The organism is Pseudomonas kermanshahensis (assembly GCF_014269205.2).
Classification (GTDB): Bacteria; Pseudomonadota; Gammaproteobacteria; order Pseudomonadales; family Pseudomonadaceae; genus Aquipseudomonas; species Aquipseudomonas kermanshahensis.
Genome location: NZ_JABWRY020000001.1, coordinates 4735498 through 4791704, shown reverse-complemented (window position 1 = coordinate 4791704; position 56207 = coordinate 4735498). Strand labels below are relative to the sequence as shown.

The following is a 56207-nucleotide window of genomic DNA, read 5'->3' as shown; positions in this document are numbered from 1 at the left end:
ATCCGTCGCGAAATCAGGGAAGGAAGGGCAGCGCTTGTCCCCTGAGGAGCACCTGCGCTGCCCGGCCAAGGGTGTTACCAGCAGATGCCTTCGGTACGGCTGGTGCCGCAGGTGGCTTTGCTCATGAAGCCCACCAGGTCGATCACCTGTTTGCCTTCCGGCGCTTGCTGGGCAAGGGCGCGGAACTGCTCGTCACGGTTGCCCAGGACGATGATGTCGGCGTTGTCGATGACCTGCTGGAAGTCGGCGTTGAGCAGCGAGGAAACGTGCGGGATCTTCGATTCGATGTAGTCCTTGTTGGCGCCGTGAACACGGGCGTACTGGACGTTCTCGTCGTAGATGCCCAACTGGTAGCCCTTGCCGATCAGGCGCTCGGCCAGTTCCACCAGCGGGCTTTCACGCAGGTCGTCGGTGCCGGCCTTGAAGCTCAGGCCGAGCAGGGCGACCTTGCGCTTGTCGTGGGCTTCGATCAGCTCGAAGGCGTTCTGCACCTGCGACTCGTTGCTGGCCATCAGCGAATCGAGCAGTGGCGCTCGCACGTCGAGGCTGGCGGCGCGGTAGGTGAGGGCGCGCACGTCCTTCGGCAGGCACGAGCCGCCGAAGGCGAAGCCTGGGCGCATGTAGTACTGCGACAGGTTCAGTACCTTGTCCTGACAGACCACGTCCATCACGTCGCGACCATCGACACCGACTGCCTTGGCGATGTTGCCGATCTCGTTGGCGAAGGTGACCTTGGTGGCGTGCCACACGTTGCAGGTGTACTTGATCATCTCGGCCACTTCGATCGGCTTGCGGATGATCGGTGCGTCGAGTTCTTCGTACAGGCTTTGCAGCACGTCGCCGCTGGCGCTGTCCAGTTCACCGATGACCGTCATCGGTGGCTGGTCGTAGTCCTTGATCGCGGTGCTTTCGCGCAGGAACTCAGGGTTGACTGCAACACCGAAGTCGACCCCGGCCTTTTTGCCCGAGCAGTCTTCGAGGATCGGGATCACCACGTTCTTCACGGTGCCCGGCAGCACGGTGCTGCGGACCACGATGGTGTGGCGACGGGTGGTGTCACGCAGCACGTAGCCGATTTCGCGGCACACCGACTCGATGTACTCAAGGCCCAGGTCGCCGTTCTTCTTGCTGGGCGTACCGACGCAGATCATCGACACATCGCTGGCGCGGATGGCCTCGGCGAAGTCGGTGGTGCCGCGCAGGCGGCCATTGGCGATGCCCTGTTGCAGCAGTGCTTCCAGGCCAGGTTCGACGATGGGCGACTTGCCCTGGTTGATCAGGTCGATCTTGGTGCTGGACACGTCCACACCAATCACTTCATGGCCTCGCGCCGTCAGGCAGCCTGCACAGACCGCCCCTACATAACCCAAACCAAAGATGCTGATACGCATCGCTATCACCTCATGTGTGTTTATCACGCCGGCTCCTTCGGAAAGAGCCGGGCCAGGTTGATTAACAACAGTTTTTGGGCGCACGGGTCCATGGCGAATGCACACTTCGCCGAGCGCAGGCAAAATTATTCCGGAGCGCGAAAAGTTATGCGCTCAAACTTGGCAGTAAAAAGCCATTATTAAAAAACGTGCCTTGGCGTGCAGCCGTCTTTATTGCAATGCGCTACGTGGCGCGCTGCTGTGCTTGTTTTTTCAAGTGGATAAATCCTTTGAAATCAACCACTAGGACGATTTGTAAGGGCGCGTCTCTCCTGCGTGGACAGGGCTCTTGGGGGGTGCCCGTTATACCTGTCGAAGTTGCTTTGGCGGGCAGTGGATACCTGCCGTTGTCATCTGTAAGTCATCTCTCACAGCCCAGGGGCAGGAAAATCGTTACGGCACTATGAGCGATCCGGTATGACAGAAGTTCCTGGCTGGGTTTTGCCCGGATGAAAGATTTCTAAATAATTCTTCAGTGATAAATAGTTTCAATCTGATAGCACTGGGGTGTTTCGTCCCGGTATATAAAGGGCGGGATTGAGGGGGGATGTTTTAATGCCAGTATCGAAAAATATTTTTCAAAAAACGTCAAAAAAGGTACGAACGGTCTTATGGCGTTTGGCGATAAAGGGTGGTGTGGTGGTTTTTTGGCGTCGGGATTGTGGCGTGATGGCGGTTTGATTGGGGCCGGTGTTGGGGGAGGGGGATGGCGGGGATTTTCTCTGGTTTCGAGATCGAGCGCCGCCCGCGCGGCGCTCGATCTCAACGGCGACGATACCGTCGGGGAGAGCTTCAAGCCTGCGCGTGATCCCGCAAAAACACCAGGTGATCCGCCTTCGACTGCTCGGCACTGTAGTAGTACCCCTGCACGTCGAACTGCTTCAGCTGCTCTGGGTCGTTGATGCGCTGCTCGATCACGAAGCGGCTCATCATCCCGCGGGCTTTCTTGGCGTAGAAGCTGATGATCTTGTACTGGCCGTTCTTGAAGTCCTTGAAATCGACGTTGATCACGCGGGCCTTCAGGGCGCTGCGTTTTACCGCGCTGAAGTACTCATTGCTGGCCAGGTTCAGCAGCACGTCATCACCTTGGTCGGCCAGGGCCTGGTTCAGCCATTCGCTGATGCGCGTGCCCCAGAATGCATACAGGTCCTTGCCGCGGGCATTGGCCAGCTTGGTGCCCATTTCCAGGCGGTACGGCTGCATCAGGTCGAGCGGGCGCAGCAGGCCGTACAGGCCAGAGAGCATGCGCAGGTGGTCTTGGGCGTAGCTGAAGTCGTCTTCGCCAAGGCTCTCGGCGTCCAGACCGGTGTACACGTCACCTTTGAACGCCAGCAACGCTTGCTTGGCGTTGGCCGGGGTGAAGTCTGGAGTCCAGCTGCCGAAACGGGCGGCGTTGAGGCCGGCGAGTTTGTCGGACAGGTGCATCAGTTCACTGATCTGGGCGGGCGACAGCTCGCGCAGTTGCACGATCAGTGCCTGGGAGTCGTCCAGGTACTGGGGCAGGGTGAAACGCTCGGTCACCGGCGGGGTGTCGTAGTCGAGGGTCTTGGCGGGGGAAATCACCGTCAGCATCGGGTCGGCTCCTGGAATCGTTGGCGGGGATTCTACGGGCTGGGCCTGGCAAGTCCAAACTATGCCGACGATAGTCACAGACCATCGCCAAGCCAGGCGCTATAGTGCGCGTTTTGCTGTTGCGGAGCTTCCCACCGTGCGCATTGCATCGGCCTTGCTGGCCACGCTGTTGAGCTTGGCCGTGCAGGCCGCCCCATCACCCCAGGCAAGCCTGGACCGCAGCCTGTGGCCCGAGCAGTTGGACAGCCCGGCGCTGTTCGATGTGGCCTCGCGGGCCGAGATCCTCTCGTTCGCCCAGGTGCTGCACGAGAGCGAACTGCTGGACGATGGCGCACTGGCAGGCCGGTTAGGGTTGCGGCAGATCAACCTGCAAAAGGTCCGCCTGGTGCGGGCACGCCTGTGGCAGCGTTTGTGGCAGGGTTATCAACAGGCCCAGCGCAGCTGCGAACAGGATGCTTCGTTCTGCTACCCGGTCACGTCGATGGCGGAATTGCGTACGCAAGCAGCGACGTTCGCTGCAGATGTCGGCACGTTTTATACAGGCTGGATCGAGCCGAGCCATCAGTTCCATGTCCGTTACCTGGATGAGCAACTGCGCAAGGCAGCCCTGTTGCCGAACACCAGCAGCGAGGTCGAGCGCCTGTCCAACCGGGAACGCAATGGCGATGAGCTCAACGATCGCATGTTCCTGCTGACCTTCGTAGGGGGGCCAGGGCCAGACGGGGGCTATACCGATGCCCTCACCCATTACCTGCGTCGGCAAAAGCTTGAAGGCACGTTCTTCGTGCTTGGCAATCGCCTGCAGCAACGCCGTGACGCTGCCCCCGTGCAGGCCCTGCGACAGCTCTATCGCGGGCAATGCGTGGGCATTCAGGGCTGGGAATACCGCTCTCATGCCCAGTGGCAGGGCTGGCAGGATTCGTTGCGGCGCAGCCAGGCGCGGGTGCAGGCTGACCTGCCAGCGCAGTACGTGCCGCTGTTCCGCCCGCCTTATGGCCAGCGTCGGGCCGATGGCGAAGCGTTCATGGCCAGCCAGCAGTTGCAGGTGTCGTTGTGGGATATCGATGCCCAGGATGAGGGCGTGTTGAGCGCAGAGGCCTCGGCGCAGCGGGTGCTGACCTTGATGCTGCTATGGCGCAAGGGGGTGATCCAATTCCATGACAGCCTGCCCAAGGCACAGCCGGCGGTAGAATGGTTGCTGCGCAACACCGCCCAGAGCGGCATCGGCTGGGAGGGCTGCCACGCTTATGGGCATCGTGAGCAAGGGGACTAATATCTGACTGTAGACCTCACTTGCCCCCTCGCCAACCCCTGTTCGTCATTCGGAAAAATAAACTTCACCTGCGCGTAAAAATGCTTTTTTTAGTCATCGTTTATGCGGTATGAAGAAACCAGACAGCCGAGCCCTGCAGCACAGGTGGCGTCATCCACCGTGTCAGGTTCGCTTCCCGCCCGTAGCAACGCGGATACGGGAAGACCGGCAGTCACTCTGCGGCGCAGCAGACCGCGCCGTGTGGCTTCGACATAAGGTGACCGAGTATGGATGACCAAGGACGCAACCCTTCCTCCAGCAAGCCAATCCTGTATGTGCTCGATACCAACGTCCTGATTCACGACCCCAACGCACTGCTCAACTTCGAGGAGCACCACGTCGCCATTCCGATGACGGTGCTGGAGGAACTCGACAAACTCAAGACCGGCAAACAAAGCATCGCCGCCGAATGCCGCCAGGCCATTCGCCTGATCGACCAGACCTTAGGTAACGCCTCGCCCAGCGATGTCGAGCAGGGCGTGCCGATCCAGCGCAACAAGAGTGGGCCCAAGGGCTTCCTGTCCATCCTGATGACCCCGCGCAACGAGCCGAACAAGCTGCTGCCGGAAAACCTCAACGACAACATCATCATCAACCAGTTGCTCGAAGTACGGGCCCGGCGCACCGACCTTGACGTGGTGCTGGTCACCAAAGACATCAACATGCGCCTGAAGGCGCGCGCCTGCGGTATCGCGGCCGAGGACTACAGCACCGACCAGCTGGTCGATGACGTGTCGCTGTTGTCCAAGGGCTATCATTCGGTCACCGGCTCGTTCTGGGACCGGGTCAGCAAGGTCGACACCCGCCAGGAACGGGGCCGCACCTGGCACCGTGTGCAAATGATCGACAACTTGCCGGCAGTGCATATCAACGAGTTCATCATCGATGAACAAGGCTTCGTCGGCTGGATCAAGGGCATCCGCGATGATGAACTGCTGCTGCTCGACCTGCATCAGGAACCCCTGTTGCACCAGGAAGCCTGGGGCCTGAAACCGCGAGACATCCATCAGAGTCTGGCCCTGTTCGCCTTGCTCGACCCGGATATCCACCTGGTCAACCTGACCGGCGCCGCCGGCTCGGGCAAGACCATCCTGGCCCTGGCCGCGGCCATCGAGCAGACCATGGTCAGCAAGCGTTACCGGCGCATCATCGCTACCCGCAGCGTGCAGGGGCTGGACCAGGAGATCGGCTTCCTGCCGGGCACCGAAGCGGAGAAGATGGAGCCCTGGCTGGGTGCCATCACCGACAACCTCGAAGCCTTGCACATGGATGACGAGAGCACCCACGGCAGCGTCGAGTACATCCTTGAGCGGGTGCCGCTGCAGTTCAAGTCGCTGAATTACATTCGCGGTCGCAGCTTCCAGCAGAGCCTGATCCTGATCGACGAGTGCCAGAACCTCACGCCGCACCAGATGAAAACCATCATCACCCGTGCCGGCTCCGGTTCCAAGGTGGTCTGCCTGGGCAACCTGGCGCAGATCGATACCCCTTACCTGTCCGCGACCAGCTCGGGACTGACCTACCTGACCGAGCGCTTCAAGGACTTCCCCCATGGCGTGCACATCACCCTGCAGGGTGTGCCACGGTCGGTGCTGGCCGAGTACGCCGAGTCGCATTTGTAACCCATCTAGCCGGGCGGTGCACCGCCCGGCCTCTTCGCGGGACAAGCCCGCTCCCACAGGAGACCCACTCGATTCAAGGCCAGTGGAGATCCTGTGGGAGCGGGCTTGTCCCGCGAAGAGGCCGGCACCGACAGTACATGCCACTGCTCAAACCTGACCCACAGGTTTACACTCTGTGTTCCCTTCACAGGAGCAGAGCAGTGCTGACACATCTTGATTCCCAGGGGCGGGCCAACATGGTCGACGTCACTGAAAAGGCCGTGACCGAGCGCGAGGCGATTGCCGAGGCGCGGGTGCGCATGTTGCCGCAGACCTTGCAGATGATCGTCGACGGTGAGCACCCCAAGGGCGATGTGTTCGCCGTGGCGCGCATTGCCGGTATCCAGGCGGCGAAAAAAACCAGCGACCTGATCCCGCTGTGCCATCCGCTGATGCTGACCAGCGTCAAGGTCGAGCTCAGCGCCGAAGGGCAGGACGCAGTGCGCATCGTCGCCCGCTGCAAGCTGGCCGGCCAGACCGGCGTCGAGATGGAGGCACTGACCGCTGCCAGCGTTGCCGCACTGACGATCTACGACATGTGCAAGGCCGTGGACAAGGGCATGGTGATCGAGCAGGTGCGCCTGCTGGAAAAACTCGGCGGCAAGAGCGGCCACTACAAGGTGGACGCGTGATGAAGGTCAAGGTGATGTATTTCGCCCGTTACCGGGAATTGCTCGGGCTCGATGCCGAACGCGTGGAAGGTGACTTCGCGGTGATCGACGATGTGCGCAAGGCGCTGGTGGCCAAGGGCGGGCACTATGAATTGCTGGCGGAGCAGAACCTGATGTGCGCGCGCAACGAAGAGCTCTGCCGGCTCGACGAGCCGCTGCAAGAGGGCGACGAAGTGGCGTTCTTCCCGCCGGTGACCGGAGGCTGAGCATGACGGTGCGAGTGCAGCACGGGGCGTTTGACCCGGGTGTCGAGGTCAATGCCATGCATGCCGCGAATGTCGGCGTGGGCGCGGTGGTCGGGTTTGTCGGCTACGTGCGTGATTTCAATGATGGCCGCGAGGTGGCCGGGATGTTCCTTGAGCACTACCCGGGGATGACCGAGAAGGCGTTGGCCAAGATCGTGGTCGAGGCCGAGCAGCGCTGGCCCTTGCTCAAGGTCGAGGTGTTGCACCGGATTGGCGCGTTGGAGCCGGGCGAGCCGATCGTTTTCGTCGGTGTGGCCAGTGCCCATCGGCAGGCGGCGTTCGATGCCTGCAACTTCATCATGGATTACCTGAAGACCCGGGCGCCGTTCTGGAAGAAGGAAAACACCCAGGACGGGCCGCGCTGGGTGGAAGGCAAACAGAGTGACCAGGATGCGGCGGGGCGCTGGTAGAACCGTTTTGGCTGGCCGGGGTTTTACCCCGGTTCGCGGGGCAAGCCCGCTCCCACAGGAATCTCGCAGACTTCAGGTCAGCACGATTTCTGTGGGAGCGGGCTTGCCCCGCGAAGAAGTCACCACCGATCAGTGGTGTTTTCGCGGCACCGGCTTGAGCAGTTCATCCGGCGGCATCTCGCATTTGATCTTGCGCCCCAGCAGCTCTTCGATTGCCGGCAGTTGGTAGGAGTCATCCTCGCCGGCAAAGCTGATCGACACGCCACTGGTCCCTGCGCGGCCGGTACGGCCGATGCGGTGAACATAGTCATCAGCATCTTCGGGCAGGGTGAAGTTGATCACGTGGCTGATGCCATCGATGTGGATACCGCGGCCCGCCACGTCGGTGGCCACCAGCACGGTAATCCGGCCTTCGCGGAAGCTCTCTAGCGTACGAATGCGCTTGTGCTGCGGCACGTCCCCCGACAGTTGGGCGGCGTTGATACCGTCGCGCACCAGCTTCTCTTCGATACGGCGCACTTCATCCTTGCGGTTGGCGAACACCATCACCCGTTCCCACTTGTTCTGGGTCACCAGGTTGTACAGCAGCTTGTACTTGTCGCTGCCGGCCACCGCGTAGACGTGCTGCTCGACCGTCTCGCTGGCGACGTTTTCTGGCTCGATCTCGACGATGGCCGGGTTGGTGGTCCACTGCTTGGCCAGGTTCATCACGTCTTCGGTGAAGGTGGCGGAGAACAGCAGCGTCTGGCGTTCGCTTTTCGGCGGGGTCTGGCGAATGATCTGACGTACCTGGGGGATAAAGCCCATGTCGAGCATGCGGTCGGCTTCGTCCAGCACCATCACTTCGACCATGTCCAGGTGCACTTCACCGCGCTGGTTGAAGTCCAGCAGGCGGCCCGGCGTGGCGACCAGGATGTCGCAATGACGAGCTTCCAGGGCCTTGAGCTGCTTGTCGAAGTCCATGCCACCGACAAAGCTCATGACGTTCAGGCCGGTGTACTTGGTCAGGGCGGCGGCGTCCTTGGCGATCTGCACCACCAGTTCGCGGGTTGGCGCGATGATCAGCGCGCGCGGTTCGCCCATGAAGCGTTCTTTGGGCGGCGGCGTCTGCTGCAGCTGGGAAATGATCGAGATCAGGAACGCGGCGGTCTTGCCGGTGCCGGTCTGGGCCCGGCCGATCGCATCCTGGCCGCGCAGGGTGTAACCCAATACCTGCGCCTGGATCGGCGTGCAGTAGGGGAAGCCCAGGTCGTGGATCGCGTGCATCACTTCACTGGACAGCTTGAAGTCGTGGAAGCGGGTTTTACCTTCCTGCGGCTCTACCACGAAATCTTCCAGCTTCCACAGGCTGGCCTGCGGCTTTGGCTTGCGTTCGCGGCGCGGTTTGTCCTTGGCCGGTTTGTCGGTGGCGGCAGGCGCTTGGGCCTCAGGGCTGGCGTCGGCGAGTGTTGGGGCCGGCTGAGGCGCTGGCTGAGACTGGGGCTGAGCCACAGCAGCGGGAGCAGGCGCGGGCGTTTTCACGCTGGCAGCGGGATCGACGGCCTGAGGCGCGGCGTCTCCTTTGCCGAATATTTTTTTGAGTGCCTTGAGCACGATCGTCTCATCAACTGGTTAAGGAATGTACGCCGGGCAGTGTAAAGCAAGAACTGGACACGGCGTAGCGGAATACACCTACATCGACGGGCGAGCCTGGCTTATTGCAATTGCTGGCTCAACCAGCCGTGGATGTCGCTCAGTTCGTTGATGGCCACTTCATGCTCCATCGGGTATTCGTGCCATTGGGCGGCAACACCCCAAGTATTCAGGTATTCGAAGGCCGTGCGCCCCATCGAAGGAATCACCACCGGGTCGTGCACGCCATGCAGGCACAGGGCCGGGGTGCGTTGCTGGCAGGCGCTGAGCTCGTGGGCATCGTTGAAGGTGGGCGCGTAGGTGGACAGCGCGATCACCCCGCCCAAGGCTTCTTGCCACTTTATATAGGCAGTGTGCAGCACCACAGCGCCACCTTGGGAGAAACCGGCCAGGAAAATCCGCGACAGATTGATGCCCTTGGCCTGTTCGGCCTTGATCAGGGCGATCACCTGTTCGGCCGATTCCTCCAGTTGCGCCTCGTCGATGGCGCGCGCCGGGGTCATGGCCTTGATGTCATACCAGCTGGGCATGGCATAGCCGCCATTGATGGTGACTGGGCGGGTAGGGGCCTGGGGCATGATGAACCGGGTACTGAGCAGTCGTTCCTGCATGAATTCGGCAACCGGTAGGAAGTCGTAACGGTCGGCGCCCAGGCCGTGCAACCAGATCACACAGGCGTCGGCGGTTTTCTGCGGTTCGAGAATCAGCGGGTTGGTCATGACTGCTCCGAAAGTGTGCGTGTCTTGTTTTCGTGTGCGTAAAAAGAAGGCGCTGCAAATGATTGTCGGAAAAAGAATGTCGCAACGATACAACTTTCCCTACTTGACGAGCGCTTAAACGCTTTAGCCGTCAACTGTGGTACGCCCTTTGCTATGAATCATCCGATGCAAGGGTCAGGCCGTGACGGTAACACCCTTTGCACGTGAAGGCTGTCATAGAACAGCCCATTGCGCCATTGACCCAATAACAAGCCAACACGGGTCGGATACGCCTCAAAAGGGTGCGGTGCAATTCCGGCTCGGTACAACAAGAGCGATTTGGAGGTTGTGAATGAAGATGTTGAAAACCACCCTGGCAGTCCTGACCGCTGCCGCTGCGCTGGGCGCTGTGACAACCGCCCAGGCCGGCGCCACGCTTGATGCGGTAAAGAAGAAGGGCTTCGTCCAGTGTGGCGTGAGCGACGGTCTGCCAGGCTTCTCGGTACCTGATGCGCAAGGCAAGATCGTCGGTATCGACGCCGATGTCTGCCGCGCCGTCGCTGCCGCCGTGTTCGGCGATGCGACCAAGGTCAAGTTCAGCCAGCTCAACGCCAAGGAACGCTTCACTGCGCTGCAGTCTGGCGAAGTCGACGTGCTGTCGCGCAACACCACCTGGACCAGCTCGCGCGATGCCGGCATGGGCCTGGTGTTCGCCGGTGTCACCTACTATGACGGCGTCGGCTTCCTGGTGAACAAGAAGCTGGGGGTTTCCAGTGCCAAAGAGCTCGATGGCGCGACCATCTGCATCCAGGCCGGTACCACCACCGAGCTGAACGTTTCCGACTACTTCCGCGCCAATAACCTGAAGTACACCCCGATCACCTTCGACACCTCCGACGAAAGCGCCAAGTCGCTGGAGTCCGGCCGTTGCGACGTGCTGACCTCGGACAAGTCGCAGCTGTTCGCCCAGCGTTCCAAGCTGGCCGCGCCGACCGACTACGTGGTGCTGCCGGAAACCATCTCCAAGGAACCCCTGGGCCCGGTGGTGCGCAAGGGCGACGAAGAATGGTTCAGCATCGTCAAGTGGACCCTGTTCGCCATGCTCAACGCCGAAGAGGCCGGCATCACTTCGAAGAACGTCGAGGCTGAGGCCAAATCCACCAAGAACCCGGACAACGCCCGCCTGCTTGGCGCTGACGGCGAGTACGGCAAAGACCTCAAGCTGCCCAAAGATTGGGTAGTCCAGATCGTCAAGCAAGTGGGCAACTATGGCGAAGTGTTCGAGAAGAACCTGGGCCAGAGCACTGACTTGAAGATCGACCGTGGCATGAACGCCCTGTGGAACAACGGCGGCATCCAGTACGCGCCACCTGTGCGCTGATGGCTGCACCCTGCGGCGGCATCCCGCCGCCGCAGGCTGTTCGAATCCCTACTGTCCGGGGCACTTCATGCAAAATCGAATCGGCGCACAAAAGGGGCTATCCCTGAACGATCCGCGTGTGCGCGCGTGGTTGTTCCAGGTTCTCACGATCGTCTTCGTGGTGGGCCTGGGCTGGTACCTGTTCCACAACACGCAAACCAACCTGCAACACCGGGGCATCACCTCGGGCTTCGACTTTCTCGACCGCAGTGCCGGCTTCGGCATCGCCCAGCACCTGATCCCTTATGTGGAATCCGACAGCTACGCGCGGGTGTTCGTCATCGGCCTGCTCAACACGCTGTTGGTGACGTTCATCGGCGTCATCCTGGCGACCGTTTTGGGGTTCATCATTGGTGTGGCACGGCTGTCACCGAACTGGATGATCAACAAACTGGCGACCGTGTATGTGGAGACCTTCCGCAACATTCCGCCTTTGCTGCAGATTCTGTTCTGGTATTTCGCGGTGTTCCTGACCCTGCCAGGGCCGCGGGGCAGCATCAACATCAACGACCTGTTCTTCATCAGCAACCGTGGCCTGAACATGCCCGGCGCCTCGATGGCCGATGGCTTCTGGCCGTTTGTCATTGCTCTGGCGCTGGCGATCGCGGCCATTGTGGTGATGGTGCGTGTTGCCAACAAACGCTTCAACGAGACCGGTGAGCCGTTTCACAAGTTTTGGGTGGGGCTGGCGCTGTTCATTGCCATCCCTGGCCTCTGCGTGCTGCTGTTCGGCAGCCCCGTGCACTGGGAAGTGCCGCAGTTGAAGGGCTTCAACTTCGTCGGTGGCTGGGTGCTGATCCCGGAACTGCTGGCATTGACCCTGGCGCTGACGATCTATACCGCGGCGTTCATTGCCGAAATCGTGCGCTCTGGCATCCGTTCGGTCAGCCATGGCCAAACTGAAGCTGCGCGTTCGCTGGGCCTGCGCGAGGGCCCGACCCTGCGCAAGGTGATCATCCCCCAGGCACTGCGGGTGATCATTCCGCCGCTGACCAGCCAGTACCTGAACTTGGCGAAGAACTCCTCGCTGGCGGCCGGTATCGGCTACCCAGAGATGGTCTCGCTGTTCGCCGGTACGGTGCTCAACCAGACCGGCCAGGCCATCGAGGTGATTGCCATCACCATGAGTGTCTATCTCGCCATCAGCATCAGCATTTCGCTGCTGATGAACTGGTACAACAAGCGCATTGCGCTGATCGAGCGGTGAGGATACGCCCGTGAATGCTCACGTTTTCAAACCTGACATGCCGCCACCGGTGAAGACCGTCGGCGTGCTCGCATGGATGCGTGCCAACCTGTTCTCCAGCTGGCTCAATACCCTGCTAACCCTGTTCGCCCTTTATTTGGTGTGGCTGATCGTACCGCCTTTGCTGCAATGGACGCTGATCGATGCCAACTGGGTCGGCACCACCCGCGCAGACTGCACCAAGGAGGGCGCCTGCTGGGTGTTCGTGCAGCAGCGCTTTGGCCAGTTCATGTACGGCTACTACCCGACGGAACTGCGCTGGCGCGTGGACCTGACCGTGTGGCTGGCCGTGCTCGGCGCCGCGCCGCTGTTCATCAAGCGCTTCCCGCGCAAGGCCGTGTATGGCCTGGGCTTCCTGGTGCTGTACCCGGTTCTCGCCTACACCCTGCTGCATGGCGGCTACCTGGGCCTGGAAAGCGTGCCGACTAGCCAGTGGGGCGGGCTGATGCTGACCCTGGTTATCGCCACCGTAGGGATCGTCGGTGCGTTGCCGCTGGGCATCCTGCTGGCATTGGGGCGGCGTTCGCGGATGCCGGCGGTGAAAGTGGTCTGCGTGACCTTCATCGAGTTCTGGCGCGGCGTACCGTTGATCACCGTGCTGTTCATGTCCTCGGTGATGCTACCGCTGTTCCTGCCTGAAGGCATGAGCTTCGACAAGCTGCTGCGGGCGATGATCGGCGTGATCCTGTTCCAGTCGGCGTACATCGCCGAGGTGGTGCGCGGTGGCCTGCAGGCTATCCCCAAGGGGCAATACGAAGCGGCTGCGGCCATGGGCCTGGGCTACTGGCGTGCGATGGGCCTGGTGATCCTGCCCCAGGCGCTGAAGCTGGTGATCCCCGGCATCGTCAACACCTTCATTGCCCTGTTCAAGGACACCAGCCTGGTCATCATCATCGGCCTGTTCGACCTGCTCAACAGCGTCAAGCAAGCGGCGGCCGACCCGGCCTGGCTGGGCATGGCCACCGAGGGCTACGTGTTCGCTGCGCTGGTTTTCTGGATTTTCTGTTTCGGTATGTCCCGCTACTCCATGCACCTGGAGCGCAAGCTGGACACTGGCCACAAGCGTTAGGAGTTTCGAAATGAGTGAAGCGATCAAGCAGCCTGCTGGCCCCGAAGGCATCATCCAGATGCAGGGTGTGAACAAATGGTACGGCCAGTTCCATGTGCTCAAGGACATCAACCTGAATGTGCGCCAGGGCGAGCGCATCGTGCTGTGCGGGCCATCCGGGTCGGGCAAGTCGACTACCATCCGCTGCCTTAACCGGCTTGAAGAGCACCAGCAGGGGCGCATCGTCGTCGATGGCGTCGAGCTGACCAACGACCTCAAGCAGATCGAGGCGATCCGCCGTGAGGTGGGCATGGTGTTCCAGCACTTCAACTTGTTCCCGCACCTGAGCATTCTGGAAAACTGCACACTGGCGCCGATGTGGGTGCGCAAGATGCCGCGGCGCAAGGCCGAGGAAATCGCCATGCATTATCTGGAGCGGGTGCGTATCCCTGAGCAGGCGCACAAGTACCCGGGGCAGTTGTCAGGCGGCCAACAGCAGCGTGTGGCGATTGCCCGGGCGCTGTGCATGAAACCGAAGATCATGCTGTTCGACGAGCCGACGTCGGCGCTCGACCCAGAGATGGTCAAGGAAGTGCTCGATACCATGGTGGGCCTGGCCGAGGACGGCATGACCATGCTGTGTGTCACCCACGAGATGGGCTTTGCCCGCACCGTGGCGAACCGGGTGATCTTCATGGACAAGGGGGAGATTGTGGAGCAGGCGGCGCCGGATGATTTCTTCGATCGGCCGCGCAGTGATCGGACCAAGTTGTTCTTGAGCCAGATTCTGCACTGATGCTGTTGGGGCCGCTTTGCGGCCCATTCGCAGCGCAAGGCTGCTCCTACAAGGCAATGCGATCCCCCTGTAGGAGCAGCCTTGCGCTGCGAATGGGCTGCAAAGCAGCCCCAGTGTTACTTCTCTTCCTGAGTCGTCGCCGGAGCAGGCGGCGGCCGCAGCCCCACCTCGGCGACCAGCTTCAGTTGCTGCCCATTGCGCATCACCTCGATGGTGATCTTCTCGTTGGGCTTGATCCGCGCCACCTGGTTCATCGACTTGCGCCCGTCACCCGCCGGCTCGCCGTTGATGCTCATGATCACGTCACCCAGCTGCAGCCCGGCTTTTTGCGCCGGCCCTTCGCGGAAGATCCCCGCCACGACGATGCCTGGGCGATTCTGCATGCCGAACGACTCAGCCAGTTCCTGGCTCAGCGGCTGCACTTCGATGCCCAGCCAGCCACGGATCACCTGGCCGTGTTCGACGATCGACTTCATCACTTCCAGCGCCAGCTTCACCGGGATGGCAAAACCAATGCCCTGGGAGCCGCCGGACTTGGAGAAAATGGCCGTGTTGATGCCGATCAGGTTGCCGTTGGCATCGACCAGTGCACCGCCGGAGTTACCCGGGTTGATCGCCGCGTCGGTCTGGATGAAGTCTTCGTAGTTGTTCAGGCCCAGCTGGTTACGGCCGGTGGCACTGATGATGCCCATGGTCACGGTCTGGCCGACGCCAAAGGGGTTGCCGATGGCCAGCGAGACATCACCAATGTGGATGTTGTCGGAGCGGCCGATGGTGATGGCCGGCAGGCTCTTCAAGTCGATCTTCAGCACCGCCAGGTCGGTTTCCGGGTCGCTGCCGATCACCCGCGCCAAGGTCTCGCGGCCATCCTTGAGCGCTACCACGATCTGGTCGGCGCCACTGGTGACGTGGTTGTTGGTCAGCAGGTAGCCCTCGGGGCTCATGATTACCGCCGAGCCCAGGCTCGACTCCCAGCGCTTCTGCTTAGGCAGGTTGTCGCCAAAGAAGCGGCGGAACTGCGGGTCTTCGAACAGTGGATGGGCGCTCTTGTTGACCACCTTGGTGGTGTACAGGTTGACCACCGCCGGTGCGGCCAGGGTCACGGCGTCGGCATACGACACCGGGCCCTGCATGATCCGGGTGGTTTGCGGGGCCTGCTGCAGGTTGACGTCCTGGCTGGGCAGGCCGACCCATTGCGGGAAGCGCTGGATGATCAGCATGGCGATCAACACACCGGTGAGCAGGGGCCAGCCAAAATAACGCAGAGCCTTGAACATGAACGAATCCTGGGAGTAGGGCGGGAGCCAGATAGCAGCGCCACGGGGCGCGAGCGCGCGCGATCATACACCTGAAACCGCTGATCGGCGAAGGCTTGTCTGGCCTGCACCCAGGCGGCTGACGCCGGTTTCCCCAAGGCCGGCGACGGCTCATAATGGCCGCCAGTATACGGGTGTTGAACCCGGCAAAAACGCAGATTTCGAGGAGATTTTCATGGCCGTCGCTCTGAACACCCTGGTCGAGGAAGCCGAGCGCTACCTGGGCAGTGCGAAGATCCAGGATTATTGCCCCAACGGGCTGCAAGTCGAGGGCCGTCCGCAGGTCAGCCGCATTGTCAGCGGTGTCACGGCCAGCCAAGCGTTGCTGGATGCTGCGGTCGAGGCCGAGGCCGACCTGGTGCTGGTGCACCATGGCTACTTCTGGAAGGGCGAGAACCCCTGCATCACGGGGATCAAGCAGCGCCGTTTGAAAACCCTGCTCAAGCACGACATCAGCCTGCTGGCGTTCCACCTGCCGCTGGATGTACACCCGGAGGTGGGCAACAACGTGCAGCTGGCGCGCCAGTTGGATATCACCGTCGAGGGGCCGCTGGACCCGGAAAACCCGAAAGTGGTTGGCTTGGTCGGTTCGCTGGCCGAGCCGATGACTGCACGGGATTTTGCCCGGCGGGTGCAAGAGGTGATGGGGCGTGAGCCGTTGCTGGTTGAAGGCGAGCAGATGATCCGCCGGGTGGGCTGGTGCACCGGGGGCGGGCAGGGGTATATCGATACCGCGATTGCCGCAGGGGTCGACCTGTTCATCAGTGGCGAGGCGTCGGAACAGACCTTCCACAGTGCTCGCGAAAACGGCGTCAGCTTCATCGCCGCCGGGCACCATGCCACCGAGCGCTATGGCGTGCAGGCCCTGGGCGACTACCTGGCCCGGCGCTTCGCCGTCGAGCATCTGTTCATCGACTGCCCGAACCCGATCTAACCCTTCCGGATCTCCCACAGCCCCTGCAGGAGCAGCCTTGCGCTGCGAAGAGGCCGGTACAGGTAAAGTGCCACCACTGGCCTCTTCGCAGCACAAGGCTGCCCCTACAACGACCGGTGGTGAGTAGCCAGAGCCCAAACCCCCAGTCATATCGTTAGATTGTTTCGATCTAGCCCGCCTCCTAAATAGAATCAGCCGCTGTGATAAAGTGGCTCGCTCGAACACGGCCCGCAGGCCGTCCATAAGATCGTTTTTCGTGAGTAGCCATGGTCGACAAACTGACGCACTTGAAACAGCTGGAGGCGGAGAGCATCCACATCATCCGCGAGGTGGCCGCCGAGTTCGACAACCCGGTGATGCTGTACTCGATCGGCAAGGATTCCGCCGTGATGCTGCACCTGGCGCGCAAGGCCTTCTTCCCGGGCAAGCTGCCGTTCCCGGTGATGCACGTCGACACCCAGTGGAAATTCCAGGAGATGTACAGCTTCCGCGACAAGATGGTCGAGGAAATGGGCCTGGAGCTGATCACCCACGTCAACCCTGAGGGTGTGGCGCAGGGCATCAACCCCTTCACCCATGGCAGCTCCAAGCACACCGATATCATGAAGACCCAGGGCCTCAAGCAGGCGCTGGACAAGCATGGTTTCGACGCCGCCTTCGGTGGTGCCCGCCGTGACGAAGAGAAGTCGCGCGCCAAGGAACGCGTCTACTCGTTCCGCGACAGCAAACACCGCTGGGACCCTAAGAACCAGCGCCCCGAGCTGTGGAACGTGTACAACGGCAAGGTCAACAAGGGCGAGTCGATCCGCGTCTTCCCGCTGTCGAACTGGACCGAGCTGGACATCTGGCAGTACATCTACCTCGAAGGCATCCCGATCGTGCCGCTGTACTTTGCCGCCGAGCGTGAAGTCATCGAGAAGAACGGCACCCTGATCATGATCGACGACGAGCGCATCCTCGAGCACCTTTCCGAGGAAGAAAAGGCCCGCATCGTCAAGAAGAAGGTGCGTTTCCGTACCCTCGGTTGCTACCCGTTGACGGGGGCTGTCGAGTCCGAAGCCGAGACCCTGACGGACATCATTCAGGAAATGCTCCTGACCCGTACGTCCGAACGCCAGGGCCGTGTCATCGACCACGATGGCGCCGGCTCCATGGAAGACAAGAAACGCCAAGGCTACTTCTAATTTCAGGGTTACTCCATGTCGCACCAATCTGATCTGATCAGCGAGGACATCCTCGCCTACCTGGCCCAGCACGAGCGCAAGGAACTGCTGCGTTTCCTGACCTGCGGCAACGTCGACGACGGCAAGAGCACCCTGATCGGGCGCCTGCTGCACGACTCGAAGATGATCTACGAGGACCACCTCGAAGCCATCACCCGTGATTCGAAGAAGTCCGGCACCACCGGCGAAGAAGTCGACCTGGCGCTGCTGGTCGACGGCCTGCAGGCCGAGCGCGAGCAGGGCATCACCATCGATGTCGCCTACCGCTACTTCTCCACCGCCAAGCGCAAGTTCATCATTGCCGACACACCGGGCCACGAGCAGTACACCCGTAACATGGCCACCGGTGCATCCACCTGTGACCTGGCGATCATCCTGGTCGATGCCCGCTACGGCGTGCAGACCCAGACCCGTCGTCACAGCTACATCGCCTCGTTGCTGGGCATCAAGCACATCGTCGTCGCCGTCAACAAGATGGACCTCAAAGGGTTCGACGAAGGCGTGTTCGAAGACATCAAGGCCGACTACCTGAAGTTCGCCGATGCCATCAACCTGACGCCGAGCAGCCTGCACTTCGTGCCGATGTCGGCGCTCAAGGGCGACAACGTGGTCAACCGCAGCGAGCGTTCGCCGTGGTACACCGGCCCTGCGCTGATGGAAATCCTCGAGACCGTGGAAGTCGCGGCCGACCGCAACTTCACCGACCTGCGCTTCCCGGTGCAGTACGTCAACCGTCCGAACCTGAACTTCCGCGGCTTTGCCGGCACCCTCGCCAGTGGCGTGGTGCACAAGGGCGACGAAATCGTCGTGCTGCCGTCTGGCAAGAGCAGCCGGGTCAAGTCCATCGTCACCTACGAAGGTGAGCTGGAAAACGCCGGCCCAGGCCAGGCCGTGACCCTGACCATGGAAGACGAGATCGACATCTCCCGTGGCGACCTGTTGGTTCATGCCGACAACGTCCCGCCGGTGACCGACCAGTTCGACGCGATGCTGGTGTGGATGGCCGAAGAGCCCATGCTCCCCGGCAAGAAATACGACATCAAGCGTGCCACCAGCTATGTGCCGGGCTCGATCGCCAGCATCACCCACAAGGTCGATGTGAACACCCTCGAAAAGGATGCGGCCAGCGCGCTGCAGCTGAACGAGATCGGTCGCGTCAAGGTGTCCCTGGACAGCGCCATCGCGCTGGACGGCTATGACAGCAACCGCACCACCGGTGCATTCATCGTCATCGACCGCCTGACCAACGGCACCGTTGGCGCCGGCATGATCATCGCACAGCCAGTGCTGCCGCACGGCAGCACTGGCCAGCATGGCAAGCAGGCTCACGTGTCCACTGAAGAGCGCGCCCTGCGCTTCGGTCAGCAGCCGGCTACCGTGCTGTTCAGCGGCCTGTCCGGCGCTGGCAAGAGCACCTTGGCTTACGCCGTGGAGCGCAAGCTGTTCGACATGGGCCGTGCAGTGTACGTGCTCGATGGCCAGAACTTGCGCCACGACCTGAATAAGGGCCTGCCACAGGACCGCGCCGGCCGCACCGAGAACTGGCGCCGCGCCGCCCATGTGGCGCGCCAGTTCAACGAAGCCGGCATGCTAACCCTGGCCGCCTTCGTCGCCCCGGATGCCGAAGGCCGCGAACAGGCCAAGGCGCTGATCGGCAAGGAGCGCTTGGTGACCGTTTACGTCCAGGCCTCGCCAATCGCCTGCCGCGAGCGCGACCCGCAGGGCCTGTATGCTGCCGGTGGCGACAACATCCCGGGTGAAAGCTTCCCGTTCGATGTGCCGCTGGACGCTGACCTGGTGATCGATACCCAGAACACCAGTGTCGACGAAGGCGTGAAGCAAGTGCTGGATGTGCTGCGTCAGCGTGGCGCGATCTAAGCGCTGAGGCTGCATGAAAAACCCCGCTTCGGCGGGGTTTTTTGTTTGTGTCCGGACGTGCAAATCTCACAGGTCTGGAACGCACTAATTTTTAAGGAGTAACACCCCGCATGAGCGGGGTGTTGGATTTACTCTGCTTTAAATCCTGGCTTGCCGTTAGCTGCGCGCCACTCTTTTATGATGCGTACGATTTCCTCTGGCGTATCAAGGCCGTCTGCCTCAGGCCAGTATATTAAGTCCGAGCCATTCGGATGTTCGCTTAGCGATTTAAATCTCATGATGTGTGAATCTAAAACCTGTTCGCTTATATTGTTGGGTGGGTTTGTAATTGAAGTTATAAATTCAAGGAACTCCAGTTCTGTGAACTCAGATATGCTGTTTTTTGGAGTCATTCTGATGCCCCGTAATGTATGTTGTGATGCGCTGCTGGCGTGACAATCTTCAAGTTGTCAGCATCGTATACAGCTCCATGTTCGGAAATTGGAATCACGTGATGAAGTATAAAAGTAGCGTGCCCCTTGTAGTGATCTTTGTCACGTGCTTTGGGGGCGTGTCCTCTAGCCATGAGATTTCTATTTGCAGTGTTAAATTGACTAGACAGCTCGGGGTATTCGGCTACAGCCTTCCAGAATGCGGCTCGGAAAGCATCGAAATCTCGAAATTCCCGTCCCCTCAGCACATCCGCAATCTGCGTTGGAATTTCTGCCCCGGTCTGCCTGGCTGCTTCATCGAGCCAGATACCAGTGATTGGCGAGCCTAACCCTGTAGCAATCCCTGGCTCATATCGCGGGCTCTTGAACACCACCAGAATAGGCGGCAAACCCGAATCAAGCGGAAAGGTGATGATCAGCCGTTCTTGATCCAGTAGCTCCAGAGCCGGATAACCGTCCTGCTCGGTGCTTAAAGGATTAAGGCTGCTGCCGGTGTAAACGACAGTCCCAGGTGGTGCCGGCGGAAGACTGGTAGAGCTTCCCTGTTCATCCCCGGTGCGCTGGCTGGGGTCCAGGTCAGAATTCGCTGAGGGTTCTCCAGTGCCAGGCTGTAAAGCTGGCGCTCGCTGTCGAACGTCGCGGCGCGAACGGGTACTGGCTTAGCGCCAGGTACCACGTAGAGATCCAGCCCATGTTGGTCTTCGGCCCCAGCAAGAAGGTAAGGTAAATCGATACTGGTTGATGAGAGGGCAAGGGCGACTAGATCCGGACCGTTCGGAGGTGAAAGGTTAGCGAGGGGCGTGCTGATGAGGTAGTGACGTTCGCTGTTGGCCAACGTCGACGGCCAGGCCATAGCCAGGGAGCCCACCGCTAGGGCGGGAGTGGAAGCCGCAATAATCCTGGTCAAAGCTGCAGATATTGCAGCCCCTAAGGCTGTATAGGCGGTCTCGGCGATTGCGAACGTTGCAGCACCGATGGGGATGATTGCAGGGACCGATGCCGCCAGTCGGCCTTCGTGGTTGTAACTTATACGTTTGAGCAACTTCTCGAGCTGCTGCCGTTCCGCCTCGGCAGCTAAACGCTCAGTTTCGGCTTGCTGCCTCACCACTTCCTCGGCAGCCAGGCGCTCAGCCTCAGCCTGTAGCCGAGCGGCTTCCTCAGTCGCCGCCTGTTGCGCTGCAAACTGAGCTTGTAAGTGTTCAACCTCGGCCGCGCGCTGGTTAAGATTCTGCGTAGCACTTGTGAAGGTATCGAGGAACCTGATCGATTCGCTCAATGCAAGGGCCTGGTGATATTCCTTCCAGCGCTGACCAGCTCGGCGCAATCTTTGCTCATCCACAAGATGCAACAGTCCTTCTAGTTGGGGTTTCGACAGAGGGCTGCTGATCCGCGGATTTTGATCTGGGTACTGCGGTATTTGCGATTGTTTGCTCTGCACCAGAGCAGAGGCGGTGGCCAAGTAAGCATTGAACGTTTGGGCGAGTGTGTACGCGTCCTCAATGACGGTTTGCCCGAGCTCATGCTGAATAACATTAGGCAAACATTCGAAGTGAATTTGCCGCTCGACGTGAATCTGAGCTGTTCTACGCGCAATCACCTTCAACAGGTCTAAAGGCTGCTGGGTCAGCTCCTCTTCATCTACCTGCACTGCCAGCCCTTTGAGTTCATCCGCTAGCGACTGATGCTTCTGGGCTAGCAGGTGTAAACGATAGGCGCCGTCCCACGACCTCTGCAGTTTTGTGGCCCATTCCGCACCCAAGGCTTCACCCGTTGTTGATTCGATGAAGCCAGGGTCGAGAAACCGACTCATCATTGAATCGCCGCGCTTATAGAACGCGGGTACGCCAAAATAGCTATTTGCGTCGGGTAAAATCTGCAGGTAGTTCTCACGCATCTGGCTGATACGTGAGGTCAAAACCTGTTGTTCAACTATTGCTTTTAAAGATTGGTTGGGTGTGTTCTGCGCGTCGGATCTGATTTGAGCTTTTAATGCGGCAATCGTTTCTGGGAGCTGGTTTATCTCTTGAGTATATTTTTCTTCGTGGTCTTTCTCGATGACCTGATATTCCTCTGTCAACACTCTCCGTGTTGAAATGACCCGCGCAATATCATTTTTGGTTGGGCTGGTACCGCGAGGGTAGCCTTCACTCAGCCCCCAGCCCCCTCCGCCTGGTCCGCCTCCAGCGCCACCCAGCAACCTGAGTTCAGCACCCGTGGGGGCAGCGGCACTAATCCAAAGCCCTTCGGTGAGATAATACGTTTTGTCCTGTGCCATGTAGGTTCTCCTGATCACTACATGGCAAAGCTTTTCGTGTATTGAATGTGCAGTATGTCAGTTGCAGCCTATCCATCGGTAGGACCCTTCCTGCCGTTCGGAAAGGTCTGAATCAGATATGCTTTTCCGACACAGGAATCACGCGCCTCTCTTTCACTGCCTTATATGAAAAACTCGAATAAATTTCCTTAACGCCCGGCAACCGCTGCAGTACTTCCCGGGTGAATTCCCCAAACGACTCAAGGTCCCGCGCCAGTATTTCCAGCAAGAAGTCATAGCGCCCGGAAATATTATGGCAGGCAACGATTTCGGGTATTTCCATCAACCGCTTCTCAAAAGCCAATGCCATGTCTTTGGTATGCGAATCCATCATGATGCTGACAAAAGCGGTTACGCCAAACCCCAATGACTTAGGGGAAAGAATGGCCTGGTACCCGGTGATATAGCCGTTATCTTCCAGCAATTTGACCCGCCGCCAGCAAGGCGAGGTGGTCAGCGCAACCTGGTCAGCGAGTTCGGAGACGGTAAGGCGGGCGTTGTCCTGCAGGGCAGCGAGCAGGGCGCGGTCGGTGCGGTCGAGGCTCGAAGGCATGGTTTGCCCTCCTGATCGAATAATTGTTGTTTTTGTTCCAAAAAGTGCTCGATTGCGTGGGCTATTTTGGAAAAATTCAGGCAGCTCGGTGGCATAAGCTTATAACAAACCACCAGAGGCTGTTGCCATGCGCGACTCCCATAACAACACCGGTTTTTCCACACGGGCCATCCACCATGGTTATGACCCGCTTTCCCACGGGGGCGCCCTTGTGCCGCCGGTGTATCAAACAGCGACCTATGCCTTCCCCACCGTTGAATATGGCGCTGCCTGCTTTGCAGGGGAGGAGGCGGGGCACTTCTACAGCCGCATTTCCAACCCGACGCTGGCCTTGCTGGAACAGCGCATGGCGTCGTTGGAAGGGGGCGAGGCCGGGCTGGCGCTGGCTTCGGGGATGGGGGCCATCACCTCCACGATCTGGACCCTGCTACGGCCGGGTGATGAGCTGATTGTCGGGCGCACGTTGTATGGCTGCACCTTTGCCTTTCTGCACCATGGCATTGGCGAGTTCGGGGTAAAAATCCGTCACGTCGACCTTAACGATATCAAGGCACTCAAGGCGGCGATCACCAGCAAAACACGGATGATCTACTTCGAAACACCCGCCAACCCCAACATGCAACTGGTCGATATCGCAGCGGTGGCCGACGCCGCGCGTGGGCATGATTTGCATATCGTGGTCGACAACACCTACTGCACGCCTTATTTGCAGCGGCCCCTGGAAATGGGAGCCGACCTGGTGGTGCATTCGGCCACCAAGTACTTGAGCGGCCATGGTGATCTCACCGCAGGGCTGGTGGTGGGGCGCAAGGCGCTGATCGACCGGATACGCCTGGAAGGCCTCAAAGACATGACGGGCGCGGTGCTGTCGCCGCATGACGCTTCGCTGTTGATGCGCGGTATCAAGACCCTGGCCCTGCGCATGGACCGCCATTGCGCCAACGCCCAGCAGGTGGCTGAGTTTATCGCGCGCCAGCCGCAGGTCGAGTTTATCCATTACCCAGGGCTGCCCTCGTTTGCCCAGTACGAACTCGCTCAACGGCAGATGCACCTGCCGGGTGGCATGATCGCATTTGAGCTCAAGGGCGGCATCGAAGCGGGGCGGCGCTTTATGAATGCCCTGCAGCTGTTCGCGCGGGCGGTGAGCCTGGGCGATGCCGAGTCGCTGGCGCAGCATCCGGCGAGCATGACCCATTCCAGCTATACGCCGACGGAGCGGGCGCATCACGGGATATCGGAGGGGTTGGTGCGCTTGTCGGTGGGGTTGGAGGACAGCGAGGACTTGCTGGCGGATGTTGAGCAGGCATTGCAGGCTTGTAGCTAAGAGGCCTATGAATTCAGCCCACAAAAAAGGCCTCCTGAGAGGCCTTTTTGGTAATCATCAAATCAACGCTTGAGCCCGTAGCTCTCATCGAGCATACCCGGCGAGTTCGGCGTTTTTGGCGCGTAGTCGCGTGGCACTTCGGCGGTGTCCTTCGGCGGGGTCAGACGGTCGCGTGGGCCTTGGGCCGCTTCGGAGTGCAGGGCGGCCAGCAGGCGCTGGCGGGTGACATCGTCGAGGGCCAGGGTGTTGGCGCCATCGGCGAGGTGATCCTGGACATCCTGGTAGCTCTGGGTGAGTTTCTTGACCAGTACGGCGGTGCTGTTGAAGTGGGTGACCACTTCGTTCTGGTAGCTGTCGAAACGCTGCTGGATGTCATCCAGTTGACGTTGCGTGCTGCTCGGCGCGGCATTGGGCAGCAGGCGGGCTACGACGAAACCAACCACCACGCCGATGACCAGGGCCAGGGTCGGCAACAACCAAACAAGGAGCGAGAGTTCCACGAGTCCTTCCTCTATAAACGGCTTTGCTTTACGTTAACGGCTCAGACCTGCGCTGTATACCGCGAGCGATCGCAAATCAGAACAGAATTCCTCACCTAGACGAATCGACCCTTCCCGAGGTCACGGAGTAGTGCCTTGCTTGTCCGCGAAACCCCCTTGTTCATCGATGGCCCTTGTGGCCAGTTGGAAGCCTTGTACCTGGACGTGGCTGATGCCCGCGGCGTGGTGCTGATCTGCCACCCCAACCCGGTCCAGGGCGGCACCATGCTCAACAAGGTGGTTTCGACGTTGCAACGCACCGCGCGTGACGCCGGTTACGTGACCCTGCGCTTCAACTACCGGGGTGTCGGCCAAAGCGCCGGCAGCCATGACATGGGCGCGGGCGAGGTAGCAGATGCCGAGGCTGCGGCTGCCTGGTTGCGGGCGACGCACCCCGAGCTGCCGGTGGTGCTGATGGGCTTCTCGTTCGGTGGTTTCGTCGCGACCAGCCTGGCAGGGCGCCTGGAAAGCGCTGGCGTTGAGTTGCAACACCTGTTCATGATCGCCCCGGCGGTGATGCGCCTGACAGACGAATTCCCGTTGCCGCAACGCTGCCCGATCACCCTCGTGCAGCCCGACAGCGACGAGGTCGTCGATCCGCAGTTGGTCTACGAATGGTCTGACACCCTGTCGCGCCCCCATGAGCTGCTGAAAGTGGCAGAATGCGGACACTTCTTCCATGGCAAGCTGACCGATCTGAAGGATCTGCTGCTGCCGCGCCTTTCGAATTGAGCCAAGCCTGAATAAGCGAACACCCATGACCACGCGCATCCTTACCGGTATCACCACCACCGGCACCCCGCACCTGGGCAACTACGCCGGCGCCATTCGCCCGGCGATCCGCGCCAGCCAGCAACCCGGTGCCGATTCGTTCTACTTCCTGGCCGACTACCACGCCCTGATCAAATGCGACGACCCGCTGCGCATCCAGCGCTCGCGCTTGGAAATCGCAGCCACCTGGCTGGCCGGTGGCCTCGATCCGGACAAGGTGACCTTCTACCGCCAGTCCGACATCCCGGAAATCCCCGAACTGACCTGGTTGCTGACCTGCGTTGCAGCAAAGGGCCTGCTCAACCGTGCCCATGCCTACAAGGCCTCGGTGGACAAGAACGTCGAGAACGGTGAAGACCCGGACGCCGGCGTGACCATGGGGCTGTTCAGCTACCCGGTGCTGATGGCCGCCGACATCCTGATGTTCAACGCCCACAAGGTGCCGGTCGGCCGTGACCAGATCCAGCACGTGGAAATGGCCCGTGACATTGGCCAGCGCTTCAACCACCTGTTCGGCCAGGGTAAGGACTTCTTCGCCCTGCCGGAGGCGGTGATCGAAGAGAGCGTGGCGACGTTGCCGGGCCTGGACGGGCGCAAGATGTCCAAGAGTTACGACAACACCATCCCGCTGTTCACCAGCGCGAAGGACATGAAAGACGCTATTTCGCGCATTGTGACTGACTCGCGCGCGCCGGGCGAAGCGAAAGACCCGGACACTTCGCACTTGTTCACCCTGTACCAGGCCTTCTCGACGCCGGAGCAATGCGCCGGGTTCCGCGTAGAGCTGCTGCAGGGCCTGGGCTGGGGCGACGCCAAGCAGCGTCTGTTCCAGCTGCTGGATGGGCAACTGGCCGAGAAGCGCGACCACTACCATCAACTGATCTCGCGCCCATCGGACCTGGAAGACATCTTGCTGGCCGGCGCCGCCAAGGCCCGCAAGATCGCCACGCCGTTCCTTGAGCAACTGCGCGAAGCCGTTGGCCTGCGTTCGTTCCGCAGCAGCGTGCAGGCCAACACCGAAGTGAAGAAAAAGGCCGCCAAGAGCGCGCGTTTCGTCAGCTTCCGTGACGAGGATGGCAGCTTCCGCTTCCGCCTGCTGGCCGCCGACGGCGAGCAACTACTGCTGTCGCGCAGCTTCGCCGACGGCAAAAGCGCCGGCGCCGTCAGCAAGCAACTGCAGCAAGGTGGCGAAGCCGATGTGCGTGCCGAAGGGCTGAGCTTCAGCCTGTGGCTGAATGGCGAGCAGGTGGCTGAAGGGCCGCAGTTTGACACGGCCGAAGCCCGTGATGCGGCTGTTCAAAGCCTCCACGAGGCCCTGGTGCCACAGCAGGACTGAGACAGTTTGACGCAAGTCTGATTGCCATTAAGCGGGCCTGTCGCTACAGTGACGGCCCGTTTTTTGTTGCCTCGCTAACGAAATCATGACGCCCCTAGAACGATACCAAGCAGATCTGAAACGTCCCGACTTCTTCCATGATGCGGCGCAGGAGACTGCGGTGCGTCACTTGCAGCGCCTGTACGACGACCTGGTACATGCGCAGAACAACAAGCCGGGCGTGTTCGGCAAGCTGTTCGGCAAGAAAGAGCAGACGCCGGTCAAGGGCCTGTACTTCTGGGGTGGGGTAGGGCGTGGCAAGACCTACCTGGTCGACACCTTCTACGAGGCGCTGCCGTTCAAGCAGAAGATGCGGACGCACTTCCACCGCTTCATGAAGCGCGTGCACGAGGAAATGAAAACCCTCAAGGGCGAGAAAAACCCGCTGACCCTCATCGCCAAGCGTTTCAGCGACGAAGCCAAAGTCATCTGCTTCGACGAGTTCTTCGTGTCCGACATTACCGATGCGATGATCCTCGGCACCTTGATGGAGGAGCTGTTCAAGAACGGCGTGTCCTTGGTGGCGACGTCCAACATCGTGCCGGACGGCCTGTACAAGGACGGCCTGCAGCGTGCGCGCTTCCTGCCCGCCATCGCCATGATCAAGCAGTACACCGACGTGGTGAACGTCGACAGTGGCGTCGACTATCGCTTGCGCCACCTGGAGCAGGCCGAACTGTTCCACTTCCCGCTCGATGACGCCGCACACCAGAGCATGCGTGCCAGCTTCAAGGCGCTGACCCCTGAGTGCACCCAGGCTGTCGAGAACGACGTGCTGATGATCGAGAACCGCCCGATCAACGCCCTGCGCACCTGCGATGACGTCGCCTGGTTCGACTTCCGCGCCCTGTGCGACGGGCCGCGTAGCCAGAACGACTACATCGAGCTGGGCAAGATCTTCCATGCGGTATTGCTGAGCAATGTCGAGCAGATGGGCGTTGCCACCGATGATATCGCCCGCCGGTTCATCAACATGGTCGACGAGTTCTACGACCGTAACGTCAAGCTGATCATTTCGGCTGAGGTGGAGTTGAAGGACCTGTACACCGGTGGCCGTCTGAGCTTTGAATTCCAGCGGACCTTGAGCCGGTTGCTGGAGATGCAGTCGCACGAGTTCCTGTCGCGCGCGCATAAGCCGTAAGGCATGGGGGCTGCTGCGCAGCCCTTTCGCGGCACAAGGCCGCTCCTACAAGAGATCGCGTTCTTTTGTAGGGGCGGCCTTGTGTCGCGATGGGGCGCGAAGCGGCCCCCTAGGCCTCAAGCCTCTTGCATGAACTGCTGCCGATACTGGTTCGGCGACAACTCCGTGTGCTGGCGGAACAACCGGGCAAAGAAGCTGGCATCGTCGTAGCCCACTTCGTAGCTGATGGTCTTGATGCTCTTGCGCGTGCTCGACAGCAAGCCCTTGGCGGTCTCGATCCGTAGCCGTTGCAGGTAATGCAGCGGTTTATCGCCCGTCGCGCCCTGGAAGCGACGCATGAAGTTGCGAATGCTCATGCCATGGTTGCGGGCCACGTCCTCGAAGCGGAACTTGTCGGCGAAGTGCTCTTCCAGCCAATGCTGAATCTGCAGAATGATCAGGTCCTGGTGCAGTTTCTGCCCACCAAAACCCATGCGCCCCGGGGTGTAGTTGCGCTGCACTTCGTAAAGGATGTCGCGGGCCACGGCGCGGGCCACGTTGGCACCGCAGAAGCGCTCGATCAGGTAGATATACAGGTCACAGGCCGACGTCGCACCGCCCGCGCAATAGATATTGTCGGCATCGGTCAGGTGCTTGTCTTGGTTCAAGCGGATTTTCGGAAAACGCTCGGCAAAATTGGCGAAGAAACGCCAGTAGGTCGTCGCCTCCTTGCCGTCGAGCAGGCCGGACTCGGCCAGCCAGAACACGCCAGAGGCTTCAGCGCACAGCACGGCGCCACGGGCATGTTGCTCACGCAGCCACGGCAACACCTGTGGATAACGCTGCATGAGGTTGTCGAAGTCGTCCCAGAACGCTGGGAGGATGATGATATCGGCATCGTTCAGGCCGCCGTCAACCGGCAGCTGGACATTACTGAAGCTGTCCACGGGCTGGCCGTCTGGGCTTACCAGGCCAATTTCGAACATGGGCTGCAGGCCCAGGCCCAATTGCTTGCTGTACCGCAGGCTGGCGAGGTGGAAGAAATCCTTGGCTTGCATCAAGGTCGAAGCGAACACCTTGTCAATGGCCAGGATGCTGACGCGCCGCAGCGACGCGGAGGGTTGGGTAAACATCATTGTCATTGTTCTTATAGGGTAGAGTGGTCAATCACCGGCTGGATCGTCTTATTTTTTGGCGATTGTGTCTACCCCGCAGAATTGCACGGTCCCTTTCGCGAGTTCACCCGCGAAAGGGACAGCGTTGCACTGGGTTCAGGGTGCCGGGTTGGGCTGGTCCTGATGAATTGCCTCGATCGCCGCCAGCAGCTCATCGCTTAGCTTCAGGTCCAGGCTCGCCAGGTTGCTCTCGAGCTGTTCGATGCTGGTCGCACCGATAATGTTGCTGGTCACGAATGGCTGGCGTGTGACGAACGCCAAGGCCATCTGCGCCGGGTCCAGCCCATGTGCCTGGGCCAGCTGCACATAGCGGCTGCAGGCCGCCACGGTCTGCGGGTTGGAGTAGCGGGCGAAGCGGCTGAACAGCGTCAGGCGGCCTTTTTCTGGCCGGGCGCCGTTCTCGTATTTGCCCGATAGCATGCCAAAGGCCAGCGGCGAATAAGCCAGCAGCCCGCATTGCTCACGGATCGCGATTTCCGCCAGGCCCACCTCGAAACTGCGGTTGAGCAGGTTGTACGGGTTCTGGATCGACACCGCGCGCGGCCAGCCGCGGGCTTCTGCCAGTTGCAGGAACTTCATGGTGCCCCACGGCGTTTCGTTGGATAGGCCAATGTGGCGGATCTTGCCCGCGCGCACCTGCTCATCGAGCACTTCGAGGGTCTCTTCCAGTGGGGTGAAGTGGTCCTGTGGCAGGTGCTGATAGCCCAGCTTGCCGAAGAAGTTGGTGCTGCGCTCCGGCCAGTGCAGCTGGTACAGGTCGATGCGGTCGGTTTGCAGGCGTTTCAGGCTTTCGTCCAGCGCCGCGACGATGTGCTGGCGGTTGTGCTTGAGCTGGCCATCACGGATGTGGCTGATGCCGTTGCCGGGGCCTGCGACCTTGCTGGCCAGGATCCAGTCGTCGCGATCGCCCTGCTCGCGGAACCAGTTGCCGATGATGCGCTCGGTGGCGGCATAGGTCTCTGGGCGCGGTGGCACCGGGTACATTTCGGCGGTGTCGATGAAGTTGACCCCGGCGGCCTTGGCCATCGCAATCTGCTTGAAGGCCTCGTCCTGAACGTTCTGTTCGCCCCAGGTCATGGTGCCCAGGCACAGGGCGCTGACGTTGAGATCGGTACGGCCGAGCTGGCGGTATTCCATCGGGAAAACTCTCCTTAGGTAAAGAAGCCCATAAAAGCAGGTTGAAATTTTTCGCGCAATCTGGATAATTCGGCACCTCTCCGTGTGGCGGAAGTGATGCACCACCACGCAGGAAGAACCCCGTCGAACATTGGCGTGCCCGACCCGAGCCCCCAAAAGCGTCTGTGTTCGGCTGCGCGCTTGCCCTTGGCAAGCTGTGCACTATCCAGTAAGATTCGCCGTCTATTTTTCGCTGGGCGGCCTCTGAGGCTTTAGAGAATGAAAACTTTTACTGCTAAACCGGAAACAGTAAAGCGCGAGTGGTTCGTAGTCGACGCCGCTGGCCAGACCCTGGGTCGTCTGGCTACCGAAATCGCTAGCCGTCTGCGTGGCAAACACAAACCAGAATACACCCCTCACGTTGACACCGGCGACTACATCGTCGTCATCAACGCCGAGCAAATCCGTGTAACTGGCGCCAAGTCTTCCGACAAGATGTACTACTCCCACTCCGGCTTCCCAGGCGGTATCAAGGAAATCAACTTCGAGAAGTTGATCGCCAAGGCCCCTGAGCGTGTTATCGAAACCGCGGTCAAAGGCATGCTGCCGAAGAACCCGCTGGGTCGCGACATGTACCGTAAGCTGAAAGTGTACGCGGGTGCTGCTCACCCACACACTGCTCAGCAGCCTCAAGAACTGAAGATCTAACGGGATAGTTCATTATGTCGGCGACTCAAAATTACGGCACTGGCCGTCGCAAGACCGCAACCGCTCGCGTTTTCCTGCGTCCGGGTACTGGTAACATTTCCATCAACAACCGTTCTCTGGACGTGTTCTTCGGCCGCGAAACCGCTCGCATGGTTGTTCGCCAGCCGCTGGAACTGACCGAGACCGTTGAGAAGTTCGACATCTACGTCACCGTTGCTGGTGGTGGTGTCAGCGGTCAAGCCGGTGCGATCCGTCACGGTATCACCCGCGCTCTGATGGAATACGACGAAACCCTGCGTGGCGCTCTGCGTCGTGCTGGCTACGTCACCCGCGACGCTCGTGAAGTTGAGCGTAAGAAAGTGGGTCTGCGTAAAGCGCGTAAGCGTCCTCAGTACTCCAAGCGTTAATTTCGCTTCGGCAGTCGAAAAAGCCCGGTTCCTTTGGAGCCGGGCTTTTTTTATGTCTTGAACTAACCTGTCAGCATGTCCGTGACGGCTTACCGCATAGACGCAGATCAAGCAAAGCGAGGGTTGTAGCCCGCAATCGGGTAATCACCTTGTCAGTGTGTGGATTTGTTTCTTACCATGGCGGCCAATTTTTAGTGCCACAGACATTACCTAAGTACAGGCCTGATCCAACAGGCCAAGCAAGCTGATGGGAGAGGACTGAATGAGCAATGACGGCGTCAACGCAGGCCGGCGCCGCTTCCTCGTAGCCGCGACCTCTGTGGTCGGGGCGGCGGGGGCAGTGGGGGCTGCGGTACCGTTCGTGGGGTCATGGTTTCCCAGTGCCAAGGCGAAAGCCGCGGGTGCACCGGTGAAGGTGAATATCGCCAAGGTCGAGGCCGGGCAGCAGATGGTGGCCGAGTGGCGTGGCCAGCCTGTATTCATCGTACGGCGAACGGAGGAGATCCTCGGGAACCTCAAGAAAATTACCGCAGACCTGTCCGACCCCGAGTCGAAGGCCTCGGTGCAACCCACCTACGTCGACCCACAGGTGCGCTCGATCAAGCCGGAAATACTCATTCTCGTAGGTCTGTGCACCCACCTGGGTTGCTCGCCGACGTTCCGCCCTGAAGTGGCGCCCGCCGACCTGGGGCCAAAGTGGGTAGGGGGCTATTTCTGCCCGTGCCACGGTTCCCACTACGACCTGGCTGGCCGTGTCTACAAGTCGCAGCCGGCGCCTCTCAACCTGCCAGTGCCACCGCACTCGTATGAGTCGGACGACATCATTGTCATCGGCGTCGATCAGGAGAACGCATGATGAGCAAGTTCATGGACTGGATTGATGCGCGCTTCCCTGCCACCAAGATGTGGGAAGACCACCTGAGCAAGTATTACGCGCCCAAGAACTTCAACTTCCTGTATTTCTTCGGCTCCCTGGCGTTGCTGGTGCTGGTCAACCAGATCGTCACCGGTGTGTGGCTGACCATGAGCTTCACGCCCTCGGCGGAAGAGGCCTTCGCCTCGGTCGAGTACATCATGCGTGACGTGGAATACGGCTGGATCCTGCGCTACCTGCACTCCACCGGCGCGTCGGCGTTCTTCATCGTGGTCTACCTGCACATGTTCCGCGGGCTGCTCTACGGCTCCTACCAGAAGCCACGTGAGCTGGTCTGGCTGTTCGGCATGCTGATCTACCTGGCGCTGATGGCAGAGGCCTTCATGGGCTACCTGCTGCCTTGGGGGCAGATGTCGTACTGGGGTGCCCAAGTGATCATCTCGCTGTTCGGTGCGATTCCGGTGATCGGCGACGACCTCACCCAGTGGATTCGTGGTGACTACCTGATTTCCGGTATTACCCTGAACCGCTTCTTCGCCCTGCATGTGGTAGCCCTGCCGATCGTTATCCTGGGCCTGGTGGTGCTGCACATCCTGGCCTTGCATGAAGTGGGTTCGAACAACCCCGATGGCGTCGACATCAAGAAGAAAAAGGACGAAAACGGTATCCCGCTGGACGGCATTCCGTTCCACCCTTACTACACCGTCAAGGACATTGTCGGCGTGGTCGTGTTCCTCTTCGTGTTCTGCGCCGTGGTGTTCTTCTTCCCGGAGATGGGCGGTTACTTCCTGGAGAAACCGAACTTCGAGCAGGCGAACGCCTTCAAGACGCCTGAGCACATTGCGCCGGTGTGGTACTTCACGCCGTTCTACGCGATCTTGCGTGCGGTGCCTGACAAGCTCATGGGTGTGATCGCCATGGGTGCCGCCATCGCCGTGCTGTTCGTGTTGCCTTGGCTCGACCGCAGCCCGGTGCGCTCCATGCGTTACAAAGGCTGGATCAGCAAGCTCTTCCTGCTGGTGTTCTGCGTGGCCTTCGTCATCCTCGGCATATTGGGCGTGCTGGCACCGACACCAGGGCGCACCTTGCTGTCGCAGGTGTGCACGGTGTTGTACTTCGCCTACTTCCTGCTGATGCCGTTCTACACAAGGCTCGAGAAGACCAAACCGGTTCCGGAAAGGGTGACTGGCTGATGAAAAAGTTGATTGCAGTATTTTTGCTGGCAGTGATGCCTGCCTTTTCCTTCGCTGCGGAGCACGGCCTGGAGCTGGACAAGGTCGACATCGACCTGACCGACAAAGCGGCCATGCAGGATGGTGCGCGTACCTTTGCCAACTATTGCATGGGTTGCCACAGCGCCAAGTTCCAGCGCTACGAGCGGGTGGCCGATGACCTGGGCATCCCCCACGAGCTGATGCTTGAAAAGCTGGTGTTCACCGGTGCCAAGATTGGTGACCACATGAACATCGGCATGAAGCCAAGCGATGCCAAGACCTGGTTCGGCGCCGCGCCACCCGACCTGACCCTGGTCGCCCGGGTGCGGGGTACCGATTGGCTGTACACCTACCTGCGCAGCTTCTATGAGGACAAGTCGCGTCCTTATGGGGTGAACAACAAGGTGTTCCCTAACGTTGGCATGCCCAACGTCCTGGTTGGCCTGCAGGGCAACCAGGTGGTTGGCTGCAAGCAGGTGCAGAGCGTGGTCGATGGCAAGAAGCAGTTTGACCCGCTGACGGGCAGCCCATTGACCCATGAAGCGTGCGACCAGCTGACCATCACGCCGAATTCCGGTACCCTGACGACCGAGCAGTTCGACGAGAAGGTCAAGAACCTGGTGACCTTCCTGGCCTATTCGGCCAACCCGGTCAAACTGGAAAGCCAGCGCATTGGTACCTATGTGTTGCTGTACCTGGCTTTCTTCTTCGTATTCGCCTATTTGCTCAAGCGTGAATACTGGAAGGACGTGCACTGATCACGCAGTAATTTCTGGTAGTTGAACGCGCCCGGGGGGCCCTAGCAGATTTGCCAGGGTACCCCGGGCGCGTTTTCATTTAGAGTTTTACGAGCATCTCGTGCGAGGAGGCGCTACATGGGCGCAACCAACAGGTTAGCCTGCTATTCCGATCCCGCTGATCACTATTCTCATCGGGTACGCCTCGTTCTTGCCGAAAAAGGCATCAGCGTGCAGATCGTCGACGTCGATCCTGGCCGTTTGCCGCCCAAGCTGGTTGAGGTGAACCCCTATGGGAGCGTGCCGACCTTGGTCGACCGCGACCTGGCGTTGTATGAGTCGACCGTGGTGATGGAATACCTCGAAGAGCGTTACCCGCATCCACCCTTGATGCCGGTGTACCCCGTGGCGCGTGGCAACAGCCGCCTGCTCATACACCGCATCCAGCGCGACTGGTGTGCCCTGGCCGACACCGTGCTCGACGTGCGCAGCACTGACGCTGCCCGGGCCGAGGCGCGCAAGGCATTGCGTGAGAGCTTGACTGGTGTCTCGCCGCTGTTCGGTGAGTTCGCCTGCTTCATGAGTGATGAGCAAAGCCTGGTCGATTGTTGTCTATTGCCCATACTCTGGCGTTTGCCGGTCATGGGTATCGAATTGCCGCGGCAAGCCAAGCCGCTGCTGGATTACATGGAGCGACAGTTCGCCCGCGAGCCTTTCATGGCGAGCCTGTCCTCCGTAGAACGTGAAATGCGCAAGCTTTAAGGAGCTGTTGATGAACTCCAGTCGCCCCTATCTGGTTCGAGCACTGTACGAGTGGATCGTCGACAACGATTGCACGCCCCATATGCTGGTCAATGCCGAATTCCCGGCAGTCCAGGTGCCGCAAGGTTTTGCCAGTGATGGTCAGATTGTCCTGAATATCTCGCCGAGCGCCGTGCGCAGCCTGCACATGGATAACGATGCGGTGAGCTTCGAGGGCCGCTTCGGCGGCGTCGCCCACACGTTGTTCGTGCCGATTGGTGCGATCCTCGGTATCTACGCCCGTGAGAACGGGCAGGGCATGGTCTTCGAGCTGGAGCCGTCGTTGCTGGAAGGCGATGAGCTGGAAGACGACGACGTCGAGCCGGATGATGACGGCCCACCTGAAGGGGGGGGCCAGCCGCCGCGTCCGACGGGCCGGCCGAGCCTCAAAGTGGTCAAGTAACAAAAAAGGCGATCCAACCGGATCGCCTTTTTATTTGCAGCTGCGATTACAGGTCGCTGATGGTGCGCACCTGGTCTTTGTTGATGCGGGTGCGTTTGCCGTCGAGTTGCTGGAACTCGTAGAAGCCGGTGGCCTTCTCGTAGCGCGGCGCGTCGACGGCCTGGAACTCGCGGCCGTCGTTCAGGGTGATCAGGCTAGGGGTGGAGCAGCCGGCCAGGGTGGCGAAGGTGCCAATCAGCAGGGCAGGCAGCAGGAGCTTCTTCATGCGGTGTTTCCTGAATTTCTGAAGGGTAAAGCTTTGTGGTGGCCTGTATGCGCCTCATCGCCGGCAAGCCGGCTCCCACAGGTAAACCACGAACCCTGCGAGAGCCGGCTTGCCGGCGATGAGATCGGAACAGGCCAATGAATCAGTCGATGTACTCGAACAGCTTGACGATCTTCTGCACGCCCGACACGCTCTGGACTACGCCGGTGGCGGCGTTGGCCTCTTGCTGGGTCACCAGGCCGAGCAGGTAGACAATACCGTTTTCGGTAATCACCTTGATGCGCGAGCTTGGCACGGCGTTGTCGGTCAGCATTTGGGTCTTGATTTTGGTGGTCAGCCAAGCGTCGTTGTTGCGCGCGAGGATGGAGGACGGCTGCATCACCTGCAGTTCGTTGTGTACCTTCTTCACGCGCTGCACTTGGCCTGCAGTCTGCTCGGCCAAGCTCTTGAGGTCGGCGCGCGGGGTTTGGCCGGCGAGCAGGACAATGCCGTTGTAGCTGCTGACAACGATGTGCGAGCCCTTGTCCAGGTCTGGGCTGGCCTTGGAAATATTCACCGCAGCCTTGGTTTCGATCAGCGAGTCATCGATCTTGCTGCCGATGGTACGCGTGCCGCGATCGTCCTCGATTGGCGAATTGCGGGTGGAGGTCAGCACCGAGCTGCAGCCGGTGACGCTCAGGCACAGGGTCAGGGCCATCAGGCCGAGGCGCATAGGGGTCATTCTTCACTCCCGAACAGTTGGCTGTCGATCAGGTCGCACAGGCAGTGGATCGCCAGCAGGTGGACTTCCTGGATACGCGCGGTGACTGTCGAGGGCACGCGGATTTCCACGTCCTCGGGCAGCAGCAGCGAAGCCATGCCGCCACCGTCACGTCCAGTCAATGCTACGACAATCATTTCGCGATCATGTGCGGCCTGGATCGCTTGAATCACGTTGGCCGAGTTGCCGCTGGTGGAAATCGCCAGCAACACATCGCCGGGCTGGCCCAGGGCGCGAATCTGTTTGGAAAAGACTTCGTTGTAGCTGTAGTCATTGGCAATCGAGGTCAGCGTCGAGCTGTCGGTTGTCAATGCGATGGCCGGCAGGCTCGGGCGCTCGCGCTCGAAGCGGTTGAGCAGCTCTGACGAGAAGTGCTGGGCATCGCCGGCCGAGCCGCCGTTGCCGCAGGCGAGCATCTTGCCCTCGTTGAGAAGCGCATTGACCATGACCAGGCTGGCCTGCTCGATGTGCGGTGCCAGGATGTCCATTGCCTGTTGCTTGGTATCGATGCTGGCCTGGAACAGCCGGCGAATTCGGGATTGCATGTCCATCTGGTGACCTTAAGTGGGGCGGTGGCCTTTGCTGCGCGCATCAACGACCAGCCCGCGAAACATAGAGCAAAAAATACGAAGTGGGTTCAGCATTCGAAGGCGTTTTTCAGCCATTGAAGCGGTCTGCCTGCGTGGTGGCTGCCCTGCAGGGCGACAACGTCGAAGCGGCAGGGGTGTGTGGCCCAGCGGCATTCCTTCTGCAGGAAAAGGCTGGCAGCCAACACCAGCCGTTTCTGCTTGCGCCCGTCGATACTGCCGAGGGCGCCACCGAAGCTCGCGTGCAGCCGGTAGCGGACTTCGACGAATACTACTGTATCGGCGTCGAGCATGACCAGATCAAGCTCACCGCCTTTGCATCGCCAATTGCGTGTCAGCAGCTGCAAACCTTGCCCTTGGAGGTACTCAAGGGCTTGGTTTTCGGCTGCATGGCCGGCCTGGGTAGGCGATGCGTCGGGCATCAGCGGGCGGTGTCTGGCAGGCGCTTGACCTGACCACCAGCGAACTCGGCCCACGGCAGTTGACGTTCGATGCGCTGGTTGGCGTTCATGCTCAGGCTGCCGGACAGGCCCTGGATGCGGTTATCCGGCAGGGCTTTCAGCTGGCCCAGGCGGGGTGCCAGGCTGTAGGCATCCACACCCATGGCGTACAGGCGGCCGAGGCTGCCGGCTGCTTGTGGCCATTGCTGGACCACTTGCTGGCGCAGGCTGTTGCTGGTGTCGAGCAGCCACGGTGTTTCGCAGAAACGAATGCCGTTCATGTCGTTGTACTGGTTGACGTCACCGCTGGCGCTGTACAGGTTCGAGGTGGCGTAGACCGGCACGTCGCCCGCGTACTGGAAGTTCAGGGTCGGCTTGATCTGCTGGGCCTGCTGCGGCGTCGAGGCAAGGAAGATGAAGTCGATGTCCTGGCGGCGCGATGGCTGCGCGGCGATGTTGCCGCCTACCGTGCTTTGCAGGCTCTTGGCGCGGCCTTCGCTTTGGCGCAGTTGGAACAGGTCGGCAATTTGCTGGGCCAGGGCGACCGGTTGAGCGATGCGCTCGGCGGCGAGCAGGGTGCCGCCGTTGCTTTCCCAGTCTTTGCGGAAAGCGGCGAGCACGCGGTCGCCCCATTCACCACTTGGCACAAGGGCAACGGCACGTACCTTGCCGTCGGCGCGGGCGCGGCGCGAGACTTCGCGGGCTTCGTCTTCAGCGGCGAGGCCGAACTGGAAGAGTTGCGGCGGGGCTGTCTGGCCGGCGTCTGCATAGTTCAGTGCCAGTGTGGTGATTGGCAACTGCTGATTAGCAGCGAGCTTCTTCACCAGGGGTTTTTCCAGCGGGCCGACTACAAGTTGCACACCAGCGGCCTGGGCCTGGCGGTAGAAGTCGTCCAGCGAGGTGATGCGCGAGCTGTCGAATACCTGCACGGCTGGCGCCGGTTGGCCCGACTGCTGGGCCTGGAAGTGAGCGGCCATGAAACCATCGCGCAGCGCGCGGGCGACACCCGCCAAAGGCCCTTCCTGGGGCAGCAGCAGGGCGATCTTGGTCAATGGCTGGCTGGCCAGCTCCTTGAGCTTGACCAGCGCCACCGGCAGTTGCTGGGCGGCTGGGTGGTCCGGGTGCTGTTTGCGCCAGGCATCGATGGCGGCTTGCTGTTGCTCCAGGGTGCCGGCGGTTTTCACCGCCAGGGCCAGGCTGGTCCAGCCGGCCAGGACCGGGTCGGTGGCGGGCTGCTGCAACTGCTCTGCAGGCAATGCGGCGACCAGTGCCCAAATGGCGTCATTGTTGGCGCTGGCGGCCTGGCCGCTGAGCAGCGGGGCGAGCAGGATGCGCTGTTGTGCCGCTGCCAGCGACTGGCCATCGGCTTCAAGGGCGGCCGCGTGGACGCTGTAGGTGCGTGCTTGCTGTTCTACCGGCAGTTCGCCAACGCGCTGCAAGCTGGGGTGCGACAGCGCGCTCAGCGCCGCTTTGGGCTGGTTGCGGCTCATCGCCAGCTCGGCGCCAAGGGTGCTGGCGAACACTTGCTGGGCGGGCTTGAGCGTGTCCATCGGGACCTGCTCGAGAATGCGTGCGGCGCGCGGGTAGTCCTTCTGCTTGTACGCAAGGTCTGCGGCGCTCAGGCGCAGCAGGGCGGCGTCTTCCGCGGACTTGCTGGAGGCGGCCTTTTCGAGCAGTTGCTCGATACTGGCGTCCGGAGTGCGCGGCAGCTCGCCCAGGCTGGATGAGGGCGAGCTGGCGCAGGCTGCCAGCAGGGTAGCGAGGCAGAGGGCTGAGAGCAGCCGCAGGCAAGCGATCATGTAAAGGTCCTGTTACTCGATCAAGTTGGCCGGCAATTGTACCCAAGCACTGGCCGGGGCGCGATGTTGCTGATGCTGATCCTTCACTATAGGCGGCTGGCCGGTGAACGCCTGCGAAGTTCTTTGCGCCCTGTTGCGGGCGCTCGGGCTACAATGGCGCCTTTGATCCGAAAGACAGGTGTGCGCAGTGACTGATGTGGCAGGGGCTTCGAAATCCACCGTGGGTACGCTGTATGTGGTCGCAACGCCCATCGGCAACCTCGACGACATGAGCGCCAGGGCGCTGAAGGTGCTGGCGGATGTCGCCCTGATCGCGGCCGAGGACACGCGCCACTCGATCCGCTTGCTGCAGCATTTCGGTATCGACACACCGCTGGCGGCCTGCCATGAGCACAATGAGCGTGACGAAGGTGGGCGTTTTCTGACCAAGCTGTTGGCCGGCGACAACGTGGCGCTGGTGTCCGACGCCGGTACGCCGTTGATTTCCGACCCTGGCTACCACTTGGTGCGCCAGGCGCGGGCGGCGGGTGTGAATGTGGTGCCGGTGCCCGGCGCGTGCGCGCTGATCGCCGCGCTTTCTGCCGCGGGCCTGCCCTCCGACCGTTTCATCTTCGAAGGTTTTTTGCCGGCGAAGACGGCGGGGCGTCGAGCACGCCTGGAGCAGGTGAAGGAAGAGCCGCGTACGTTGATCTTCTATGAGGCCCCTCACCGCATCCTCGAGTGCCTCGAAGACATGGAGGCAGTGTTCGGTGCTGAGCGCCCGGCCCTGTTGGCCCGCGAGCTGACCAAAACCTTCGAAACTCTCAAAGGGCTGCCCTTGGCCGAACTGCGTGCTTTCGTCGCGGCCGATAGCAATCAGCAGCGCGGTGAGTGCGTTGTATTGGTGGGGGGTTGGAGTGCGCCTGAGGGCGAGCAGGCCATCAGTGTCGAGGCGCAGCGTGTGCTGGACTTGCTGTTAGCGGAGTTGCCGCTCAAACGGGCGGCGGCACTTGCGGCGGAAATTACCGGTGTGCGCAAGAACCTGTTGTATCAACTTGCCTTGGAAAAGCAGAAAGCACAGTAGTGGCAATTTGATATAGTTTACGGTATCGCTTGTTCTTGAGCGCGGCTGCCGTTAACCTTGTCAGCGGAGAGTCGATTGGACAGTCGCTGCCTGCTTTTGTTCCGCAGCTTTTGTTGCGAAACGGCAGGGGGAGGAAAGTCCGGGCTCCATAGGGCAGAGTGCCAGGTAATGCCTGGGAGGCGTGAGCCTACGGAAAGTGCCACAGAAAATAACCGCCTAAGCACTTCGGTGCCGGTAAGGGTGAAAAGGTGCGGTAAGAGCGCACCGCGCGACTGGCAACAGTTCGTGGCTAGGTAAACCCCACTCGGAGCAAGACCAAATAGGGTTCCATTAGGCGTGGCCCGCGTCGGAACCGGGTAGGTTGCTAGAGGCGTCCAGTGATGGCCGTCGTAGAGGAATGACTGTCCTCGACAAAACCCGGCTTACAGATCGACTCTCCACCTCTCCCTCCCTGCTTGAATCGATAGCAGGCGCGCTCTGGTAATACCGAAAAAATCTTACTCTTAATAAATCACTTTAACTTCGAACTCCATACGCTTGCGTGGGTTTGATTTTTCTCGTGTTTTTTTTCCGCCTGAACTCTTTCCACATTCCTTTATCGCGCTAAATCTCGGTCCTGTAAGGCTTTTCCTTATGAACGTGCCTTGACGGTGCAGCGGGCGGATTCCTATAGTGTGCGCAAGTGGCAGAAAGTGGGATGAAGTGGGTTTTCTGGCACAAAAAAGCTACCATTGTGGGGAATCGCAGCCGTGTTCCGCGGAGCCAACGCCGTCAGCCTCGATGCCAAAGGCCGTCTCGCCATGCCGAGCCGGTACCGCGACGAGCTCGATTCGCGTTGCAATGGTCAGCTGATCGTGACCATCGATGCTGTAGACCCCTGCTTGTGTGTCTACCCCCTTGATGAGTGGGAACAGATAGAAGCCAAGTTGCGTGCCTTGCCGTCGTTGCGTGAGGAAAACCGCCGCCTGCAGCGTTTGCTGATCGGTAATGCGGTTGACCTGGAGCTCGATGGCAGTGGGCGTTTCCTGGTACCGCCCCGCCTGCGTGAGTACGCCAAGCTCGACAAGAAGGCGATGCTGGTGGGGCAACTGAACAAATTCCAGCTGTGGGATGAGGATGCCTGGAACGCGGTTTCGGCAGCCGACCTTGCAGCTATTCAACAACCGGGCGCCATGCCCGACGAATTGCGTGACCTGATCCTGTGACCATAGATAGCGGCTTCAACCACATTACCGTCCTGCTCGACGAAGCTGTCGAGGCATTGGCCCTGCGCGCCGACGGTTGCTATCTGGACGGCACCTTTGGCCGTGGCGGACACAGCCGTCTGATCCTCAGCAAGCTCGGGCCGCAAGGGCGGCTGCTGGGCTTCGACAAAGATCCACAGGCGATTGCCACAGGGCAAGCGCTGGCGGCCGAAGACGGCCGCTTTGTCATTGTGCAGCGCAGCTTTGCCGAGTTGGGCGCGGAAGTGGCCGAGCGCGGCCTGGCTGGCAAGGTCAGCGGTATCCTGCTTGACCTTGGCGTTTCCTCGCCGCAGCTGGATGACCCTGAACGCGGCTTCAGTTTCCTCAATGATGGCCCGCTGGACATGCGCATGAACCCTGACCAGGGCATCAGCGCTGCCGAGTTCATCGCTACCGCACCCGTGGAAGAAATTGCCCGCGTATTCAAAGAGTACGGTGAGGAGCGTTTCGCCGGGCGCATGGCGCGCGCGGTCGTGGAACGCCGCGAAAAGCAGCCCTTCACCCGTACTGCCGACCTGGCCGAAGTGCTCAAGGTCGCCAACCCGGCGTGGGAAAAGGGCAAGAACCCGGCCACCCGCGCCTTCCAAGGCCTGCGCATCCACGTCAACAACGAGTTGGGTGACCTTGAGGCTGGGCTTGAGGCCGCGCTCGATGCGCTGGAAATCGGTGGTCGCCTCGCGGTCATCAGCTTCCACTCGCTCGAAGACCGCATCGTCAAATTGTTCATGCGCAAGCTGGTCAAGGGCGAGGCAGACAACCTGCCGCGCAACCTGCCGGTACAGCACAAGGTCTTCGAACCGAAAATCAAGCTCATCGGCAAGGCACAGTTCGCGTCCGAGGCTGAGCTCAAGGCCAACCCGCGGTCGCGCAGCGCCGTGATGCGGGTGGCGGAGAAGCTGCGGTGAGCAGGCTGTTTGCCAAGCCATTGCCAGGCGGAAGCTTCCTGATGCTTCTGCTGTTCGTCGGTGTCCTGGTTTCGGCCATCGCCGTGTCCTACAGCGCCCACTGGAACCGTCAGTTGCTCAATACCCTGTACGGCGAATTGAACGAGCGTGACAAGGCCCAGGCTGAATGGGGGCGCTTGATCCTTGAGCAAAGCACCTGGACCGCCCACAGCCGTATCGAGAGCCTCGCTTCCGAGCAATTGAAAATGCGCGTCCCTGCGGCTGACGAAGTGCGGATGGTGGCGCCATGATGAAGCTCGAAGGCGCACTCTACCCCTGGCGCTTCCGGGTAGTGATCGGTTTGCTGGCACTGATGGTGGGTGCCATCTGCTGGCGCATCATCGACCTGCAGGTCGTCGACCGTGACTTCCTCAAGGGCCAGGGTGATGCCCGCAGCCTGCGGCATATTCCGATTCCTGCGCACCGTGGCCTGATCACCGACCGCAACGGCGAGCCGCTGGCGGTCAGTACGCCGGTCACCACCCTGTGGGCCAACCCCAAGGAAATGCAGGCCGCCAAGGACCGTTGGCCGCAGTTGGCGGCTGCATTGGGGCAAAACGCCCAGCAGTTGACCGAGCGCCTGACCCAACAGGCCAACAAGGAATTCATCTACCTGGTCCGCGGGCTGACCCCGGAGCAGGGCCAGCAGGTGCTCGACCTGAAAGTGCCGGGCGTGTATGGCCTGGAAGAGTTCCGCCGCTTCTACCCGGCCGGTGATGTCACCGCGCACATGGTCGGCTTTACCGACCTTGATGACCACGGGCGTGAAGGGGTAGAGCTGGCCTACGACGAATGGCTGGCCGGCGTGCCGGGCAAGCGACAGGTGATCAAGGACCGGCGTGGCCGGCTGATCAAGGACATTCAGGTCACCAAAAACGCCAAGGCCGGTAAGACCTTGGCGTTGTCGATAGACCTGCGCCTGCAATACCTGGCCACCCGCGAACTGCGCAACGCCATTGCCGAACAGGAAGCCAAGGCCGGCAGCCTGGTGATCATGGACGTCAAGACCGGTGAAGTCCTGGCCATGGTCAACCAGCCGACCTACAACCCAAACAACCGCCGCAGCATGTTCCCTGCTGCGATGCGTAACCGGGCGATCATCGACGTGTTCGAGCCAGGTTCGACCGTCAAGCCGATCTCCATGAGTGCGGCGCTGCAGAGCGGGCGCTGGAAAACCACCGACAAGGTCGAGGTTTACCCGGGCAGCCTGCAGATCGGCCGCTACACCATCAAGGACGTTTCCCGCAGCGAGGGCCCGATCCTCGACCTGACCGGCATCCTGATCAACTCCTCTAACGTCGGCATGAGCAAGATCGCTTTCGACATCGGTGGCGAGGCCATCTACCGGGTCATGTCCCAGGTTGGCCTGGGGCAATACACCGGCCTGGGCTTCCCGGGCGAGCGGGTGGGCAACCTGCCTAACCACCGTGAGTGGCGCAAGGCCGAGACCGCGACCCTGTCCTATGGCTATGGCGTATCGGTGACTGCTCTGCAGCTGGTGCATGCCTACGCGGCGCTGGCCAACGACGGCAAGATGGTGCCGCTGTCGATCCTCAAGGTGGACAAGGCGCCCGAGGCTGTTCAGGCGATTCCGAAAGAAACCGCCGAAACCGTTCAAGGCATGCTGCAGCAGGTGATCGAGGCGCCGCGCGGGGTATTCCGTGCGCAGGTGCCGTTCTATCACGTGGGTGGCAAGTCCGGTACGGCGCGTAAGGCGACCGTTGGTTCCAAGGGCTACACCGAAAACGCCTACCGCTCGCTGTTCGCAGGCTTCGGCCCGATGAGCGATCCGCGTTACGCCATCGTCGTGGTCATCGATGAACCAAGCAAGGGCGGCTACTTCGGTGGTCTGGTTTCGGCGCCTGTGTTCAGCAAGGTCATGTCGGGCACCCTGCGGTTGATGAACGTGCCGCCAGACAACCTGCCGCCGCCACCCACCGCACAACCACAAGTCACTGCAGCTGCCGCCAAGGGAGGGCGTGGATGATGACAATGCCATTGAGCAAGCTTTTCGCCCACGCCAGTCGCGATCCGCTGATCCGCGAGCTGACCCTGGACAGCCGCGCCGTGCGTCCGGGTGACCTGTTCCTGGCCGTGCCGGGTGCCAAGGTCGATGGCCGCGACCATATCGCCGACGCCTTGGCCCGTCGCGCTGCCGCCGTTGCCTATGAAGAGCAGGGCGCTACCGTGCTGCCGATCACCGACGTGCCGCTGATTCCGGTCAAGGGCCTGATCGCCCAGCTGTCGGATATCGCCGGTCGCTTCTATGGCGAACCGAGCCGCCAGTTGAACCTGGTTGGCGTTACCGGCACCAACGGCAAGACCAGTGTCACGCAACTGGTGGCCCAAGCGCTTGACGTGCTGGGCCAGCGTTGCGGCCTGATCGGCACCCTGGGTACCGGCTTCTACGGTGAGCTGCAGAGCGGCCGCCTGACCACGCCGGACCCGATCGCGGTGCAGTCGACGCTCTACGACCTGAAAAAGGGCGGTGCCAAGGCAGTAGCGATGGAGGTGTCCTCGCATGCCCTGGAGCAGGGGCGTGTCGCCGCATTGGCGTTCGACATCGCGGTCATGACCAACCTGTCCCGTGATCACCTGGACTACCACGGCAGCATGCAGGCCTATGAGGCGGCCAAGGCCAAGCTGTTCGCCTGGCCGAACCTGCGTTGCCAGGTGGTCAATCTGGATGACGACTTTGGCCGCCGGCTGGCGCTGGCGTATGCCCGCCGTCCGAATGCCGATCATATCGAGACCCGGCTGCTCAGCTACAGCCTGGAAAACCCGGAAGCGTCGTTGTATTGCCGTGAAGCCACCTTCGATGACGATGGCGTGCGCGCAATCCTCGTGACCGCCCAGGGTGAGCGTACCTTGCGCAGCCAACTGCTTGGCCGCTTCAACCTGAGCAACATGCTCGCGGCCGTGGCCACGCTGCTGGCCCTGGATTATTCGCTGGACGAAATTCTCAAGGTCACCCCGCAGTTGCAAGGGCCGGTTGGCCGCATGCAGCGCTTGGGTGGCGGCGACAAACCGCTGGTGGTGGTCGATTACGCCCACACCCCGGATGCCCTGGAAAAAGTACTCGAGGCCCTGCGCCCACATGCGCACGGCAAGCTGCTGTGCCTGTTCGGCTGCGGTGGCGACCGTGACCGTGGCAAGCGCCCGCTGATGGCCGGCGTGGCCGAGCGCCTGGCCGACCGCGTGCTGGTTACCGATGACAACCCGCGCAGTGAAGACCCACTGCGGATCTTCGACGATATCCGCCCTGGTTTTGCCAAGCCAGACAGCGTCGAGTTCGTCGCTGGCCGCGGCGAAGCCATCGCCCACCTGATCGCCACTGCCGCAGCCGATGACGTTATCGTCCTGGCCGGCAAGGGGCACGAGGATTACCAGGAGATTCGCGGCGAGCGCCACGATTTCTCCGATCTGGTCGAAGCCGAGAAGGCACTTGCAGCCTGGGAGGCTCCACATGCTTAAAGCCATGACACTCAGCCAGCTGACCACAGCACTGAGTGCTCGCCTGGTCAGCGCCGACGCCAGCTTTAACGGCGTCAGCATCGACAGCCGCAGCGTCACTGCTGGGCAGTTGTTCGTCGCGCTGACGGGGCCACGCTTCGATGGCCATGATTACCTGGCCGATGTAAAAGCCAAGGGCGCCGTTGCCGCGCTGGTCGAGCGCGAAGTTGCCGATGTAGACCTGCCGCAGTTGCTGGTCGCCGACTGCCGTCTGGCCCTGGGCCAGCTCGGGGCGCTGAACCGCGCTGCGTTCGACAAGCCTGTCGTAGCCATCACCGGCTCCAGCGGCAAGACCACGGTCAAGGAAATGCTGGCCAGCATCCTGCGCACCCGTGGCCTGGTGCATGCCACCCGCGGCAACCTGAACAACGACCTCGGTGCCCCGTTGACCCTGCTGGAAATCGCCCCGGAGCACAGCGCGGCGGTGATCGAGCTCGGTGCTTCGCGCATCGGTGAAATCCGCTACACCGTCGGCCTGACCCAGCCCCAGGTGGTCATCATCAATAACGCCGGCACCGCCCACGTGGGTGAGTTCGGCGGCCCTGAGAAAATTGTCGAAGCCAAGGGCGAGATCCTCGAAGGCCTGGGCGAGGGCGGCACGGCCATCCTCAACCTGGACGACAAGGCCTTTGGCATCTGGAAGGCACGTGCCGGGGCGCACACGGTCATCAGCTTCGCCCGCAATGACGCTAGCGCCGATTTCCATGCCACTGACATTGGTCGTGATGCGCGGGGTTGCCCGTCGTTCAAGCTGCATGGCGCCGGTGAAACCGTAGACGTGCAACTCAACGTGCTGGGCGAGCACAACGTCAGCAATGCGCTGGCTGCCGCCGCTGCTGCCCATGCCGTCGGTCTGAGCCTGAGCGGCATCGCCGCTGGGCTGAACGCCGTGCAACCGGTCAAGGGCCGCACCGTGGCGCAGATCGCGCCAAATGGTGTGCGCGTGATCGACGACAGTTACAACGCAAATCCCACCTCCATGTGCGCGGCCATTGATATACTCGCCGGCTTTTCCGGCCGCACCGTCCTGGTGCTCGGGGATATCGGCGAATTGGGCCAATGGGCGGAAGAAGGCCACCGTCAGGTGGGTGACTACGCGCGTGGCAAGGTCGACGCCCTGTACGCAGTGGGTACCAACATGACACATGCGGTCAAGGCGTTCGGCGCCAATGGCCGTCATTTCGCTACTCAAGCTGAGCTGATCGACGCGGTTAGCGCCGAAAATGCCAGCGACACCACAATCTTGATCAAGGGCTCGCGTAGCGCTGCGATGGAAAACGTCGTGGCGGCTTTGTGTGGTTCAAGCGGGGAGAAACATTAATGCTGCTGCTGTTGGCTGAGTATCTGCAACAGTTCCATAAAGGCTTCGCGGTCTTCCAGTACCTGTCCCTGCGCGGAATCCTGGGTGTACTGACCGCGTTGTCACTGGCGCTGTGGCTGGGCCCTTGGATGATCCGTACCCTGCAGATCCGCCAGATCGGTCAGGCTGTCCGTAACGACGGCCCGCAATCGCACTTGTCCAAATCCGGCACCCCCACCATGGGCGGCGCGCTGATCCTGTCCGCTATCGCCGTCAGCACCCTGCTGTGGGCTGACCTGTCCAACCGCTACGTGTGGGTCGTGCTGATCGTCACCCTGGCGTTTGGCGCCATCGGCTGGGTCGATGACTACCGCAAGGTGATCGAAAAGAACTCCCGTGGCTTGCCAAGCCGCTGGAAGTACTTCTGGCAGTCGGTGTTTGGCCTGGCTGCTGCGGTCTTCCTTTACAAGACCGCCCCGACTAGCGTTGAAACCACACTGATCCTGCCGTTCATCAAGGATGTCACCATCCCGCTGGGCGTTGGCTTCATCGTTCTGACCTACTTCGTCATCGTCGGCTCCAGCAACGCGGTCAACCTCACCGATGGCCTCGACGGCCTGGCCATCATGCCAACGGTCATGGTGGGCGGTGCATTGGGCATCTTCTGCTACCTGTCGGGTAACGTGAAATTCGCTGAGTACCTGCTGATCCCGTATGTGCCGGGTTCGGGGGAACTGATCGTGTTCTGCGGCGCATTGATCGGCGCTGGCCTGGGCTTCCTGTGGTTCAACACTTACCCGGCGCAAGTCTTCATGGGTGACGTTGGCGCGCTGGCGCTGGGCGCCGCGCTGGGCACCATCGCGGTGATCGTTCGCCAGGAAATCGTCCTGTTCATCATGGGCGGCATCTTCGTGGTGGAGACCCTGTCGGTGGTGATCCAGGTCGCCTCCTTCAAGTTGACCGGCAAGCGTGTGTTCCGCATGGCGCCGATCCACCACCACTTTGAACTCAAGGGCTGGCCTGAGCCACGGGTGATTGTCCGTTTCTGGATCATCACCGTGATTCTGGTGCTGGTCGGCCTTGCAACCCTGAAACTGAGGTAGATGAGCGTGTCACTGATCGCTTCCGACCAATTCCGCATCGTTGTCGGCCTCGGCAAGAGCGGCATGTCCCTGGTTCGCTTCCTGGCGAGCCGGGGCATTGCCTTTGCGGTCGCCGACACCCGCGAGCAACCGCCGGAACTGGACACCCTGCGCCGTGATTACCCGCAGGTGGAAGTGCGCTGTGGCGAGCTGGACGTGGACTTCCTGTGCCGCGCCAACGAACTGTACGTGAGCCCGGGCCTGGCCTTGTCCACCCCGGCGCTGCAACAGGCTGCGGCACGGGGTGTGGCCCTGTCGGGCGACATCGAGCTGTTCGCCCGCCATGCCAAAGCGCCAATCATCGCCATCAGCGGCTCCAACGCAAAAAGCACAGTGACCACCCTGGTCGGCGAAATGGCTGCCAAGGCGGGCAAGCGCGTGGCCGTGGGCGGTAACCTCGGCACGCCAGCCCTGGACCTGCTGAGCGATGAGGTGGAGCTGTATGTGCTGGAGCTGTCCAGCTTCCAGCTGGAAACCACAGACCAGCTCAACGCCGAAGTCGCCACCGTGCTGAACATCAGCGAAGACCACATGGACCGCTACAGCGGCCTGCCGGCTTATCACCTGGCCAAGCACCGCATCTTCCGGGGCGCTCATCAGGTGGTGGTTAACCGCCAGGACGCGCTGAGCCGGCCATTGCCGGTCGAAGGCCGGCCGTGCTGGAGCTTTGGCCTTAACCAACCGGACTTCAAGGCCTTTGGCCTGCGTGAGGTCGACGGCGAGAAATACCTGGCGTTCGAATTCCAGAACCTGATGCCCGTGCGCGACCTGAAAATTCGCGGTTCGCACAACCACAGCAACGCCCTCGCAGCCCTGGCCCTCGGCCATGCCGCTGGCTTGCCGTTTGCACCGATGCTCGACGCCCTGCGCGAGTTTGGTGGCCTGGCCCATCGTTGCCAGTGGGTGCGCGAGCGCAATGGTGTCAATTGGTACGACGACTCCAAGGCCACCAACGTCGGTGCTGCGCTGGCGGCCATCGAAGGCCTGGGCGCGGATATCGCCGGCAAGCTGGTGTTGATCGCCGGCGGTGACGGCAAAGGTGCTGACTTTGCCGCGCTGCGTGAGCCAGTGGCGCGCTTCTGCCGTGCGGTGGTGCTGTTGGGCCGTGATGCCGAGCGCCTCGCCGAAGCGTTGGGCGAAGGTGTACCGCACGTGCGGGTCAAGACCCTGGAAGAGGCCGTCGAGCAGTGCGCCGCCCTGGCTCAGCCGGGTGATGCCGTGCTGTTGTCGCCGGCCTGCGCCAGCCTCGACATGTTCAAGAACTTTGAAGAACGCGGGCGCTTGTTCGCCCAAGCGGCGGGAGGGCTGGCATGATCTTCGGCATCTTCAAGCCGTACCCGTCGCCGCTGATCAGCGGCCGTGGCATCGACCTCGACTTTGCCATGCTTGCCGGCTGCCTGGCATTGCTGGGCCTGGGCCTGGTGATGATCACCTCGGCGTCCTCGGAAGTGGCCGCGGTGCAGTCGGGCAACCCGCTTTACCACATGTTCCGTCACCTGGTGTACGTGGTCATCGGCCTGGTCGCCTGCGGCGCCACCATGCTGGTGCCAATCGCCACCTGGCAGCGCATGGGCTTCATGATGCTGCTGGGCGCCTTCGGCCTGCTGGTGCTGGTGCTGGTGCCGGGTATCGGCCGGGAAGTGAACGGTTCCATGCGCTGGATCGGCTTCAGCTTCTTCAACGTGCAGCCGTCGGAGATCGCCAAAGTCTTCGTGGTCATCTACCTGGCCGGCTATCTGGTACGCCGGCAGACCGAGGTGCGCGAGAGCTGGATGGGCTTCTTCAAGCCGTTCATCGTGCTGCTGCCGATGGCTGGCCTGCTGCTGATGGAGCCGGACTTCGGTGCCACCGTGGTGATGATGGGCGCTGCGGCGGCCATGTTGTTCCTCGGCGGGGTGGGGTTGTTCCGCTTCAGTTTGATGGTGGTGCTGGCGGTGGTCGCGGTGTTTGTCCTGGTGCAGGCCCAGCCGTACCGGATGGCACGTTTGATCACCTTTACCGACCCCTGGTCCGACCAGTTCGGCTCGGGCTACCAGTTGACCCAGGCCTTGATCGCTTTCGGCCGCGGTGAGTGGCTGGGCGTGGGCCTGGGCAACAGCGTACAGAAGCAGTTCTACCTGCCCGAGGCGCACACTGACTTCGTGTTCTCGGTGCTGGCTGAAGAGCTCGGCGTGGTCGGCTCACTGGTCACCATCGCGCTGTTCGTTTTCGTCACCGTGCGCGCCTTGTACATCGGCCTGTGGGCCGAAAAGGCCAAGCAGTTCTTCGCCGCCTACATGGCATTCGGCCTGGCCTTCCTGTGGATCGGCCAGTTCCTGATCAATATCGGCGTGAACGTCGGCCTGCTGCCGACCAAGGGCCTGACCTTGCCGTTCCTCAGTTACGGGGGCAGTTCGCTGGTGATCTGTTGCGCCTGCGTGGGCTTGCTGCTGCGTATCGAGTGGGAGAGCCGCACGCACCTGGGCAGCGAGGAACACGAATTCAATGAAAGCGATTTTGCCGAGGAGACCAGTCATGGCCGCTGACGGCAAGAACGTACTGATCATGGCAGGCGGTACCGGGGGCCACGTGTTCCCGGCCCTGGCCTGCGCCCGGGAATTCCAGGCACGGGGTTATAACGTGCACTGGCTGGGCACGCCGAAAGGCATCGAGAACGAACTGGTGCCCCAGGCCGGTCTGCCGTTGCACCTTATCCAGGTCAGCGGCCTGCGCGGCAAGGGCAAGTTGTCGCTGCTCAAGGCGCCGTTCACCCTGGTCAAGGCGGTGCTGCAGGCACGGCGCATCATTCGTCAGCTCAAGCCTGTGTGCGTGCTGGGCTTCGGTGGCTACGTGACCGGGCCGGGCGGTGTGGCCGCGCGGCTGTGCGGTGTGCCGCTGGTCATTCACGAACAGAATGCGCGCGCGGGTACCGCCAATCGGTTGCTGGTGCCACTCTCGGCACGCGTCTGCGAAGCTTTCCCGAACACCTTCGCGGCCAGCGAAAAACGTCGCACCACCGGCAACCCGGTGCGCCCGGAGCTGTTCATGGACGCGCAACGCGCACCCTTGGCCGAACGCCGTGCACGCCTGCTTGTGCTCGGGGGCAGCCTGGGTGCGGAACCATTGAACAAATTGTTGCCTAAGGCCCTGTCTGAAGTGCCTGCAGCACTGCGGCCAGAGGTGTTCCACCAGGCTGGCAAGCAACATGCGCCGATCACCGCCGAGCGTTATCACGAGGCGGGCGTCGAGGCTCAGGTAGAGCCTTTCATCAAGGACATGGCCCAAGCCTATGGCTGGGCCGACATCGTGGTGTGCCGGGCCGGTGCCCTGACCGTCAGCGAACTCGCGGCGGCGGGCCTGCCTTCGATGCTGGTGCCGTTGCCCCATGCGATCGACGATCACCAGACCCACAACGCCCACTATCTGGCTCGGGAAGGCGCTGCCTTCCTGATGCCACAAGCGACAACTGGCGCAGCGCAGCTCGCTGAACGCCTGAACGAGGTGCTGATGCAACCCGAGAAACTCAACACCATGGCTGGCACCGCACGGCGCCTGGCCAAACCTGCCGCAACCAGCACCGTGGTCGATATCTGCCTGGAGGTGGCCCATGGTTGAAAGCCAGAAAGCCATGCCGCAGCCAAAAATGGGCCGCATCCGTCGCATCCACTTCGTCGGTATCGGCGGCGTGGGCATGTGCGGCATCGCCGAAGTGCTGCTGAACCTGGGCTATGAAGTGTCCGGTTCCGACCTCAAGGCCTCGCCGGTTACCGAGCGGCTGGAGTCGTTCGGCGCAGAGATCTTCGTTGGCCACCGTGCCGAAAACGCTGCCAACGCCGACGTACTGGTCGTGTCCAGTGCCATCAACCCGGCCAACCCGGAAGTCGCCACTGCTCTGGAACGTCGTATTCCCGTGGTGCCGCGTGCCGAGATGCTCGCCGAGCTGATGCGCTACCGCCATGGCGTGGCCGTTGCCGGCACGCACGGCAAGACCACCACCACCAGCCTGCTGGCCTCGGTGTTCGCCGCTGGCGGCCTGGACCCGACGTTCGTCATCGGCGGGCGCCTGACCGCAGCGGGCACCAATGCCCAGCTCGGCACCAGCCGCTACCTGATCGCCGAAGCAGACGAGAGCGACGCCAGCTTCCTGCACCTGCAACCGATGGTCGCCGTGGTCACCAACATCGACGCCGACCACATGGCCACCTATGAGGGTGACTTCAACAAACTGAAGAAAACCTTCGTCGAGTTCCTGCACAACCTGCCGTTCTATGGGTTGGCAGTGATGTGTCTGGACGACCCGGTGGTGCGCGAGATCCTGCCGCAGGTCAAACGCCCGACGGTCACCTACGGCTTCAGCGAAGAGGCCGACATCCGCGCCATCAATGTGCGCCAGCAGGGCATGCAGACGCACTTCACCGTGCTGCGCCGCGACTGCGAGCCGCTGGAGGTGTCGGTGAACATGCCCGGCAACCACAACGTGCTCAACGCCCTGGCAACCATTGCCATCGCCTCTGACGAAGGCATCAGCGACGAGGCCATCGTCCAGGGGCTGTCCGGCTTCCAGGGTGTTGGCCGACGCTTCCAGGTCTACGGCGAGCTGCCGGTCGACGGCGGCAGCGTGATGCTGGTCGACGACTACGGCCACCACCCGACTGAGGTGGCTGCAGTGATCAAGGCCGTGCGCGGGGGCTGGCCAAGCCGCCGCCTGGTGATTGTCTACCAGCCGCACCGTTACAGCCGCACCCGCGACCTGTACGACGACTTCGTACAAGTGCTGGGCGACGCCAACGTGCTGCTGCTGATGGAAGTCTACCCGGCCGGTGAAGAGCCGATTCCGGGTGCGGACAGCCGTCAGCTGTGCCACAGCATTCGCCAGCGCGGCAAGCTTGACCCGATCTACATCGAACGTGGCGCCGAGCTTGCGCCCCTGGTCCAGCCGCTGCTGCGTGCCGGCGACATCCTGCTGTGCCAGGGTGCCGGTGATGTCGGTGGCCTGGCCCCGCAATTGATGAAAAGCCCGCTGTTCGCTGGCGCCAAGCAGGAGAAGTCGAAATGACCAGCGCCTACGACAAGCTGCACTCGACCCTGGACGTCAAGGCGTTCGGCCGCGTCGCCGTGCTGTACGGCGGCAAGAGTGCCGAGCGTGAAGTCTCGCTCAAGTCCGGCGCCGCCGTGATCGACGCCTTGACCCGCGCCGGTGTCGACGTGGTTGCCATCGATGTGGGCGACGACCTGCTCGACCGCCTGCAACGCGAGAAGATCGACCGCGCCTTCATCATCCTCCACGGCCGTGGCGGTGAAGACGGCAGCATGCAAGGCCTGCTCGAGTGCCTGGGCATCCCTTACACCGGCAGCGGCATCCTCGCGTCGGCCCTGGCCATGGACAAACTGCGCACCAAGCAGGTGTGGCAGAGCCTGGGCATTCCGACCCCGCGCCACGCGGTATTGGCCAGCGAAAGCGATTGTTTGAAGGCCAGTACGGAACTGGGCTTCCCGCTTATCGTCAAACCCGCCCATGAAGGCTCTAGCATCGGCATGGCCAAGGTGAACAGCGAGCAGGAACTGGTCGCCGCCTGGCAGGACGCCGCCAAATACGATTCCCAGGTACTGGTGGAGCAGTGGATCCACGGGCCGGAGTTCACCATCGCGGTACTGCGCGGCCAGGTGCTGCCGCCGATCGCCCTGGGTACGCCGCACGTGTTCTACGACTACGACGCCAAGTACATCGCCAACGATACCCAGTACCGCATCCCGTGCGGCCTGGACAGCGTCAAGGAACAGGAACTCATCGACCTGACCGCGCGCGCCTGCGATGCCATCGGCATCGAAGGCTGGGGGCGGTTGGATGTGATGCAGGACGAGCAGGGCCGGTTCTGGCTGCTCGAAGTCAACACCGCACCCGGCATGACTGATCATAGCCTGGTGCCCATGGCGGCCCGCGCGGCCGGCTTGGACTTCCAGCAATTGGTGCTGGCAATCCTGGCCGCCAGCGTCGAGACGCGAGGTTAACAGCCATGCAAGGCGCGATGTTACGTCATCAGCAACCCGCCACCGGCCGTAACAAGCCGGTGCCGCGTGGTGCCAGTCGAATGGTGGCCAAAGAGCCCATGTCGGCGCGCCTGCCCAAGGCCAACTTCAGTGGACTCAAGCGCCTGCTTTGGCCGGTGCTGCTGGTGGCAGCAGGCTTCGGCGCCTATGAAGGTGCCATTCGCCTGATGCCCTACGCCGACCGGCCGATCACCAAGATCGCGGTGCAGGGCGACCTCAGCTACATCAGCCAGCAGGCGGTGCAGCAGCGGATCGCCCCGTTCATGGCGGCGAGCTTCTTCAGTGTCGACCTGCCGGCGATGCGCGCAGAGCTCGAGCAGATGCCGTGGATCGCCCACGCCGAGGTGCGGCGCGTGTGGCCGGACGAGGTGGTGATCCGCCTGGAAGAACAGCTGCCAGTGGCACGCTGGGGTGACGAAGCCTTGCTCAATAACCAGGGCCAGGCCTTTACCCCGCGTGAGCTGGCCAACTATGAGCACCTGCCGCAGCTGTTCGGGCCGCAGCGTGCTCAGCAACAAGTCATGCAGCAGTATCAGGTATTGAGCCAGATGCTGCGCCCCATGGGCTTTTCCATCGCTCGCCTGGAACTGCGCGAGCGAGGCAGCTGGTTCCTGACCACCGGTGCGGGCAGCACCGGGCCAGGCATCGAACTGCTGTTGGGGCGCGACCATCTGGTGGAGAAGATGCGCCGTTTCATTGCCATTTACGACAAGACGCTTAAAGAGCAGATCACCAACATCGCCCGCATCGATCTGCGATACGCCAACGGACTTGCCGTTGGTTGGCGGGAACCGATTGCACCGACGACGGCCCAACCCGCCGTTGCGAAGAATTAGAGAGAGGCAGGACCATGGCAAACGCGCATAGCGGCAAAATGATCGTCGGGCTGGACATTGGCACCTCCAAGGTGGTGGCGCTGGTCGGCGAAGTGGGCGAAGACGGCACCCTGGAGATCGTCGGGATCGGTACCCATCCGTCCCGCGGCCTGAAGAAGGGCGTGGTGGTGAACATCGAGTCGACCGTGCAGTCGATCCAGCGCGCGGTGGAAGAAGCGCAGCTGATGGCGGGCTGCCGCATCCACTCGGCCTTCGTCGGCGTGGCGGGCAACCACATCCGCAGCCTGAACTCCCACGGCATTGTCGCCATTCGCGACCGTGAGGTCAGCGTTGCCGACCTTGAGCGCGTGCTCGACGCCGCCCAGGCCGTGGCCATCCCGGCCGATCAGCGTGTGCTGCACACCCTGCCGCAGGACTACGTGATCGACAACCAGGAAGGCGTGCGCGAGCCGCTGGGCATGTCCGGCGTGCGTCTGGAAGCCAAGGTCCATGTGGTCACCTGTGCGGTCAACGCGGCGCAGAACATCGAGAAGTGCGTACGCCGCTGCGGCCTGGAAATCGACGACATCATCCTTGAGCAGCTGGCTTCGGCCTACTCGGTGCTGACCGACGACGAAAAAGAGCTCGGCGTGTGCCTGGTGGACATCGGTGGCGGTACCACCGACATCGCCATCTTCACCGAAGGCGCGATCCGCCACACCGCGGTCATCCCGATTGCCGGCGACCAGGTGACCAACGACATCGCCATGGCCCTGCGCACTCCGACCCAGTACGCCGAAGAAATCAAGATCCGCTACGCCTGCGCACTGGCCAAGCTGGCCGGCGCCGGCGAAACCATCAAGGTGCCGAGCGTGGGTGATCGCCCACCGCGCGAGCTGTCGCGCCAGGCCCTGGCCGAGGTGGTGGAGCCGCGTTACGACGAGCTGTTCACCC

At 61.4% G+C, this 56207-nt stretch carries 53 protein-coding genes, 1 other RNA gene and 1 pseudogene (1 of these 55 running past the window's edge); 39 read left to right on the top strand and 16 right to left on the bottom strand.

Annotated elements, in window-relative coordinates; genetic code table 11:
* Positions 1-74 precede the first annotated feature (74 nt).
* A complete protein-coding gene (locus tag HU764_RS21465; RefSeq protein ID WP_027595311.1) occupies positions 75-1391 on the bottom strand; it encodes a nucleotide sugar dehydrogenase in 1317 nt (438 codons plus the stop codon).
* Positions 1392-2222: 831 nt separating this feature from the next.
* The gene (gene yaaA / locus HU764_RS21460; RefSeq protein ID WP_186702500.1) at positions 2223-3002 is read right to left on the bottom strand and encodes a peroxide stress protein YaaA; all 780 of its coding nucleotides are present in this window, start codon (positions 3000-3002) and stop codon (positions 2223-2225) included.
* Between the two features lie 136 nt (positions 3003-3138).
* Between yaaA and HU764_RS21455 the strand changes: the two genes are divergently transcribed.
* From HU764_RS21455 to moaE, 5 genes are all read left to right on the top strand, one after another.
* The gene (locus HU764_RS21455) at positions 3139-4275 is read left to right on the top strand and encodes a polysaccharide deacetylase family protein (protein WP_186702501.1); all 1137 of its coding nucleotides are present in this window, start codon (positions 3139-3141) and stop codon (positions 4273-4275) included.
* 266 nt (positions 4276-4541) lie between these two features.
* Entirely contained in the window at positions 4542-5936 is a 1395-nt protein-coding gene (locus HU764_RS21450; protein WP_027595314.1) for a PhoH family protein, read from the top strand.
* 200 nt (positions 5937-6136) lie between these two features.
* Positions 6137-6607: a cyclic pyranopterin monophosphate synthase MoaC gene (gene moaC, locus HU764_RS21445; protein ID WP_027595315.1), complete on the top strand. Its 471-nt coding sequence runs from the start codon at positions 6137-6139 to the stop codon at positions 6605-6607.
* A complete protein-coding gene (moaD, locus tag HU764_RS21440; protein WP_186677991.1) occupies positions 6607-6852 on the top strand; it encodes a molybdopterin converting factor subunit 1 in 246 nt (81 codons plus the stop codon). Before moaC ends, moaD begins: the two co-directional genes overlap by 1 nt.
* Before the next feature lie 2 nt (positions 6853-6854).
* Positions 6855-7301: a molybdopterin synthase catalytic subunit MoaE gene (gene moaE / locus HU764_RS21435; RefSeq protein ID WP_027595317.1), complete on the top strand. Its 447-nt coding sequence runs from the start codon at positions 6855-6857 to the stop codon at positions 7299-7301.
* Positions 7302-7430: 129 nt separating this feature from the next.
* Here moaE and rhlB read toward each other — a convergent pair whose 3' ends face one another.
* The gene (gene rhlB, locus HU764_RS21430; protein WP_027595318.1) at positions 7431-8894 is read right to left on the bottom strand and encodes an ATP-dependent RNA helicase RhlB; all 1464 of its coding nucleotides are present in this window, start codon (positions 8892-8894) and stop codon (positions 7431-7433) included.
* Between the two features lie 101 nt (positions 8895-8995).
* Complete coding sequence (locus HU764_RS21425) at positions 8996-9652, bottom strand: alpha/beta hydrolase (RefSeq protein ID WP_027595319.1); 657 nt, start codon at positions 9650-9652, stop codon at positions 8996-8998.
* Between the two features lie 331 nt (positions 9653-9983).
* Between HU764_RS21425 and HU764_RS21420 the strand changes: the two genes are divergently transcribed.
* From HU764_RS21420 to HU764_RS21405, 4 genes are all read left to right on the top strand, one after another.
* The gene (locus tag HU764_RS21420) at positions 9984-11012 is read left to right on the top strand and encodes an amino acid ABC transporter substrate-binding protein (protein WP_027595320.1); all 1029 of its coding nucleotides are present in this window, start codon (positions 9984-9986) and stop codon (positions 11010-11012) included.
* A 67-nt stretch (positions 11013-11079) separates the two neighbouring features.
* Positions 11080-12258, top strand: coding sequence for an amino acid ABC transporter permease (locus HU764_RS21415; protein ID WP_099455252.1), 1179 nt, complete (start codon positions 11080-11082; stop codon positions 12256-12258).
* A 10-nt stretch (positions 12259-12268) separates the two neighbouring features.
* Positions 12269-13366, top strand: coding sequence for an ABC transporter permease subunit (locus HU764_RS21410; RefSeq protein WP_186677778.1), 1098 nt, complete (start codon positions 12269-12271; stop codon positions 13364-13366).
* A 10-nt stretch (positions 13367-13376) separates the two neighbouring features.
* Positions 13377-14141: an amino acid ABC transporter ATP-binding protein gene (locus tag HU764_RS21405; RefSeq protein WP_003251792.1), complete on the top strand. Its 765-nt coding sequence runs from the start codon at positions 13377-13379 to the stop codon at positions 14139-14141.
* A gap of 116 nt (positions 14142-14257) precedes the next feature.
* Here the strand turns inward: HU764_RS21405 and algW are convergent, their stop codons facing one another.
* Entirely contained in the window at positions 14258-15418 is a 1161-nt protein-coding gene (gene algW / locus HU764_RS21400; RefSeq protein ID WP_027595323.1) for a Do family serine endopeptidase AlgW, read from the bottom strand.
* 214 nt (positions 15419-15632) lie between these two features.
* On the opposite strand from algW, the gene HU764_RS21395 reads away from it, so the two are divergent.
* The 3 genes from HU764_RS21395 (at position 15633) to cysN (ending at position 19492) form a co-directional block, all read left to right on the top strand.
* A complete protein-coding gene (locus tag HU764_RS21395) occupies positions 15633-16391 on the top strand; it encodes a Nif3-like dinuclear metal center hexameric protein (protein WP_027595324.1) in 759 nt (252 codons plus the stop codon).
* Positions 16392-16657: 266 nt separating this feature from the next.
* A complete protein-coding gene (gene cysD, locus HU764_RS21390; protein WP_003251799.1) occupies positions 16658-17575 on the top strand; it encodes a sulfate adenylyltransferase subunit CysD in 918 nt (305 codons plus the stop codon).
* A 15-nt stretch (positions 17576-17590) separates the two neighbouring features.
* Positions 17591-19492 carry a sulfate adenylyltransferase subunit CysN gene (cysN, locus tag HU764_RS21385; RefSeq protein WP_085273976.1) on the top strand — a complete coding sequence of 634 codons (1902 nt, stop codon included), beginning with the start codon at positions 17591-17593 and terminating at the stop codon, positions 19490-19492.
* Positions 19493-19620: 128 nt separating this feature from the next.
* Here the strand turns inward: cysN and HU764_RS21380 are convergent, their stop codons facing one another.
* From HU764_RS21380 to HU764_RS21370, 3 genes and pseudogenes are all read right to left on the bottom strand, one after another.
* Complete coding sequence (locus HU764_RS21380; protein ID WP_099455249.1) at positions 19621-19884, bottom strand: bacteriocin immunity protein; 264 nt, start codon at positions 19882-19884, stop codon at positions 19621-19623.
* Positions 19881-22198 (bottom strand): annotated as a pseudogene (locus HU764_RS27885) (S-type pyocin domain-containing protein). The gene HU764_RS21380 and the pseudogene HU764_RS27885 overlap by 4 nt, the downstream one beginning before the upstream one ends.
* A gap of 112 nt (positions 22199-22310) precedes the next feature.
* Positions 22311-22790, bottom strand: coding sequence for an Lrp/AsnC family transcriptional regulator (locus HU764_RS21370; protein WP_027595326.1), 480 nt, complete (start codon positions 22788-22790; stop codon positions 22311-22313).
* 127 nt (positions 22791-22917) lie between these two features.
* Between HU764_RS21370 and HU764_RS21365 the strand changes: the two genes are divergently transcribed.
* Positions 22918-24114 (top strand): methionine gamma-lyase, encoded by a 1197-nt coding sequence (locus tag HU764_RS21365; protein WP_186702502.1) that lies wholly within the window; start codon positions 22918-22920, stop codon positions 24112-24114.
* A 62-nt stretch (positions 24115-24176) separates the two neighbouring features.
* Here HU764_RS21365 and HU764_RS21360 read toward each other — a convergent pair whose 3' ends face one another.
* Complete coding sequence (locus tag HU764_RS21360) at positions 24177-24614, bottom strand: Z-ring associated ZapG family protein (RefSeq protein WP_027593992.1); 438 nt, start codon at positions 24612-24614, stop codon at positions 24177-24179.
* A 135-nt stretch (positions 24615-24749) separates the two neighbouring features.
* Between HU764_RS21360 and HU764_RS21355 the strand changes: the two genes are divergently transcribed.
* The 3 genes from HU764_RS21355 (at position 24750) to zapE (ending at position 27940) form a co-directional block, all read left to right on the top strand.
* The gene (locus HU764_RS21355; RefSeq protein WP_186702503.1) at positions 24750-25385 is read left to right on the top strand and encodes an alpha/beta hydrolase; all 636 of its coding nucleotides are present in this window, start codon (positions 24750-24752) and stop codon (positions 25383-25385) included.
* 25 nt (positions 25386-25410) lie between these two features.
* Complete coding sequence (locus tag HU764_RS21350) at positions 25411-26760, top strand: tryptophan--tRNA ligase (protein ID WP_186702504.1); 1350 nt, start codon at positions 25411-25413, stop codon at positions 26758-26760.
* A gap of 85 nt (positions 26761-26845) precedes the next feature.
* Positions 26846-27940, top strand: a complete 1095-nt coding sequence (zapE, locus tag HU764_RS21345; RefSeq protein ID WP_186677762.1) for a cell division protein ZapE — start codon at positions 26846-26848, stop codon at positions 27938-27940.
* A gap of 116 nt (positions 27941-28056) precedes the next feature.
* On the opposite strand, the gene HU764_RS21340 is transcribed toward zapE, so the two are convergent.
* The gene (locus HU764_RS21340) at positions 28057-28977 is read right to left on the bottom strand and encodes a GlxA family transcriptional regulator (protein ID WP_172960431.1); all 921 of its coding nucleotides are present in this window, start codon (positions 28975-28977) and stop codon (positions 28057-28059) included.
* A 213-nt stretch (positions 28978-29190) separates the two neighbouring features.
* Entirely contained in the window at positions 29191-30231 is a 1041-nt protein-coding gene (locus HU764_RS21335; protein WP_186677760.1) for an NADP(H)-dependent aldo-keto reductase, read from the bottom strand.
* Positions 30232-30489: 258 nt separating this feature from the next.
* On the opposite strand from HU764_RS21335, the gene rplM reads away from it, so the two are divergent.
* The 7 genes from rplM (at position 30490) to HU764_RS21300 (ending at position 35354) form a co-directional block, all read left to right on the top strand.
* Entirely contained in the window at positions 30490-30918 is a 429-nt protein-coding gene (gene rplM, locus HU764_RS21330) for a 50S ribosomal protein L13 (RefSeq protein WP_008097538.1), read from the top strand.
* A 14-nt stretch (positions 30919-30932) separates the two neighbouring features.
* Complete coding sequence (gene rpsI / locus HU764_RS21325) at positions 30933-31325, top strand: 30S ribosomal protein S9 (protein WP_009404633.1); 393 nt, start codon at positions 30933-30935, stop codon at positions 31323-31325.
* Between the two features lie 262 nt (positions 31326-31587).
* Positions 31588-32181 carry a ubiquinol-cytochrome c reductase iron-sulfur subunit gene (gene petA / locus HU764_RS21320; protein WP_027593998.1) on the top strand — a complete coding sequence of 198 codons (594 nt, stop codon included), beginning with the start codon at positions 31588-31590 and terminating at the stop codon, positions 32179-32181.
* Positions 32181-33392, top strand: coding sequence for a cytochrome b (locus HU764_RS21315; RefSeq protein ID WP_027593999.1), 1212 nt, complete (start codon positions 32181-32183; stop codon positions 33390-33392). The genes petA and HU764_RS21315 overlap by 1 nt, the downstream gene beginning before the upstream one ends.
* The gene (locus tag HU764_RS21310; RefSeq protein WP_027594000.1) at positions 33392-34171 is read left to right on the top strand and encodes a cytochrome c1; all 780 of its coding nucleotides are present in this window, start codon (positions 33392-33394) and stop codon (positions 34169-34171) included. Before HU764_RS21315 ends, HU764_RS21310 begins: the two co-directional genes overlap by 1 nt.
* A 117-nt stretch (positions 34172-34288) precedes the next feature.
* The gene (locus HU764_RS21305) at positions 34289-34912 is read left to right on the top strand and encodes a glutathione S-transferase N-terminal domain-containing protein (protein ID WP_186677749.1); all 624 of its coding nucleotides are present in this window, start codon (positions 34289-34291) and stop codon (positions 34910-34912) included.
* A 10-nt stretch (positions 34913-34922) separates the two neighbouring features.
* Complete coding sequence (locus HU764_RS21300; RefSeq protein WP_027594002.1) at positions 34923-35354, top strand: ClpXP protease specificity-enhancing factor; 432 nt, start codon at positions 34923-34925, stop codon at positions 35352-35354.
* A 46-nt stretch (positions 35355-35400) separates the two neighbouring features.
* Here the strand turns inward: HU764_RS21300 and HU764_RS21295 are convergent, their stop codons facing one another.
* The 5 genes from HU764_RS21295 to HU764_RS21275 all read right to left on the bottom strand — a co-directional run bounded on the left by HU764_RS21295 (position 35401) and on the right by HU764_RS21275 (position 39205).
* Positions 35401-35619 (bottom strand): YgdI/YgdR family lipoprotein, encoded by a 219-nt coding sequence (locus tag HU764_RS21295; RefSeq protein WP_099430372.1) that lies wholly within the window; start codon positions 35617-35619, stop codon positions 35401-35403.
* 142 nt (positions 35620-35761) lie between these two features.
* Positions 35762-36340 (bottom strand): BON domain-containing protein, encoded by a 579-nt coding sequence (locus HU764_RS21290; RefSeq protein ID WP_027594004.1) that lies wholly within the window; start codon positions 36338-36340, stop codon positions 35762-35764.
* On the bottom strand, positions 36337-36930 hold the full coding sequence (locus HU764_RS21285) for a phosphoheptose isomerase (RefSeq protein ID WP_012274070.1): 594 nt from the start codon (positions 36928-36930) through the stop codon (positions 36337-36339). Before HU764_RS21285 ends, HU764_RS21290 begins: the two co-directional genes overlap by 4 nt.
* A gap of 86 nt (positions 36931-37016) precedes the next feature.
* Positions 37017-37388 (bottom strand): YraN family protein, encoded by a 372-nt coding sequence (locus HU764_RS21280; protein WP_027594005.1) that lies wholly within the window; start codon positions 37386-37388, stop codon positions 37017-37019.
* The gene (locus HU764_RS21275) at positions 37388-39205 is read right to left on the bottom strand and encodes a penicillin-binding protein activator (RefSeq protein ID WP_099455242.1); all 1818 of its coding nucleotides are present in this window, start codon (positions 39203-39205) and stop codon (positions 37388-37390) included. Before HU764_RS21275 ends, HU764_RS21280 begins: the two co-directional genes overlap by 1 nt.
* A 187-nt stretch (positions 39206-39392) precedes the next feature.
* Here HU764_RS21275 and rsmI point away from each other — a divergent pair, with 187 nt between their 5' ends.
* The 16 genes from rsmI to ftsA form a co-directional block, all read left to right on the top strand.
* Positions 39393-40268 carry a 16S rRNA (cytidine(1402)-2'-O)-methyltransferase gene (rsmI, locus tag HU764_RS21270; protein WP_027594007.1) on the top strand — a complete coding sequence of 292 codons (876 nt, stop codon included), beginning with the start codon at positions 39393-39395 and terminating at the stop codon, positions 40266-40268.
* Between the two features lie 67 nt (positions 40269-40335).
* Positions 40336-40709: RNase P RNA component class A (gene rnpB, locus HU764_RS21265), an RNA gene on the top strand.
* A gap of 308 nt (positions 40710-41017) precedes the next feature.
* The gene (gene mraZ, locus HU764_RS21260) at positions 41018-41473 is read left to right on the top strand and encodes a division/cell wall cluster transcriptional repressor MraZ (RefSeq protein WP_004575120.1); all 456 of its coding nucleotides are present in this window, start codon (positions 41018-41020) and stop codon (positions 41471-41473) included.
* Positions 41470-42417 carry a 16S rRNA (cytosine(1402)-N(4))-methyltransferase RsmH gene (gene rsmH / locus HU764_RS21255; RefSeq protein WP_027594008.1) on the top strand — a complete coding sequence of 316 codons (948 nt, stop codon included), beginning with the start codon at positions 41470-41472 and terminating at the stop codon, positions 42415-42417. The genes mraZ and rsmH overlap by 4 nt, the downstream gene beginning before the upstream one ends.
* Positions 42414-42707 (top strand): cell division protein FtsL, encoded by a 294-nt coding sequence (gene ftsL, locus HU764_RS21250; protein ID WP_099430370.1) that lies wholly within the window; start codon positions 42414-42416, stop codon positions 42705-42707. Before rsmH ends, ftsL begins: the two co-directional genes overlap by 4 nt.
* Positions 42707-44443 carry a peptidoglycan D,D-transpeptidase FtsI family protein gene (locus tag HU764_RS21245; RefSeq protein ID WP_172960429.1) on the top strand — a complete coding sequence of 579 codons (1737 nt, stop codon included), beginning with the start codon at positions 42707-42709 and terminating at the stop codon, positions 44441-44443. Before ftsL ends, HU764_RS21245 begins: the two co-directional genes overlap by 1 nt.
* Complete coding sequence (locus HU764_RS21240) at positions 44440-45930, top strand: UDP-N-acetylmuramoyl-L-alanyl-D-glutamate--2,6-diaminopimelate ligase (protein WP_186702505.1); 1491 nt, start codon at positions 44440-44442, stop codon at positions 45928-45930. Before HU764_RS21245 ends, HU764_RS21240 begins: the two co-directional genes overlap by 4 nt.
* On the top strand, positions 45923-47290 hold the full coding sequence (locus tag HU764_RS21235) for a UDP-N-acetylmuramoyl-tripeptide--D-alanyl-D-alanine ligase (RefSeq protein WP_186677737.1): 1368 nt from the start codon (positions 45923-45925) through the stop codon (positions 47288-47290). Before HU764_RS21240 ends, HU764_RS21235 begins: the two co-directional genes overlap by 8 nt.
* Positions 47290-48372 (top strand): phospho-N-acetylmuramoyl-pentapeptide-transferase, encoded by a 1083-nt coding sequence (gene mraY, locus HU764_RS21230; protein ID WP_027594013.1) that lies wholly within the window; start codon positions 47290-47292, stop codon positions 48370-48372. Before HU764_RS21235 ends, mraY begins: the two co-directional genes overlap by 1 nt.
* Positions 48373-48378: 6 nt before the next feature.
* Positions 48379-49725 (top strand): UDP-N-acetylmuramoyl-L-alanine--D-glutamate ligase, encoded by a 1347-nt coding sequence (murD, locus tag HU764_RS21225; protein ID WP_085273655.1) that lies wholly within the window; start codon positions 48379-48381, stop codon positions 49723-49725.
* Positions 49722-50936, top strand: a complete 1215-nt coding sequence (gene ftsW / locus HU764_RS21220; protein ID WP_027594015.1) for a putative lipid II flippase FtsW — start codon at positions 49722-49724, stop codon at positions 50934-50936. The genes murD and ftsW overlap by 4 nt, the downstream gene beginning before the upstream one ends.
* Entirely contained in the window at positions 50926-52005 is a 1080-nt protein-coding gene (gene murG / locus HU764_RS21215; RefSeq protein ID WP_186702506.1) for an undecaprenyldiphospho-muramoylpentapeptide beta-N-acetylglucosaminyltransferase, read from the top strand. The genes ftsW and murG overlap by 11 nt, the downstream gene beginning before the upstream one ends.
* A complete protein-coding gene (murC, locus tag HU764_RS21210) occupies positions 51998-53446 on the top strand; it encodes a UDP-N-acetylmuramate--L-alanine ligase (protein ID WP_027594017.1) in 1449 nt (482 codons plus the stop codon). Before murG ends, murC begins: the two co-directional genes overlap by 8 nt.
* Positions 53443-54399, top strand: a complete 957-nt coding sequence (locus HU764_RS21205; protein ID WP_099455237.1) for a D-alanine--D-alanine ligase — start codon at positions 53443-53445, stop codon at positions 54397-54399. The genes murC and HU764_RS21205 overlap by 4 nt, the downstream gene beginning before the upstream one ends.
* 5 nt (positions 54400-54404) lie before the next feature.
* Positions 54405-55274, top strand: coding sequence for a cell division protein FtsQ/DivIB (locus HU764_RS21200; RefSeq protein ID WP_027594019.1), 870 nt, complete (start codon positions 54405-54407; stop codon positions 55272-55274).
* 14 nt (positions 55275-55288) lie between these two features.
* Positions 55289-56207 carry the 5' portion of a cell division protein FtsA gene (gene ftsA, locus HU764_RS21195; protein WP_027594020.1) on the top strand. It continues 344 nt past the right edge of the window, so 919 of the gene's 1263 nt are visible here — the first part of the coding sequence; it begins with the start codon at positions 55289-55291; its stop codon lies beyond the right edge, outside the window.

What these genes read in the sequence shown, in the direction of transcription:
- HU764_RS21465 (WP_027595311.1), bottom strand. Translation starts at nt 1,391, where the DNA reads ATGCGTATCAGCATCTTTGGTTTGGGTTATGTAGGGGCGGTCTGTGCA.
- yaaA (WP_186702500.1), bottom strand. Translation starts at nt 3,002, where the DNA reads ATGCTGACGGTGATTTCCCCCGCCAAGACCCTCGACTACGACACCCCG.
- HU764_RS21450 (WP_027595314.1), top strand. Translation starts at nt 4,542, where the DNA reads ATGGATGACCAAGGACGCAACCCTTCCTCCAGCAAGCCAATCCTGTAT.
- moaD (WP_186677991.1), top strand. Translation starts at nt 6,607, where the DNA reads ATGAAGGTCAAGGTGATGTATTTCGCCCGTTACCGGGAATTGCTCGGG.
- moaE (WP_027595317.1), top strand. Translation starts at nt 6,855, where the DNA reads ATGACGGTGCGAGTGCAGCACGGGGCGTTTGACCCGGGTGTCGAGGTC.
- HU764_RS21425 (WP_027595319.1), bottom strand. Translation starts at nt 9,652, where the DNA reads ATGACCAACCCGCTGATTCTCGAACCGCAGAAAACCGCCGACGCCTGT.
- HU764_RS21420 (WP_027595320.1), top strand. Translation starts at nt 9,984, where the DNA reads ATGAAGATGTTGAAAACCACCCTGGCAGTCCTGACCGCTGCCGCTGCG.
- HU764_RS21415 (WP_099455252.1), top strand. Translation starts at nt 11,080, where the DNA reads ATGCAAAATCGAATCGGCGCACAAAAGGGGCTATCCCTGAACGATCCG.
- HU764_RS21405 (WP_003251792.1), top strand. Translation starts at nt 13,377, where the DNA reads ATGAGTGAAGCGATCAAGCAGCCTGCTGGCCCCGAAGGCATCATCCAG.
- algW (WP_027595323.1), bottom strand. Translation starts at nt 15,418, where the DNA reads ATGTTCAAGGCTCTGCGTTATTTTGGCTGGCCCCTGCTCACCGGTGTG.
- HU764_RS21395 (WP_027595324.1), top strand. Translation starts at nt 15,633, where the DNA reads ATGGCCGTCGCTCTGAACACCCTGGTCGAGGAAGCCGAGCGCTACCTG.
- cysD (WP_003251799.1), top strand. Translation starts at nt 16,658, where the DNA reads ATGGTCGACAAACTGACGCACTTGAAACAGCTGGAGGCGGAGAGCATC.
- cysN (WP_085273976.1), top strand. Translation starts at nt 17,591, where the DNA reads ATGTCGCACCAATCTGATCTGATCAGCGAGGACATCCTCGCCTACCTG.
- HU764_RS21380 (WP_099455249.1), bottom strand. Translation starts at nt 19,884, where the DNA reads ATGACTCCAAAAAACAGCATATCTGAGTTCACAGAACTGGAGTTCCTT.
- HU764_RS21370 (WP_027595326.1), bottom strand. Translation starts at nt 22,790, where the DNA reads ATGCCTTCGAGCCTCGACCGCACCGACCGCGCCCTGCTCGCTGCCCTG.
- HU764_RS21365 (WP_186702502.1), top strand. Translation starts at nt 22,918, where the DNA reads ATGCGCGACTCCCATAACAACACCGGTTTTTCCACACGGGCCATCCAC.
- HU764_RS21350 (WP_186702504.1), top strand. Translation starts at nt 25,411, where the DNA reads ATGACCACGCGCATCCTTACCGGTATCACCACCACCGGCACCCCGCAC.
- zapE (WP_186677762.1), top strand. Translation starts at nt 26,846, where the DNA reads ATGACGCCCCTAGAACGATACCAAGCAGATCTGAAACGTCCCGACTTC.
- HU764_RS21340 (WP_172960431.1), bottom strand. Translation starts at nt 28,977, where the DNA reads ATGCAAGCCAAGGATTTCTTCCACCTCGCCAGCCTGCGGTACAGCAAG.
- HU764_RS21335 (WP_186677760.1), bottom strand. Translation starts at nt 30,231, where the DNA reads ATGGAATACCGCCAGCTCGGCCGTACCGATCTCAACGTCAGCGCCCTG.
- rplM (WP_008097538.1), top strand. Translation starts at nt 30,490, where the DNA reads ATGAAAACTTTTACTGCTAAACCGGAAACAGTAAAGCGCGAGTGGTTC.
- rpsI (WP_009404633.1), top strand. Translation starts at nt 30,933, where the DNA reads ATGTCGGCGACTCAAAATTACGGCACTGGCCGTCGCAAGACCGCAACC.
- petA (WP_027593998.1), top strand. Translation starts at nt 31,588, where the DNA reads ATGAGCAATGACGGCGTCAACGCAGGCCGGCGCCGCTTCCTCGTAGCC.
- HU764_RS21315 (WP_027593999.1), top strand. Translation starts at nt 32,181, where the DNA reads ATGAGCAAGTTCATGGACTGGATTGATGCGCGCTTCCCTGCCACCAAG.
- HU764_RS21310 (WP_027594000.1), top strand. Translation starts at nt 33,392, where the DNA reads ATGAAAAAGTTGATTGCAGTATTTTTGCTGGCAGTGATGCCTGCCTTT.
- HU764_RS21305 (WP_186677749.1), top strand. Translation starts at nt 34,289, where the DNA reads ATGGGCGCAACCAACAGGTTAGCCTGCTATTCCGATCCCGCTGATCAC.
- HU764_RS21300 (WP_027594002.1), top strand. Translation starts at nt 34,923, where the DNA reads ATGAACTCCAGTCGCCCCTATCTGGTTCGAGCACTGTACGAGTGGATC.
- HU764_RS21295 (WP_099430372.1), bottom strand. Translation starts at nt 35,619, where the DNA reads ATGAAGAAGCTCCTGCTGCCTGCCCTGCTGATTGGCACCTTCGCCACC.
- HU764_RS21290 (WP_027594004.1), bottom strand. Translation starts at nt 36,340, where the DNA reads ATGACCCCTATGCGCCTCGGCCTGATGGCCCTGACCCTGTGCCTGAGC.
- HU764_RS21285 (WP_012274070.1), bottom strand. Translation starts at nt 36,930, where the DNA reads ATGGACATGCAATCCCGAATTCGCCGGCTGTTCCAGGCCAGCATCGAT.
- HU764_RS21280 (WP_027594005.1), bottom strand. Translation starts at nt 37,388, where the DNA reads ATGCCCGACGCATCGCCTACCCAGGCCGGCCATGCAGCCGAAAACCAA.
- HU764_RS21275 (WP_099455242.1), bottom strand. Translation starts at nt 39,205, where the DNA reads ATGATCGCTTGCCTGCGGCTGCTCTCAGCCCTCTGCCTCGCTACCCTG.
- HU764_RS21245 (WP_172960429.1), top strand. Translation starts at nt 42,707, where the DNA reads ATGAAGCTCGAAGGCGCACTCTACCCCTGGCGCTTCCGGGTAGTGATC.
- HU764_RS21240 (WP_186702505.1), top strand. Translation starts at nt 44,440, where the DNA reads ATGATGACAATGCCATTGAGCAAGCTTTTCGCCCACGCCAGTCGCGAT.
- HU764_RS21235 (WP_186677737.1), top strand. Translation starts at nt 45,923, where the DNA reads ATGCTTAAAGCCATGACACTCAGCCAGCTGACCACAGCACTGAGTGCT.
- mraY (WP_027594013.1), top strand. Translation starts at nt 47,290, where the DNA reads ATGCTGCTGCTGTTGGCTGAGTATCTGCAACAGTTCCATAAAGGCTTC.
- ftsW (WP_027594015.1), top strand. Translation starts at nt 49,722, where the DNA reads ATGATCTTCGGCATCTTCAAGCCGTACCCGTCGCCGCTGATCAGCGGC.
- murG (WP_186702506.1), top strand. Translation starts at nt 50,926, where the DNA reads ATGGCCGCTGACGGCAAGAACGTACTGATCATGGCAGGCGGTACCGGG.
- murC (WP_027594017.1), top strand. Translation starts at nt 51,998, where the DNA reads ATGGTTGAAAGCCAGAAAGCCATGCCGCAGCCAAAAATGGGCCGCATC.
- HU764_RS21205 (WP_099455237.1), top strand. Translation starts at nt 53,443, where the DNA reads ATGACCAGCGCCTACGACAAGCTGCACTCGACCCTGGACGTCAAGGCG.
- HU764_RS21200 (WP_027594019.1), top strand. Translation starts at nt 54,405, where the DNA reads ATGCAAGGCGCGATGTTACGTCATCAGCAACCCGCCACCGGCCGTAAC.